Annotated in this window: 46 protein-coding genes and 1 pseudogene; 33 read left to right on the top strand and 14 right to left on the bottom strand. The window is 61.3% G+C overall.

Annotation, left to right across the window (positions count from 1 at the left end; translation table 11 throughout):
• Nucleotides 1-21: 21 nt before the first annotated feature.
• The 18 genes from H7B90_RS05365 (at nucleotide 22) to H7B90_RS05280 (ending at nucleotide 22,353) form a co-directional block, all read left to right on the top strand.
• Complete coding sequence (locus H7B90_RS05365) at nucleotides 22-1,170, top strand: winged helix DNA-binding domain-containing protein (RefSeq protein WP_185134829.1); 1,149 nt, start codon at nucleotides 22-24, stop codon at nucleotides 1,168-1,170.
• 253 nt (nucleotides 1,171-1,423) lie between these two features.
• Nucleotides 1,424-5,740 carry a PolC-type DNA polymerase III gene (locus tag H7B90_RS05360; protein ID WP_185134828.1) on the top strand — a complete coding sequence of 1,439 codons (4,317 nt, stop codon included), beginning with the start codon at nucleotides 1,424-1,426 and terminating at the stop codon, nucleotides 5,738-5,740.
• A gap of 187 nt (nucleotides 5,741-5,927) precedes the next feature.
• A complete protein-coding gene (rimP, locus tag H7B90_RS05355; RefSeq protein WP_185134827.1) occupies nucleotides 5,928-6,389 on the top strand; it encodes a ribosome maturation factor RimP in 462 nt (153 codons plus the stop codon).
• 26 nt (nucleotides 6,390-6,415) lie between these two features.
• A complete protein-coding gene (gene nusA / locus H7B90_RS05350) occupies nucleotides 6,416-7,516 on the top strand; it encodes a transcription termination factor NusA (protein ID WP_185134826.1) in 1,101 nt (366 codons plus the stop codon).
• Nucleotides 7,517-7,575: 59 nt separating this feature from the next.
• The gene (rnpM, locus tag H7B90_RS05345; RefSeq protein WP_185134825.1) at nucleotides 7,576-7,896 is read left to right on the top strand and encodes an RNase P modulator RnpM; all 321 of its coding nucleotides are present in this window, start codon (nucleotides 7,576-7,578) and stop codon (nucleotides 7,894-7,896) included.
• Nucleotides 7,880-8,212 carry a L7Ae/L30e/S12e/Gadd45 family ribosomal protein gene (locus H7B90_RS05340; protein WP_185134824.1) on the top strand — a complete coding sequence of 111 codons (333 nt, stop codon included), beginning with the start codon at nucleotides 7,880-7,882 and terminating at the stop codon, nucleotides 8,210-8,212. The genes rnpM and H7B90_RS05340 overlap by 17 nt, the downstream gene beginning before the upstream one ends.
• Nucleotides 8,205-11,186 carry a translation initiation factor IF-2 gene (infB, locus tag H7B90_RS05335; protein ID WP_185134823.1) on the top strand — a complete coding sequence of 994 codons (2,982 nt, stop codon included), beginning with the start codon at nucleotides 8,205-8,207 and terminating at the stop codon, nucleotides 11,184-11,186. The genes H7B90_RS05340 and infB overlap by 8 nt, the downstream gene beginning before the upstream one ends.
• Before the next feature lie 26 nt (nucleotides 11,187-11,212).
• Nucleotides 11,213-11,569, top strand: coding sequence for a 30S ribosome-binding factor RbfA (gene rbfA / locus H7B90_RS05330; protein ID WP_185134822.1), 357 nt, complete (start codon nucleotides 11,213-11,215; stop codon nucleotides 11,567-11,569).
• Entirely contained in the window at nucleotides 11,566-12,552 is a 987-nt protein-coding gene (locus H7B90_RS05325) for a DHH family phosphoesterase (RefSeq protein ID WP_185134821.1), read from the top strand. The genes rbfA and H7B90_RS05325 overlap by 4 nt, the downstream gene beginning before the upstream one ends.
• Entirely contained in the window at nucleotides 12,549-13,493 is a 945-nt protein-coding gene (gene truB, locus H7B90_RS05320; RefSeq protein ID WP_185134820.1) for a tRNA pseudouridine(55) synthase TruB, read from the top strand. Before H7B90_RS05325 ends, truB begins: the two co-directional genes overlap by 4 nt.
• A gap of 60 nt (nucleotides 13,494-13,553) precedes the next feature.
• Entirely contained in the window at nucleotides 13,554-14,525 is a 972-nt protein-coding gene (locus H7B90_RS05315; protein ID WP_185134819.1) for a bifunctional riboflavin kinase/FAD synthetase, read from the top strand.
• A 168-nt stretch (nucleotides 14,526-14,693) separates the two neighbouring features.
• On the top strand, nucleotides 14,694-14,963 hold the full coding sequence (gene rpsO, locus H7B90_RS05310) for a 30S ribosomal protein S15 (protein WP_185134818.1): 270 nt from the start codon (nucleotides 14,694-14,696) through the stop codon (nucleotides 14,961-14,963).
• 185 nt (nucleotides 14,964-15,148) lie between these two features.
• Nucleotides 15,149-17,248, top strand: a complete 2,100-nt coding sequence (gene pnp, locus H7B90_RS05305) for a polyribonucleotide nucleotidyltransferase (protein WP_185134817.1) — start codon at nucleotides 15,149-15,151, stop codon at nucleotides 17,246-17,248.
• A 362-nt stretch (nucleotides 17,249-17,610) separates the two neighbouring features.
• Complete coding sequence (locus H7B90_RS05300) at nucleotides 17,611-18,618, top strand: polysaccharide deacetylase family protein (RefSeq protein ID WP_185134816.1); 1,008 nt, start codon at nucleotides 17,611-17,613, stop codon at nucleotides 18,616-18,618.
• Nucleotides 18,619-18,727: 109 nt separating this feature from the next.
• Nucleotides 18,728-20,008: a M16 family metallopeptidase gene (locus H7B90_RS05295; RefSeq protein ID WP_185134815.1), complete on the top strand. Its 1,281-nt coding sequence runs from the start codon at nucleotides 18,728-18,730 to the stop codon at nucleotides 20,006-20,008.
• Nucleotides 19,971-20,414, top strand: a complete 444-nt coding sequence (dut, locus tag H7B90_RS05290; protein WP_185134814.1) for a dUTP diphosphatase — start codon at nucleotides 19,971-19,973, stop codon at nucleotides 20,412-20,414. The genes H7B90_RS05295 and dut overlap by 38 nt, the downstream gene beginning before the upstream one ends.
• Before the next feature lie 329 nt (nucleotides 20,415-20,743).
• On the top strand, nucleotides 20,744-20,935 hold the full coding sequence (locus H7B90_RS05285; protein ID WP_185134813.1) for a hypothetical protein: 192 nt from the start codon (nucleotides 20,744-20,746) through the stop codon (nucleotides 20,933-20,935).
• 35 nt (nucleotides 20,936-20,970) lie between these two features.
• Entirely contained in the window at nucleotides 20,971-22,353 is a 1,383-nt protein-coding gene (locus H7B90_RS05280; RefSeq protein ID WP_185134812.1) for an ArsB/NhaD family transporter, read from the top strand.
• 220 nt (nucleotides 22,354-22,573) lie between these two features.
• On the opposite strand, the gene mtnB is transcribed toward H7B90_RS05280, so the two are convergent.
• From mtnB to H7B90_RS05235, 9 genes are all read right to left on the bottom strand, one after another.
• Nucleotides 22,574-23,230, bottom strand: coding sequence for a methylthioribulose 1-phosphate dehydratase (mtnB, locus tag H7B90_RS05275; RefSeq protein WP_185134811.1), 657 nt, complete (start codon nucleotides 23,228-23,230; stop codon nucleotides 22,574-22,576).
• Nucleotides 23,227-23,979, bottom strand: a complete 753-nt coding sequence (locus H7B90_RS05270) for a 2-hydroxy-3-keto-5-methylthiopentenyl-1-phosphate phosphatase (RefSeq protein ID WP_185134810.1) — start codon at nucleotides 23,977-23,979, stop codon at nucleotides 23,227-23,229. The genes mtnB and H7B90_RS05270 overlap by 4 nt, the downstream gene beginning before the upstream one ends.
• Nucleotides 23,976-25,217, bottom strand: a complete 1,242-nt coding sequence (locus tag H7B90_RS05265) for a 2,3-diketo-5-methylthiopentyl-1-phosphate enolase (protein ID WP_185134809.1) — start codon at nucleotides 25,215-25,217, stop codon at nucleotides 23,976-23,978. Before H7B90_RS05265 ends, H7B90_RS05270 begins: the two co-directional genes overlap by 4 nt.
• A 180-nt stretch (nucleotides 25,218-25,397) precedes the next feature.
• The gene (proC, locus tag H7B90_RS05260) at nucleotides 25,398-26,273 is read right to left on the bottom strand and encodes a pyrroline-5-carboxylate reductase (protein ID WP_185134808.1); all 876 of its coding nucleotides are present in this window, start codon (nucleotides 26,271-26,273) and stop codon (nucleotides 25,398-25,400) included.
• A gap of 56 nt (nucleotides 26,274-26,329) precedes the next feature.
• Nucleotides 26,330-27,577 (bottom strand): glutamate-5-semialdehyde dehydrogenase, encoded by a 1,248-nt coding sequence (locus H7B90_RS05255; protein WP_185134807.1) that lies wholly within the window; start codon nucleotides 27,575-27,577, stop codon nucleotides 26,330-26,332.
• Nucleotides 27,570-28,697, bottom strand: coding sequence for a glutamate 5-kinase (proB, locus tag H7B90_RS05250; protein ID WP_185134806.1), 1,128 nt, complete (start codon nucleotides 28,695-28,697; stop codon nucleotides 27,570-27,572). Before proB ends, H7B90_RS05255 begins: the two co-directional genes overlap by 8 nt.
• A gap of 752 nt (nucleotides 28,698-29,449) precedes the next feature.
• A complete protein-coding gene (locus tag H7B90_RS05245) occupies nucleotides 29,450-29,671 on the bottom strand; it encodes a DUF2905 domain-containing protein (RefSeq protein WP_185134805.1) in 222 nt (73 codons plus the stop codon).
• A 17-nt stretch (nucleotides 29,672-29,688) separates the two neighbouring features.
• Nucleotides 29,689-29,886 carry a hypothetical protein gene (locus H7B90_RS05240; protein WP_185134852.1) on the bottom strand — a complete coding sequence of 66 codons (198 nt, stop codon included), beginning with the start codon at nucleotides 29,884-29,886 and terminating at the stop codon, nucleotides 29,689-29,691.
• Between the two features lie 772 nt (nucleotides 29,887-30,658).
• Nucleotides 30,659-31,843: a pyridoxal phosphate-dependent aminotransferase gene (locus H7B90_RS05235; RefSeq protein ID WP_311772687.1), complete on the bottom strand. Its 1,185-nt coding sequence runs from the start codon at nucleotides 31,841-31,843 to the stop codon at nucleotides 30,659-30,661.
• Between the two features lie 213 nt (nucleotides 31,844-32,056).
• Between H7B90_RS05235 and H7B90_RS05230 the strand changes: the two genes are divergently transcribed.
• A complete protein-coding gene (locus tag H7B90_RS05230; RefSeq protein ID WP_185134804.1) occupies nucleotides 32,057-32,872 on the top strand; it encodes a carbon-nitrogen family hydrolase in 816 nt (271 codons plus the stop codon).
• A 3-nt stretch (nucleotides 32,873-32,875) separates the two neighbouring features.
• Here the strand turns inward: H7B90_RS05230 and H7B90_RS05225 are convergent, their stop codons facing one another.
• Nucleotides 32,876-33,805: a LysR family transcriptional regulator gene (locus H7B90_RS05225; protein WP_185134803.1), complete on the bottom strand. Its 930-nt coding sequence runs from the start codon at nucleotides 33,803-33,805 to the stop codon at nucleotides 32,876-32,878.
• Between the two features lie 140 nt (nucleotides 33,806-33,945).
• Here H7B90_RS05225 and leuC point away from each other — a divergent pair, with 140 nt between their 5' ends.
• From leuC to H7B90_RS05185, 8 genes and pseudogenes are all read left to right on the top strand, one after another.
• Complete coding sequence (gene leuC, locus H7B90_RS05220; RefSeq protein ID WP_185134802.1) at nucleotides 33,946-35,367, top strand: 3-isopropylmalate dehydratase large subunit; 1,422 nt, start codon at nucleotides 33,946-33,948, stop codon at nucleotides 35,365-35,367.
• A gap of 18 nt (nucleotides 35,368-35,385) precedes the next feature.
• Complete coding sequence (gene leuD / locus H7B90_RS05215; RefSeq protein ID WP_185134801.1) at nucleotides 35,386-35,994, top strand: 3-isopropylmalate dehydratase small subunit; 609 nt, start codon at nucleotides 35,386-35,388, stop codon at nucleotides 35,992-35,994.
• Between the two features lie 209 nt (nucleotides 35,995-36,203).
• Complete coding sequence (locus H7B90_RS05210; protein WP_185134800.1) at nucleotides 36,204-37,805, top strand: N-acetylmuramoyl-L-alanine amidase; 1,602 nt, start codon at nucleotides 36,204-36,206, stop codon at nucleotides 37,803-37,805.
• 59 nt (nucleotides 37,806-37,864) lie between these two features.
• Nucleotides 37,865-40,579 carry an S-layer homology domain-containing protein gene (locus H7B90_RS05205; RefSeq protein ID WP_185134799.1) on the top strand — a complete coding sequence of 905 codons (2,715 nt, stop codon included), beginning with the start codon at nucleotides 37,865-37,867 and terminating at the stop codon, nucleotides 40,577-40,579.
• A 157-nt stretch (nucleotides 40,580-40,736) separates the two neighbouring features.
• Nucleotides 40,737-41,405 (top strand): annotated as a pseudogene (nth, locus tag H7B90_RS05200) (endonuclease III); the annotation flags it as partial.
• A 146-nt stretch (nucleotides 41,406-41,551) separates the two neighbouring features.
• The gene (locus tag H7B90_RS05195) at nucleotides 41,552-45,409 is read left to right on the top strand and encodes a dynamin family protein (RefSeq protein WP_185134797.1); all 3,858 of its coding nucleotides are present in this window, start codon (nucleotides 41,552-41,554) and stop codon (nucleotides 45,407-45,409) included.
• 283 nt (nucleotides 45,410-45,692) lie between these two features.
• Nucleotides 45,693-47,480, top strand: a complete 1,788-nt coding sequence (locus H7B90_RS05190; protein ID WP_185134796.1) for an ABC transporter ATP-binding protein — start codon at nucleotides 45,693-45,695, stop codon at nucleotides 47,478-47,480.
• Entirely contained in the window at nucleotides 47,477-49,279 is a 1,803-nt protein-coding gene (locus tag H7B90_RS05185) for an ABC transporter ATP-binding protein (RefSeq protein WP_185134795.1), read from the top strand. The genes H7B90_RS05190 and H7B90_RS05185 overlap by 4 nt, the downstream gene beginning before the upstream one ends.
• 480 nt (nucleotides 49,280-49,759) lie before the next feature.
• Here H7B90_RS05185 and H7B90_RS05180 read toward each other — a convergent pair whose 3' ends face one another.
• Entirely contained in the window at nucleotides 49,760-50,689 is a 930-nt protein-coding gene (locus H7B90_RS05180) for a transposase (protein WP_185134794.1), read from the bottom strand.
• 589 nt (nucleotides 50,690-51,278) lie between these two features.
• On the opposite strand from H7B90_RS05180, the gene H7B90_RS05175 reads away from it, so the two are divergent.
• From H7B90_RS05175 to H7B90_RS05165, 3 genes are read left to right on the top strand one after another with little or no spacing between them, the layout of a single operon-like run.
• Complete coding sequence (locus H7B90_RS05175; RefSeq protein ID WP_185134793.1) at nucleotides 51,279-52,106, top strand: GDSL-type esterase/lipase family protein; 828 nt, start codon at nucleotides 51,279-51,281, stop codon at nucleotides 52,104-52,106.
• Nucleotides 52,107-52,121: 15 nt separating this feature from the next.
• Nucleotides 52,122-53,099 (top strand): ABC transporter ATP-binding protein, encoded by a 978-nt coding sequence (locus tag H7B90_RS05170; protein WP_185134792.1) that lies wholly within the window; start codon nucleotides 52,122-52,124, stop codon nucleotides 53,097-53,099.
• Nucleotides 53,092-54,078, top strand: a complete 987-nt coding sequence (locus H7B90_RS05165; protein ID WP_185134791.1) for an ABC transporter permease — start codon at nucleotides 53,092-53,094, stop codon at nucleotides 54,076-54,078. Before H7B90_RS05170 ends, H7B90_RS05165 begins: the two co-directional genes overlap by 8 nt.
• 89 nt (nucleotides 54,079-54,167) lie before the next feature.
• Here the strand turns inward: H7B90_RS05165 and H7B90_RS05160 are convergent, their stop codons facing one another.
• A complete protein-coding gene (locus H7B90_RS05160) occupies nucleotides 54,168-55,313 on the bottom strand; it encodes a site-specific integrase (RefSeq protein WP_185134790.1) in 1,146 nt (381 codons plus the stop codon).
• A 143-nt stretch (nucleotides 55,314-55,456) separates the two neighbouring features.
• On the opposite strand from H7B90_RS05160, the gene H7B90_RS05155 reads away from it, so the two are divergent.
• Entirely contained in the window at nucleotides 55,457-55,807 is a 351-nt protein-coding gene (locus H7B90_RS05155) for a LytTR family transcriptional regulator DNA-binding domain-containing protein (RefSeq protein WP_185134789.1), read from the top strand.
• A gap of 183 nt (nucleotides 55,808-55,990) precedes the next feature.
• Here H7B90_RS05155 and H7B90_RS33655 read toward each other — a convergent pair whose 3' ends face one another.
• Both H7B90_RS33655 and H7B90_RS05145 read right to left on the bottom strand, forming a co-directional pair.
• Nucleotides 55,991-56,206: a helix-turn-helix domain-containing protein gene (locus H7B90_RS33655; RefSeq protein ID WP_185134788.1), complete on the bottom strand. Its 216-nt coding sequence runs from the start codon at nucleotides 56,204-56,206 to the stop codon at nucleotides 55,991-55,993.
• Between the two features lie 18 nt (nucleotides 56,207-56,224).
• On the bottom strand, nucleotides 56,225-56,716 hold the full coding sequence (locus tag H7B90_RS05145) for a helix-turn-helix domain-containing protein (RefSeq protein WP_185134787.1): 492 nt from the start codon (nucleotides 56,714-56,716) through the stop codon (nucleotides 56,225-56,227).
• A 211-nt stretch (nucleotides 56,717-56,927) separates the two neighbouring features.
• Here H7B90_RS05145 and H7B90_RS33650 point away from each other — a divergent pair, with 211 nt between their 5' ends.
• Both H7B90_RS33650 and H7B90_RS05135 read left to right on the top strand, forming a co-directional pair.
• Complete coding sequence (locus H7B90_RS33650) at nucleotides 56,928-57,101, top strand: helix-turn-helix domain-containing protein (protein WP_376701716.1); 174 nt, start codon at nucleotides 56,928-56,930, stop codon at nucleotides 57,099-57,101.
• Between the two features lie 13 nt (nucleotides 57,102-57,114).
• Nucleotides 57,115-57,671 (top strand): ORF6N domain-containing protein (locus tag H7B90_RS05135; RefSeq protein ID WP_185134786.1); only part of this gene is annotated, 557 nt, incomplete at its 3' end.

Raw genomic sequence — 57,671 nt, 5'->3', positions numbered from 1 at the left:
AGCGGGAGGCAAGCGATTCGAATGACGGAATCGGAGGAATCGATCATGACGGACAACGACATCCCTTTCCGCAGGCTGCTTCGGCAGCGGATCGCGGAGGAAGCGAGATTCGACAAGCCGGAGGACGTCGTCCGGCATCTGGGCGCGGTGCAGGCGCAGGATTACCACCAGGCGGTATGGGCGATCGCCTCGCGAACGATCCATGCTAGGCTGGCGGAGGTCGAGCGGGCGATCGAAGAGCGGCGAATCGTCCTCTCTTGGCCGATGAGAGGCACGATCCACGCCGTTCCCGCGGAAGGGCTGAGAAGCATGCTGCGGCTGCTGGCGCCGCGCAGGCTGGCGCAGGACAAGCGCCGGATGGAGCAATTGGAGCTCAGCGAAGCCATCGTGGAGAGGTGCTCCCGGCTCGTCCAAGATGCGCTTGGCGGCGGCAAGCGGATCGCTCGCGACGATCTGATGCGGTCGTTCGAGGAGGCCGGAATCGGAACGGCGGGCCAGCGGGGCTATCACCTGATCTGGCGTCTGGCTCAGGCCGGCATCCTGTGCATCGGGCCGAGGGAAGGGAAGCAGCAGACGTTCGTGCTGGCGGACGAATGGCTGCCTCCGGAAGAGAGCGAACCGGCGAAGGAGGAAGCGCTGGCGCGTCTGGCGATTCGCTACTTCGAAGGGCACGGTCCGGCGACGGACCGGGATTTCGCCTGGTGGACGGGCCTTACGCTGACCGAAGCCCGGCAAGCCGTCGAAGCTGCCCGGGACCGCTTAATCCCGAACAAGCAAGGAAGCCGGGAGTTCTGGGAGACGGCGGAGCCGGCAAGCGCAGGGCGGACAGACGCCAAGGAGAAGCTCGAAGACTCCGTCTATCTGCTGGCCGGCTTCGACGAATATTTGCTAGGCTACGCGGACCGGAGCGACGTGCTACCTGAAGCCGTCTTCCCCTATGTCGTTCCCGGCAACAACGGGGTCTTCATGCCGTTGGTCGTCATCGGCGGCCGGATCGCCGGCCTCTGGAAGCGCAAGCCGAAGGCGAGAAGCATCGACTTCGAGTTCCGGCTGGCCGGCCCGGCGGAGCCGTACAGAGACCGGCTGCTCCGGGAGGCGGAGCGGTACTGCGCGTTCCATGGGTTGGCGCTCGGCCAAGCGGAATTCCGCTCGCTGGAGGGGACGCGTTAGCCGCTCCCGCCGACGTTATTACTCGGAGGCTATCGAATCGGCGCCAAATCGGCCGTCGCCGATCCGGTCAGAGAACCAGGACGCGCCTGTCGATCATTGTCTATTGATGGTTGTTGAGAGAAAAGGTAGAATAGCTAATAGCGATTTGCGCAGCTTCCGGCTTAATGACGATCCGGGCCGCCTACAGGGCGCGGATTCCATTTGCGCGGGGGCTTTTGTTTTGCATGGGGAATGACGCGAGGAGGGACGAACGATGCAACAGACGGCGGATCGAAGGCAACGGTTCGAGCTGCTGCTTCAGCAGGCCGGGGTGTCCGGGGACGGAGCGGACGCTTACTTTCGCGACGGATACATAGAGAAGGTGGAAGTGAGCCGATCGAAGAAGGAATGGCATTTCCACCTGGTCAAAAGCACGCTTCTGCCCGCGCCCGTCTACGCGAGCTTCGTGGAGAGGGTGAAGGCCAAGCTCGGCCATCTGGCCGCTATCGCCGTCACGCTCCGCTATGAGGACGCGGTCGCGACGGAAGCGATTCTGACGGAGTATTGGCCGTTGTTCGTGCAATGGATGCAGGCCGAATTCGCGTCCGTGAACGGGTGGCTGGCCAAGGGCCGAATCGACGTGCAGGGCGACGCCTTGACGCTGACCCTGCTCGACAAGGCCGGCCTCGAGCTGGCGAAGCGCAAGAGCGTCGATACGCACGCGGCTTCGTTCTTCGAGGCGCGGTTCGGCCGTCCGTGCCGGGTGAAGCTGACGGTCGGCGAATCGAGGCAGGACGCGTACGAGGAGTTCGCCCAGAAGATCCAGAAGGAAGAGTCGGAGCACATCCAGCAGCTGATGGCCAACAGCTATCGCGAGGAGCCGCCCGCGTCGGCGGACGGGGAAGCGCCCCAAGTGCTGCAGCACGGTTACGACATCAAGGAAGACGCCGTGCCGATTCAGGAGATCAAGGAAGAAGAGAAGAAGATCACCGTCCAGGGCACGGTGTTCGGGCTCGAAGTGAAGGAGCTGCGCACGGGCAGCACGCTGTTCACGTTCAACGTCACCGACTACACCGATTCGATCTCGGTCAAGATGTTCGCGAAGAACAAGGAAGACGTCAAGACGCTGAGCCTGATCGCGAACGGCAAGTGGCTCAAGCTGCGCGGCCGCGTCGAGTACGACCGGTTCATGAACCCGCCGGAGCTGGTCATGATGCCGAGCGACCTGCGCGAGATCCAGCCGCGGCCTCCGCGCAAGGACGAGGCGGAGGAGAAGCGGGTCGAATTCCACCTGCACACGACGATGAGCACGATGGACGCGGTCACGCCGGTCGACGTCTACGTCAAGACGGCCGCCAAGTGGGGGCACAAGGCGATCGCCGTCACCGACCACGCCAACGTCCAATGCTTCCCGGACGCGGCGAAGGCCGGGAAGAAGAACGGGATCAAGATCATGTACGGCGTCGAGGCGAACGTCGTGAACGATTCCGTGCCGATGGTGCTGAACCCGCGGGAGGAATCGCTCGAAGAAGCGACTTACGTCGTGTTCGACATCGAGACGACGGGCCTCTCCGTCACGGCGAACAAGATCATTGAGCTGGCGGGCGTGAAGATGCAGGGCGGCAAGGAGATCGGACGCTTCGCTACGTTCATCAACCCGCACGAGCCGATTCCGTACAACATTCAACAGCTGACGAACATTAACGACGACATGGTGAAGGACGCGCCGGAGCTCGAGCCGAAGCTGAAGGAATTCATCGAGTTCGCCGGGGACGCCGTGCTCGTCGCGCACAACGCGCGGTTCGATATCGGATTCATGCAGGAGGCGTGCAAGCGGCACGGGTTGCCGCCGTTCGAGAATCCGGTGCTCGATACGCTCGAGCTGGCCCGGTTCCTGCATCCGACGATGAAGAACCACCGGCTCAACACGCTGTCCGACCTGTACAAGGTCAGCCTGGAGAGCCACCACCGCGCCATCGACGATACGGTCGCCCTGGCCGGCGTGCTGAACGGCCTGATCAAGGACGCGGCCGGCCGCAACGTGAACCGGCTGGATCAGCTCAATTCCGTCAACGGCAACAGCTGGAAGACGACGAGGCCGTTCCACTGCGGCATCTACGCGCTTAACGCGGTCGGCAAGAAGAACTTGTACAAGCTGGTCTCGCTGTCCCACACGGACTATTTTCACCGGGTCGCCTGCATTCCGAGAAGCAAGCTGATCGAGATGCGCGAAGGGCTGCTCGTCATCTCCGGCTGCGAGAAGGGCGAGCTGTTCGAGACCGTGCTCAACAAGTCGGAGGAGGAAGCCGAGGAAGTGGCGGAATTCTACGACGTGCTCGAGATTCAGCCTATCGACTTCTACCTGCATCTGCTCGACAAGGGGCTCGTCGGAAGCCGGGCGGAGCTGGAGGAAGCGCTGCGCAAGATCGTGCGGATCGCGGACAAGCAGGGCAAGCCGGTCATCGCTACCGGCAACGTTCATTACCTCGAGCCGAGGGACAAGCTGTTCCGCGACATCACGATCCACGGCATCACCGGCTTCAGCCCGCTGAAGGACCAGCGCAAGCCGGACGCCCACTTCCGTACGACGCCCGAGATGCTCGAGGCGTTCGCCTTCCTCGGCAAGGAGAAGGCGTACGAGGTCGTCGTCAAGAACACGAACGAGCTCGCCGACCGCTTCGAGGAGATCGAGCTGTTCCCGGACAAGCTGTTCACGCCGATCATCGAAGGGGCCGAAGAAGAGATCCGCAACACGTGCTACGAGACGGCCAAGTCGATGTACGGCGATCCGCTGCCGGACGTCGTCGTCCAGCGGCTGGAGAAGGAGCTCGTGCCGATCATCAAATACGGCTTCTCGGCGAACTACCTGATCTCCGAGCGGCTCGTCAAGAAGTCGAACGCGGACGGCTACCTCGTCGGTTCCCGGGGATCGGTCGGCTCGTCCGTCGTCGCGACGTTCCTCGGCATCTCCGAGGTCAACCCGCTGCCCGCCCACTACCTGTGCCGCAACCCCGAGTGCAAGCACAGCGAATGGATTCTCGACGGCAGCGTGCCGAGCGGCTTCGACCTGCCGGACAAGGCGTGCCCGAACTGCGGGACGATCATGAAGGGCGAGGGCCAGGACATCCCGTTCGAGACGTTCCTCGGGTTCAAGGGAGACAAGGTTCCCGATATCGACTTGAACTTCTCGGGCGAATACCAGCCGCACGCGCACAACTTCACGAAGGTCATGTTCGGAGAGAAAAACGTGTTCCGCGCCGGGACGATCGGCACGGTCGCGGAGAAGACGGCGTTCGGCTTCGCGAAGAAATACGAGGAAGAGCACGGCAAGTCGTGGCGGGGCGCGGAGCTGAACCGGCTGGCGGCCGGCTGTACCGGCGTCAAGCGCAGCACCGGCCAGCACCCGGGCGGCATCGTCGTCGTGCCGGACTATATCGAGGTCGAGGACATTACGCCGGTGCAGTACCCGGCGGACGACACGAGCGCCGATTGGAAGACGACCCACTTCGATTACCACGCCTTCGACGCGAACCTGCTCAAGCTCGATATTCTGGGGCACGACGATCCGACGATGATGCGGATGCTGCAGGACTTGACCGGCGTCGACCCGACGACGATTCCGATGAACGACCCGAAGGTGATGAGCCTGTTCAGCTCGGTCGACGCGCTCGGCGTGACGCCGGAGCAGATCCGCTCGAGCGTCGCTACCTACGGCGTCCCCGAGATGGGCACGCGGTTCGTCCGCCAGATGCTCGAAGAGACGAAGCCGTCCTCGTTCGCCGACCTGCTGCAGATCTCGGGCCTGTCCCACGGAACGGGCGTCTGGCTCGGCAACGCGCAGGAGCTGATCAAGAACGGAACGTGCACGATCAAGACCGTGATCGGCTGCCGCGACGACATTATGCTGTACCTGATTTACAAGGCGGGCATGGACGCGTCGCTGGCGTTCAAGATCACCGAGAGCGTGCGGAAGGGCAAGGGGCTCACGCCCGAGTGGATCGAAGAGATGAAGCGGTGCGGCGTTCCGCAATGGTACATCGACTCCTGCCTGCGCATCGAGTACATGTTCCCGAAGGCGCACGCCGCCGCCTACGTCATCTCCGCGGTCCGGACGGCCTTCTTCAAACTCTATTATCCGATCGAATATTACGCGACGTACTTCTCGGTGCGCGCGGCCGACTTCGACGTCGAGCTGTTCTGCCAAGGCTACGACGCGATTCTCAAGATGATCAACGAGATCGAGGCGAAGGGCTTCCAGGCGACGACCAAGGAGAAAAACATGATCTCCATTCTCGAGATGGGGCTCGAGATGACGGCCCGCGGCTTCCGCTTCAAGCCGATCGACCTGTACCGGTCCGACGCGACCCGCTTCATCATCGACGGCGACGCGCTTATTCCTCCGTTCTCGGCCGTCGCCGGCATCGGGGAGAACGCCGCGAAGAACATCGCCGCCTCGCGCGAGGACGGGGAGTATCTCTCGGTGGAAGACTTCCAGCAGCGCTCGAAGGCGAGCAAGACGATCGTCGAGCTTCTCTCCGGCATGGGCTGCTTCCGGGGACTGCCCGAATCGAACCAGCTATCGCTGTTCTGACGGGCTTCGCGCGGAAAAATCCGGTTGCTAACGGAATGAAGGTTATGGTATATTAATTCTGGTAATCATGTGGATATCACTGTCTGCAGAAGAGTGGGGAAACCCACTCTTTCCGTTTTGCCATGGGCCTTTTCGGGTTACGGCGGCGTCTGCGGCGATCCATTTGAAGCAATCGGGAGGTCATGATTTGAGCGCACCGAAAATCAAATCCATCGTGGAATCCTTCATTACGCCCTACCTGGACGAGAACGGATTCCAGCTCGTGGACGTGGAGTACGTGAAGGAAGGGAGCAACTGGTTCCTCCGAATATACGTCGACAGGGAAGGCGGCATCGACATCGACGATTGCGGCCGCATCTCCGAATTCGTCAGCGCCAAGCTGGACGAACTCGACCCCATTCCCGACGCGTACTTCCTGGAAGTCAGCTCCCCCGGAGCGGAGCGCCCGCTGAAGAGAGCGGAGGACGTCGCGAAGGCGGTCGGCAAGCACGTGTTCGTCACGACTTACGAGCCGGTCGACGGCGCGAAGGAATTCGAAGGAAGACTGGACAGTTTCGACGGAAGCGAGATCGTGATGACGGTCGGCCGCCGCAAACATGCCATCCCTTACGATAAAGTGGCCTCTGCCCGTTTGGCCATCGTTTTCTAATATTCGAGAGGAGGAATCATAGTCCCATGAGCATGGAGTTTATCGAAGCGCTGTCCGAAATCGAGCGAGAGAAGGGCATTGCGAAGGATGTCCTGATCGAAGCCATCGAAGCGGCCCTGATCTCCAGCTACAAGCGCAATTTCAATACGGCCCAGAACGTCCGCGTCGACATCAACCGGACGACGGGGCTGATCAAGGTGTACGCCCGCAAGACGGTCGTCGAGGAAGTGCTCGACCCGCGCATGGAGATCTCCCTGGAAGCGGCGCGAGGCATCAATCCGCATTATCAGCTCGAGGACATCGCCGAGATCGAAGTGACTCCGCGCGACTTCGGCCGGATCGCCGCCCAGACGGCCAAGCAGGTCGTCACCCAGCGGATCCGCGAGGCCGAACGAGGACTTATCTACAACGCTTACGTCGACAAGGAACAGGACATCGTAACCGGCATCATCCAGCGGGTGGACCAGCGGAACCTGTACATCGACCTTGGCAAGGTCGAGGCGGCGCTTCCGCTGACGGAGCTCATGCCGACCGACAAGTTCAAGCAAGGCGACCGCGTCAAGTCGTACATCACCAAGGTCGAGAACACGAGCAAAGGGCCGCAGATCATTCTGTCCCGGACGCATCCGGGCCTCTTGAAGCGGCTGTTCGAGCTCGAGGTTCCCGAGATCTTCGACGGCACGGTCGAGATCCGCTCGGTCGCGCGCGAAGCCGGCTTCCGCTCGAAGATCGCCGTCCATTCGCGCAACGACGAAGTCGATCCGATCGGCTCCTGCGTCGGCCCGAAGGGCGTCCGCGTGCAGACGATCGTGACCGAGCTGAAGGGCGAGAAGATCGACATCGTGCGGTGGTCCGACTCCGTGGAGGAATACGTCGCGAACGCGCTTAGCCCGTCCAAGGTGCTCGAGGTCATCGTCTTCGAAGCGGAGAAGATGGCGCGCGTCATCGTGCCGGATTACCAGCTGTCGCTGGCCATCGGCATCAAGGGCCAGAACGCGCGGCTCGCCGCGAAGCTGACCGGCTGGAAGATCGACATCAAGAGCGAGACGCAGGCGGAGCAGGAGTACGGCCGTCCGCGGACGACGTCCGGCGCCGTCATGCATCAGGACAGCGTGACGATCGACTGAGCCGCGCGGCCGCCCGGGCTTGGCGGCGAATCCATTTCAAGGCGAGGGGGAGAGGAACCTTGAAACCGAGAAAAATTCCGCAGCGCAAATGCGTCGCGTGCCAGGAAATGATGCCCAAGAAGGAACTGATCCGCATCGTCCGCTCGCCGCAAGGGGACATCCAAATCGACTTGACGGGCAAGAAGCCGGGGCGCGGAGCCTATCTGTGCGGCAAAACCTCCTGCTTCAAGCTGGCCAAGAAGTCCAAGGCGTTCGAGAGGGCTCTCAAGACCCCGGTGTCCGCGGACATCTACGACCGGCTGGAAGCGGATTTCATAAAAGTGGAAGACGAGTTCATCGCGAACAAGGAGAACGTTCCAGACGATGACGACGACGAATAAGGCTCTGTCCCGGCTGGGGCTCGCGATGCGGGCGGGGAAGCTGGTCTCCGGCGAGGAGCTGGTGCTCAAGGCGATCCGTTCCGGCGAAGCGAAGCTGGTGCTCTTGGCGGAGGACGCCTCGGAGGGCACCCGCAAGAAGGTCGCGGACAAATGCGGGAGCTATGGCGTGGAGCTGTTGATCGGGTTTACCCGATTCGAATTGGGGGGAGCCGCGGGCAAACCCGAGCGGGTGCTGTTTGCCGTGACGGACCGAGGATTCGCGGACATGATTCGAAGCGGTTGGGTTCAACATTCGGAGGTGGAGAATATTGAGTAAACAAGATACGAACGGCAACAAGGATAAGCTGCGCGTGTACGAGTACGCGAAGCAGCTCAACATGAGCAGCAAGGAAGTACAGAAGATTCTGGAGCGGGTCGGTAAGCCCGTCAACAATCATATGAGCGTCATGGAAGACGGCATGGTCAGCGCAGTGGAGAAGTTCTTCCGCGACGTCAAGGCGAACGCGGCGGCCAAGATGGCGCAGAGCGGCGCCAAGCAGGGCGGCGGCGACCGCCGTCCGGCCGGAGAGGCGCAGCAGGGCTCGTCCGGGGGACAGGGCCAGGCTTCGCATAGGCAAGGCCAAGGCTCCGGCGCTCCGTCGGGACGCCGTTCGGACGAAGCGTCCGTCGCTTCGCGTCCGGCGGCACCGGCTCCGAGCGCTCCGCAGCCTGCCGCGGCTCCGGCGTCCGAACAAGCGGCTTCTTCCGGCGAGCGTTCGCAGGGCCAAGGCGGCCAAGGCGACCGTCCGCAGGGCGGCCAAGGCGACCGTCCGCAGGGCGGCCAAGGCGGCGGCCAGGGCGGCAACCGCGGGGATCGCCCGCAAGGCGGCCAGGGCGGCGGCAACCGCGGCGATCGTCCGCAGGGCGGCCAAGGCGGCTATGGCAGCAACCGCGGCGATCGTCCGCAGGGCCAAGGCGGCTACGGCGGCAATCGCGGGGATCGTCCGCAGGGCGGCCAGGGCGGCGGCAACCGCGGGGATCGTCCGCAAGGCCAGGGCGGTCAAGGCGGCTACGGCGGCAACCGTCCGCAGGGTCAAGGCGGTCAGGGCGGCTACGGCGGCAACCGTCCGCAAGGCCAGGGCGGTCAGGGCGGCTACGGCGGCAACCGTCCGCAGGGCCAGGGCGGTCAAGGCGGCTACGGCGGCAACCGTCCGCAGGGGCAAGGCGGCGGCTACGGCGGCAATCGTCCGCAAGGCCAGGGCGGGTTCGGCGGCGGCCGTCCGCAAGGCCAAGGCGGGTTCGGCGGCGCTCCGCGTCCCGCGATCCCGGCGGCTCCGGCGCCTGCAGCGGCCGGACGCGGCGCGGGCCGTCCCGGCGGCAGACCCGAAGGCAAGGGCCGCGACGACTTCAACCGGAACGGCGGTCCGGGCGGCAAGGGCCGCAAGGACGACTTCGGCAAGCGGTTCGAGGAAGGCCGCGGCGGCTCGCGTCCGAAGGGCAAGGGCGGCAAGAACGCGAAGGGCCGGAACAACCAGCCTCCGCGCGAGAAGATCGACAACACGCCGAAGAAGGTTATCGTCCGCGGCGAGATGACGGTCGGCGAACTCGCGAAGCTGCTCCACAAGGACGCTTCCGAGGTCATCAAGAAGCTGCTCATGATGGGCGTCATGGCGACGATCAACCAGGATCTCGACCTCGACACCGTCCTGCTCGTCGCCGGCGAATTCGGCGTCGAGACCGAAGTGAAGATCGTGGTCGAAGACACCAACTTCGAGACGATCGAAGAGAACGACGATCCGGACGCTCTCATCACGCGCCCGGCCGTCGTAACGATCATGGGCCACGTCGACCACGGGAAGACGACGCTGCTCGACGCCATCCGCGAGACGCAGGTGGCGAGCGGGGAAGCGGGCGGCATCACCCAGCACATCGGCGCTTACCAGGTCGAAGTGCACGGACAGAAGATCACGTTCCTGGACACCCCGGGCCACGAAGCGTTCACGACGATGCGCGCCCGCGGCGCCCAGGTGACCGATATTACGATTCTCGTCGTCGCGGCCGACGACGGCGTCATGCCGCAGACGGTCGAGGCGATCAACCACGCCAAGGCGGCGAACGTGCCGATCATCGTCGCCGTCAACAAGATCGACAAGCCGGGAGCGAACCCGGACAAGGTCAAGCAAGAGCTGACCGAGTACGGCCTCGTTCAGGAATCCTGGGGCGGCGACACGATCTTCGTCGAGCTGTCCGCGAAGCAGCGCATCAACCTCGACGGCCTGCTCGAGATGATTCTGCTCGTCGCCGAAGTGAACGACTACAAGGCGAATCCGGACAAACGCGCGCGCGGCACGGTTATCGAAGCCGAGCTGGATAAGGGCAAAGGCCCGATCGCCCGCGTTCTCGTCCAGAACGGTACGCTCAAGGTCGGCGACGCCTTCGTCGCGGGCGACTGCTTCGGCCGCGTCCGCGCGATGACGAACGACCGCGGACGCCGCGTCAAGGAAGCCGGCCCGTCCACGCCGGTCGAGATTACCGGCCTGACGGAAGTGCCGCAAGCCGGCGATCCGTTCATGGTGTTCGAGGACGAGCGCAAGGCTCGCGAGATCGCCGACAAGCGGTCGATCAAGACCCGCCAGGAAGCGATGAAGTCGAACCAGAAGGTCACGCTCGACGACCTGTTCAGCAAGATCAAGGAAGGCGAGATCAAGGACCTCAACGTCATCCTGAAGGCCGACGTGCAAGGCTCGCTCGAAGCGCTCAAGGGCTCCCTCGAGAAGATCGAAGTCGAAGGCGTGCGCGTCAAGACGATCCACAGCGGCGTCGGCGCGATTACCGAGTCCGATATCTCGCTCGCCCTGGCGTCCTCCGCGATCGTCATCGGCTTCAACGTCCGCCCGGAACCGCGCGCGGCCGCGACGGCCGAGCAGGAGAAGGTCGACGTCCGCCTGCACCGCATCATCTACAAGGTGATCGAAGAGATCGAGCAAGCGATGAAGGGAATGCTCGACCCGGTCTTCAAGGAGAAGGTGATCGGCCACGCCGAGATCCGCGAGACGTTCAAGGTCAGCAAGGTCGGCACGATCGCCGGCTGCATGGTCACGGACGGCAAGGTGTCCCGCAATGCCGAAGCCCGCGTCGTACGCGCCGGCGTCGTCGTCTACGAGGGCAAGATCGACTCCCTCAAGCGCTTCAAGGATGACGCGAAGGAAGTTTCGGAAGGCTACGAATGCGGCATTACCTTGGAGAAGTACAACGATCTTCAAATCGGCGACGTGATCGAAGCCTTCGTCATGGAGTCCGTTGAGCGGTAAGCCGCAATACAGAATGAGGTGAGACCATGGCGAAATTTCGCGTCGGACGGGTCGGCGAGCAGATCAAGAAGGAGATCAGCGCCCTGATCCAGACGGAGCTCAAGGATCCGCGAATCGGCTTTATTACGGTGACCGGAGTGGACGTGACCGGCGACCTGTCGCTGGCCCGCATCTACCTGAGCATTCTCGGCAGCGAAGAGCAGAAGGAAGCGACCCTTCACGCGCTCGGAAGAGCGAAGGGCTTCCTTCGCACCGAGCTCGGCCGCCGGATGCGGCTTCGGCATACGCCCGAGATCGAATTCCGCTTCGACAGCTCCATCGAATACGGCAGCCGCATCGAGTCGCTGCTGCAGGAGATCAACCGGGGGAGCCGAAGCGAATGACGTGGGAGAAGCAGCTGGCGGAAGCGGCGGCGTTCATACGCGAGCGGGACGACTTCCTCGTCGTCTCCCACGTGCAGCCCGACGGGGACGCCATCAGCTCGACGGTGGCGACCGCGTGGCTGCTCGATAAGCTCGGCAAGAAGTACAAGATGTACAACGACGGTCCGGTTCCTTCGCGGCTCGGTTACCTCTGGAACAGCGGCGCGATCGCGACCGCGGCTTCCGGGAAGCCGCAGGCCGGCTACCGGAACGTGATCCTGGTCGACTGCGCGGACTTCGCCCGTTCGGGAGCCGCCAAGGAATGGTTCGCCGAAGGAGCGGAGCTGCTCAATATCGACCACCATCCGACGAACGACGGCTTCGGGAGCGTCAATCTTCTTCGTTCGGAAGCCGCGGCCACCGCGGAGATTTTATACGACCTGATCGGGACGTTCGGCCTTGCGCCGGACAAGGACGCGGCCACCGCGATTTATACGGGGCTTATGACCGACACGGGCGGATTCCGTTATTCGAATACGTCCCCTCACGTCATGGACGTCGCTTCCCGGCTGCTCGCGGCCGGAGCGGACGGTCCGTCTCTGGCCGAGCTTCTGCTCGAGCGCATGACGATGGGGCAGATGAGAATGCTTCAGCGGGCGCTCGCCCGCCTGGCGTTCAGCGACGACCAGCGCATCGGCTGGCTGTGGGTGACGGGAGACGACTTGAGCGAGACTGGCGCTTCGAATGAAGATCTGGAAGGACTCGTCAACTACCCGCGCAACATCGAAGGGGTGGAGGTCGGCCTTCTGTTCAAGCAGACGGCTCCCGATTCGGTCAAGGTGAGCCTCAGGTCCGCCGGACTCGTCAACGTGGCGGAAGTCGCCCAGCGCTTCGGCGGAGGCGGGCACGTCCGGGCGGCCGGCTGCCGCTTGTCCTCTCCGCTCGAGGAAGCGATCGGCCAGGTGGTCGGCGCGATCCGAGAGGCGATGGAGGAGAAGCGATGAACGGAACGGCGTTGGAAGGCGTTCTCGGCATCTGGAAGCCCGCCGGCTGGACGTCCCACGACGTCGTCGCCAAGGCGAGGCGAATCCTGAAGGTCAAGCGGATCGGCCATACGGGCACGCTCGATCCGGCCGTTACCGGCGTGCTGCCGATCTGCATCGGACGGGCTACCCGGATGGTCGAATATTTGCAGGAGATGCCCAAGACGTACGAAGCGCTGCTGCGGTTCGGCATCGCGACGGATACCGAGGACATCGGAGGCGAGGTCGTCGAGCGGCAAGACGCGTCCCACCTGACGGAAGCCGACATGCGCGCGGCGGCGCTGTCGTTCGTCGGGGACATCGAGCAGATTCCGCCGATGGTGTCCGCCGTCAAGGTGGACGGGAAGCGGCTTTACGATCTGGCCCGGCAAGGCGTGACGGTCGAGCGCAAGCCCCGGCCGGTCACCATTCACGGCATCGAGATTCTGGCGTGCGAGGCGGAGGGACCACATCCGGAGCTTCGCTTCTCGGTCACGTGCTCCAAGGGCACGTATATCCGGACGCTGTGCGTCGACATCGGGCGCAAGCTGGGCGTGCCCGCCGTCATGGCGGAGCTTGTGCGCACCGTCAGCGCCGGCCTGACGAAGGCGGACTGCCTGACGCTGGAGGAGCTGGCCGAGCTTCAGGAGCGCGGGGCGCTCGGGGAGAAGCTGCTCGAGGCCGACAAGCTGCTCGGCTTCATGCCGGCGGCGAAGGCTTCGGCCAAGGCGTCGCGGCACGCGCTGCAGGGCAAGCCTGTTCCCGCCGCCTGGCTCTCGCCGGCGCCTGACGGGACCGGACTGTGGAGGCTGTACCGCGAGGAGGACGAGGCGTTCCTCGGGCTGTTCGAGCCGGTTCCCGGCGCGGGCAGCCTGCGTCCCGTCAAGGTATTCCATCCTTCCGAAGACGCTGGCGAAGCCTGATCGCCGATCGACGATGAGAGAAGCTTGATTGCCGAAGTGATATGTGCAGGAGGACAGCAGGTGGAACGTTTCGAGATTTCGTATTCGCAGGACGAACAATCGTTCCGGATTCCCCCCGAAGCGGTTAAGCCGGGCGGCATCGCCCTGGCCATCGGGTTCTTCGACGGGGTTCATCTCGGCCATGCCGAAGTCGTTCGCAAGGCCGTGTCGCTGGCGCGAGAGCGCGGCTACACGCCGGCGGTGATGACGTTCGATCCCCATCCGCGGGTCGTGCTCGGGCACGATCAGTACCATACGGTTCTGACCCCGCTTCCGGATAAGCTGGACCGGTTCGCGGAGCTCGGCATCGAGGCCGCGTTCGTCGTCTCCTTCGACGCGGAATTCTCGCAGGTCACGGCGGAGAGATTCGTCCAGGAGCTGCTCGGGCCGCTCGGCGCGAAGGCGGCCGTCGTCGGCTTCGACTTCAAGTTCGGGCATCGCGGCCGGGGCAACCCCGAGCTTCTGCGGAGCGCGAGCGGCGGAGCGATCGACGTGCAGGTCGTCGAGCCGGTATTCCTCGGCGGCGCCAAGGTAAGCAGCACGCGAATCCGCGAGCTGCTGGCCGAGGGCCGCTGCGATCTGGCGGCGGAGCTTCTGGACCGGCCGTACGAGATCAAGGGAACGGTCATTCACGGGAAGGCGCTCGGCAGGCAGCTCGGATTCCCGACGGCCAATCTGGAGCCGGAAGCTCCTTATTGCATCCCCCGTCACGGGGTTTACGCAGTGAGGGTGAACGGAGCCGGAGCCGGCGGGGAAGAAGCCGACGGCGTCATCAACGTCGGCGTTCGTCCGACGGTCGACGCTGCCGGCGGGGAGCCGAAGCTGGAAGCCCATCTGCTGGACTTCTCGGGCGATCTGTACGGCAAGGCGCTGTCGGTTCGGTTCCTTCATTTCCTGCGTCCGGAGATGAAGTTCGGCTCGTTGGACGAGCTGATCGCCCAGATCGGAAGGGACGCCGCGCGCGCCCGCGAGCTGCTGGCGGGAGAATCTTAATTTTTGCGGACGGCGTCATTGTATCGGCACTTCATCTTATGCTATACTAATACTCGTTGCGAAGACGGCCCAGGCCGCTCTTGGCTTCATAACCTTGGCTTGGCTGTCCGCTCTCACCGGCGGCGGCGAGGCTAACGGCGATTTCCAAGTTTAAGGAGGTGAGCACGGATGGCATTGACTCAAGAACGCAAACAAGAATTGATCGAACTTCACAAGACGCATGCGACGGACACCGGATCCCCGGAAGTCCAAATTGCTATCCTGACGGAGAACGTCAACAACCTGACGGCCCACTTGCGGGAACACAAGAAGGATCATCATTCCCGCCGCGGTCTGCTCAAGATGGTCGGCCAACGCCGCAAGTTGTTGGCATACCTGAAGAACAAAGACGTTCAACGTTACAGCGCTCTGATCGAGAAGCTCGGCCTGCGCCGTTAATTCGTTGCTCATGGATAAGCAACCTGGTCGTGTCGCACGGGAACGATCCCGTAAGGCGCCGGGTTGCTTTTTCCTTAATTACGGAACCCGGCGCGTCTCCATTTGGCTTGCCTAAGAACCCGCAGGCAGGAAATAATGGGAAGAGTGTCGAAAATACATACGTCCAATCAGAGGAGGGATTATCCTTGGAACAAAGCGTTGAAATGCTGCTCGGCGGCCGCAAGTTCGTACTCGAGACCGGCCGGCTGGCCAAGCAGGCGAACGGCGCCGTCGTCGTGCGATACGGCGACACCGTCGTGCTGTCCACGGTGACGGCTTCGCCCGGCCCGAAGGACCTCGATTTTTTCCCGCTTACGGTGAACTACGAAGAACGTCTCTACGCCGTCGGCAAAATCCCCGGAGGATTCATCAAACGGGAAGGACGCCCGAGCGAGAAGGCGATTCTCGCCAGCCGTCTGACCGACCGCCCGATTCGTCCGCTGTTCCCGGAAGGATTCCGCAACGACATCCAGATCGTCAACCTCGTCATGAGCGTCGACCAGGACTGCTCGCCGGAGATCGCCGCGATGATCGGCACCTCCGCCGCCCTGTCGATCTCGAACGTTCCGTTTAACGGACCGATCGGCGGCGTCATCGTCGGCCGGGTCGACGGGCAATTTATCATCAACCCGACCGTCGAGCAGGAAGAGAAGAGCGACCTGTACGTCGTCGTCGCCGGAACCCGCGACGCGATCATGATGGTCGAAGCGGAAGCGGACGAAGTGCCGGAAGCCGACATGCTCGAAGCGATCATGTTCGGACACGAGGAGATCAAGAGGATCGTCGGCACGATCGACAAGCTCGTGGAGGCGGCCGGGCAGCCGAAGATGGAAGTCGTTCTGCACGCGGTCGATTCCGGAGTGGAAGCCGACGTCAACGCCTACGCCAAGGCGCGCCTCGTCGAAGCCGTCCGCATCCCCGAGAAGCATGCCCGCCAGGAAGCGATCGACGCCATCAACGACGAGACGGTGGAGCACTTCGCGAACGTATACGCCGAGACGCCGGAGAAGCTCGCCGACGTCAAGGAAGTGCTGTACGACATCGTCAAGAACGAAGTCCGCCGACTGATCACGCACGACAAGGTCCGTCCGGACGGCCGGAAGCTGGACGAGATTCGTCCGATCTCCGCCGACGTCTCGCTTCTCCCGCGCACCCACGGCTCCGGCTTGTTCACGCGCGGCCAGACCCAGGCGCTCAGCGTCTGTACGCTCGGCGCGCTCGGCGACGTGCAGATTCTCGACGGCATCGGCCTCGAGGAATCGAAGCGCTTCATGCATCACTACAACTTCCCGCCGTTCTCCGTCGGGGAAGCCCGTCCGCTTCGCGCGCCGGGACGCCGCGAGATCGGCCACGGCGCTCTGGGCGAACGCGCCCTGCTGAAGGTCATTCCTTCCGAGGAAGAATTCCCGTACACGATCCGCCTCGTCTCCGAGGTGCTGGAATCGAACGGTTCGACGTCCCAGGCGAGCATCTGCGCGAGCACGCTGGCGATGATGGACGCGGGCGTGCCGATCAAGGCGCCGGTAGCCGGGGTCGCCATGGGCCTCATCAAGGACGGGGACCACTTCTCCATCCTGACCGACATTCAAGGCATGGAAGACCATCTCGGCGACATGGACTTCAAGGTGGCCGGAACGTCGAAGGGCGTTACGGCGATCCAGATGGACATCAAGATCGACGGCATCGACCGCTCGATTCTGACGCAATCCCTCGAGCAGGCCCGCGAAGGCCGCATGTTCATTCTCGACAAGATGCTCGAAGTGATGAAGGAGCCCCGCAAGGAGCTTAGCCCGTACGCGCCGAAGATCGTCACGATGCGCATCCATCCGGACAAGATCCGCGACGTTATCGGCTCCGGCGGCAAGGTCATCAACAAGATCATCGAAGAGACCGGCGTCAAGATCGACATCGAGCAGGACGGCATGGTGTACATCGCTTCCTCCGACGCTGCGGCGAACGAGAAGGCCCGCTCCATCATCGAAGGCATCGTGCGCGAAGTCGTCGTCGGCGAGATCTACCTCGGCACCGTCAAGCGCATCGAGAAGTTCGGCGCGTTCGTCGAGATCTTGCCGGGCAAGGACGGGCTCGTCCATATCTCGCAGCTCGCGAACGAGCGCGTGGCGAAGGTGGAGGACGTCGTGAACATCGGCGACAAGATCCAGGTGAAGGTCACCGAGATCGACGCGATGGGCCGCGTCAACCTGTCCCGCAAGGTGCTTCTCGGAACGGAAGAAGCCGTGAAGTAAGCCTGACTGCCAACAGAAGTACCCGCGAAAAGAGACCGATTCCGTCAGTCTCTTTTTTTATTTGTCCGGATAGTCCCAATCTGCCCTTAAGTCCGGATTTGCCCATCCTTCCAATCGTCGCCCATTCGTCCGGATCGTTACCCATCCGGCCAATGCTGCCCATTCGTCCGAACCGCCGCCCGGCCGCCCGCGCGTATCGCCATGCCACCTTGCCCGCGACCCCGAACTTGTACATATTCCCCGGGCTTTTGGCATAGGATGGAGGCGAGGCCGAAATTCGGGCATGTCCGATTCGTCCGGCGAAGTCGGCCAAGCCGAAGAAGAACCGGGAATCCGATCGGACGGCGGGGGTGGGTATTCCGATGAGAACGACGTCGACCGCGCGACTGGCGGCGATGCTGGTGTGCGTGGCCGTCCTGCTGGCGGCCGGCCGCTACGGTCCGCTGCGCGATTATGTACAAGCCGTCAAAAACCGGGAGCCGGCGGCGATCGCCTTCCTGGCCGACGCGGACCGCCCGGATCTGAAGGAGCGAATCCGCGCCGAAGCGTCCAAACGCCGGATCGAGCCGACCGACGCGGTCATCGATCGGGTGTGGAAGGCGATTCCGGGCTATAACGGGCGCGAAGTGGACGTCGAAGCGACCTACGCGCAGGCGAGGGCGCTGGGTCTTAAGCCTTCGGCCGATAACGAGGCGATCCCGTGGGTGTACCGGGAGCTGTCGCCGAAGATCGGGCTGGACGATCTGCCTCCGTCTCCGATCTACCGGGGCAACCCGAACAAGCCGATGGTCGGCTTGATGATTAACGTGGCCTGGGGCAACGAGTATTTGCCTTCCATTCTGGATACGCTCGAGAAGGAGAAGGTGCGCGCTACCTTCTTCTTCGACGGCAGCTGGCTCTCCAAGAACGCCGACGTCGCCCAGAAGATCGTATCGGCGGGGCACGAGGCATCCAATCACGCCTACACCCACCCGAACATGAGCCAGCTCGGAGCCGCGCGCCAGCGGGAGGAGATCGGACGCACGGAACGGCTGCTGAAGACGAAGCTCGGCGTTCGCAACGTCTGGTTCGCTCCGCCTTCGGGCGACTTCAACCAGACGACCGTCCAGGCCGCCTCGGAATACGGGCTGAAGACGGTCCTCTGGACGCTGGATACGGTCGATTGGAAGAACCCCCCGGCCTCGTCCGTCGTCGCGAAGGTGAAGGCCGGAGTCCAAGCCGGGACGCTGATCCTGATGCACCCGACCGAGACGACCCGCGACTCCCTGCAAGCGATCATCCGCTCGATTCGGGCCAAAGGTCTCGTGCCCGGAACGGTATCCGACACGCTGTCCGAGAAGCGGCTCGAGTCGGAGCCGGGCGCCTCCTAACCTTATGAAGCGGGCAAGCCGCGGAATTGGACGAGCGTTCCAGATCTTCGGTTGAGCCGGGTGTCGATATTTGTTATAGTGTTACTATTGATCTTTAGGGGGAAATCGGGTGAACAAATATACATTGAAGAACGGTCTGCGCGTCATGATCGAATCGATTCCGACCAGCCGTTCGGTATCGTTCGGCATCTGGGTGAAGACCGGTTCCCGTTACGAGACTCCCGAGAACAACGGGATCTCCCATTTCATCGAGCACATGCTGTTCAAGGGAACGAAGCGCCATACCGCGAAGGAGATCGCGGACCGGTTCGACGGGATCGGCGGCAACGTGAACGCGTTCACCTCGAAGGAATATACGTGCTACTACGCGAAGGTGCTGGACCAGCACCTGCCGATCGCCGTCGACGTTCTCTCCGATATGTTCTTCGAGTCGCTGCTGTCGGAGGAAGAGCTCGCCAAGGAGAAGAACGTTATTCTCGAAGAGATCTCCATGTACGAAGACACGCCGGACGACACCGTCCACGATCTCGCTTCCCGCGCGGCCCTCGGCGACCATCCGCTCGCCTATTCCATTCTCGGCACGGCGGAACGGCTGAACGCGATGGGGCCCGCAGACCTCAGGAAGTACATGTCCGAGCGCTATTCGATCCCGAACACCGTCATCAGCCTCGCGGGCAACGTCGGAGAGGAAGTGCTGGAGCTGCTGGAGAAGCACTTCGGCCGGTTCGACGTCGCCGGCACGAACGTGTCGCTGACGACGCCGACGTTCCGGTCGGACGCGAGGTTCCACAAGAAGAAGACGGAGCAGAACCATCTGTGCCTCACGTTCCCGGGCTGTTCGATCGAGGATCCGAAGATGTACGCGATGATCCTGCTCAACAACACGATCGGCGGAGGCATGAGCTCCCGCTTGTTCCAGGAGATCCGGGAGAAGCGCGGCCTCGCCTATTCGGTCTATTCCTACCATACCTCCTACGCGGACAGCGGCTTGTTCACGGTATACGCCGGAACGGCGCCGAAGCAGACTCAGGACGTGTACGATCTGACGCTGGAGATGCTGGAGGAGATCAAGGCCAAGGGGCTGACCGAAGCGGAGATTCATCGCGGCAAGGAGCAGCTGAAGGGGAACCTGATCCTGAGCCTCGAGAGCACGAGCAGCCGGATGAACCGGCTCGGGAAGAACGAGCTGATGCTCGGCCGCCATTATACGCTCGACGAGATGCTGGAACGCATCGACGCGGTCACGATGGAAGACGTGAACGAGATGATCGCGAGAATCATGAACGAGACTTGTTCGATCGCGCTGGTGGGAGCGCAGGAGAAAGTGTTGTCGGGACTAGGGAGGGAATTTCTTGTATCCAGTGCAACTGAAGCGGCTTCCGGGGAATGAGGACGTCGCGCTGCCGCGCAAGATGTCCGAGTGGGCCGCGGGATTCGATCTGCATGCGGCCGTCGGCGAACCGCTGACGCTGGCGCCCGGGGAACGGGCGCTCGTGCCGACGGGCTTCGCGATGGCGATGCCGAAGGAGCTGGAAGCGCAAATCCGGCCGCGCAGCGGCCTCGCCTATAAGCACGGGATCACGTGCCTCAATTCGCCGGGCACGATCGATGCCGATTACCGCGGAGAGGTGAAGGTGCTGCTCATCAACCTGGGCCAGGAGCCGTTCACGATCGAGCGGGGGGAACGCATCGCGCAGATGGTGTTCCAGACGGTGCCGCAGGTAAAGATTGAGGAAGTGAGCGAGCTGTCCGAGACCGTGCGCGGCGAAGGCGGCTTCGGCCACACCGGCCGGTAAGCATCGACCGCATCGACTATAGCGACGCCAGAGCTTCGCCGGCGCAGAGGGAACGATTGTCCCTCTCGCCGGCGAAGCTTTTTTTAGCCGAGGAGAGTGTCACGGCCTTACGAACGTGCCGGCGGGCAAGCGGCATTCGACTCCCGTACAAGCGAACAATTCAGCGGGAATCGGGCCGCATCACCAGCACCCCGTCCCGAAGGTGCACATAAACATACGATATAGACAACCTTCGAGGACGAATGCTCCGTGACGGCGACCGCTCGCCTTCCCGTTGTTCTGCTCCCGTTCGTCCTTCACCCGTCCAGAAGCGAAGGGAGGGACCCCGAATGCTCGCCTTATTGGTCATCGTACCGTCCGCCGTGCTGCTGTATTACCTGCTCAAGCCTCCCGTCGAGCCTCTGTCCGACAACGCGTACGCCGAACCGGACGCGGCCCCTGGCGCGATAGAGCCCCCCGTTCAGCCCGGCCCCGCCGTCGGATCGGCCATGATCCCGGCGACCCGATCCGCGGGCAAGTAAAGCAAGGACAACCGTCTGCTCAGAGGTGACGACAAGTGTTCGATTCGGTCTCGGATACGCTGACCCTGATCTCCTTCCTCATGACGGTCCTGCTCATTATGTGGCGCCCCAAAGGCTTGAACGAAGCGATCCCGGCCACGATAGGCGCGCTGGTCGTCTGGCTGGCCGGAGGCGTGTCGGGAGGCGACCTGGTCGACATCGCGGAGACGGTCAGCGGCGCGGCGATCACCATCATCGCGACGATCGTCATCGCCATGGTGCTCGAGAGCGCGGGGTTCTTCCACTGGGCGGCGGCCGGATTGGCGGCAAGGGCCAAGGGCTCCGGGTACAGATTATTCCTGTACGTGAATCTGGTCTGTTTTCTCATGACGCTGTTCTTCAACAACGACGGAAGCATCCTGATTACGACGCCGATTCTCATCATCCTGCTCAATCGGCTGAAGCTGCGCAATCATCAGAAGATTCCCTATCTGTTGTCCGGTGCCTTGATCGCCACCGCGTCGAGCGCCCCGATCGGAGTCAGCAACATCGTAAACCTGATCGCTCTGAAGATCGTCGGCATGACCCTGTACATGCATACGATGATGATGTTCGTACCGGCGACGCTCGGCCTGCTGTTCATGCTCGGCCTGCTGTTCCTGTGCATGAAGCGCGACTTGCCGCGGGAATTGCCCAAGGTGTCCGTCGGCTACCGCTTGGCGGGCGGGCCGCCGGGGATCGGGATCAACCATCCGTTGGGGCCGGTTCCTCCCCTTGACAACCTGAAGCGGCAGACAAGGCTCATGAGGAACCTGTTCCTGTTCGTCTTCGCGGTCCGTCTTGGCCTGTTCGGGGCTTCGTACGCCGGCATTCCGATCGAATGGGTCGCCGTCGCCGGGTCGGTCGTACTGCTGTCGTGGAGATGGGCCTATCTGAAGATCGCCCCGAGCGATATCATTCGCAAAACTCCGTGGCACATCCTGATCTTCGCGTTCGGCATGTACGTCCTTGTGTACGGCTTGCACAACATGGGAATGACCGATCGGCTCGTGGAGCTGTTCCGACCGCTCGTCACCGGCAACCTTCTGAACGCGAGCCTGCTCATGGGAGGCCTGCTGACGGCGCTGTCCACGCTGTTCAACAACCATCCCGCCCTCATGATCGGGACGCTCACGCTGAACCAGATGGGCCTCGACCCCTTGTCCCTGAAGATCGCCTATCTGGCCAACGTCATCGGAAGCGACATCGGATCCCTGCTGCTGCCGATCGGCACGCTCGCTTCGCTGCTCTGGTTCCACCTGCTTCACAAGCACAAGATCAAGGTAGAGTGGAAGGAGTATCTGAAGATAACGGCGATGGTCATTCCGCCGACTCTCGTGTTTACGTTGATCAGCTTGTATTATTGGGTTAAATGGATCGTCCCTTATACGGGATTGTAGCCTTCGATCGTCCGATCCGGCCAGAAGCCGCTCTGTCTCGGCCAAGCGCGCGAAGCGGGAAGAGCGGCGGGTCGGCGAAGGAGGAATCGTCGGGGAATCGGGCGGGAAAATGAACCGGTACATAAAGACGGCCCCTGCCGATTGTCAGGCAGGGGCCATTGTCGCGCGATCGAGCCTCAAGGCCGGCCGGGACGCGCCTTCGAACGGGACGGAGCCGGACTTACCGGCCCCGTACGAGCTGCAGCTTGTAGACGTATTCGAACAGGAACTCGAACGCTTCCAGATGCTTCTTCGCTTCGAACGCGTCGCGTCCCCAAGCGTAGATGCCGTGCTTGCGCAGCAGGATGCCCGGGATGCGGGGATCGAGCCGATCCGTCACTTCCGGCACGATGCGGGGGATGTCGGCGAAGTTGGAGACGATCGGCACGTCGATGACGGCTTCCTCGTCCCAGATGTTGAACGCCTTGATCAGCTCCACGCCTTCGACGGGGACGGCGCGGCGATCCCAGAACAACTCGGAGACGAGGCTGTTGTAGACCGAATGAATGTGGAAGATGGCGCCGCAGCCGGTCTTGCGGTAGATCTCGCAGTGAATGAGGGTCTCGGCGGACGGCTTCAGCGCCGTCGGCTCGCAAGGCTTGCCGGTCTCGTCGATGAGCAGGAAGTCCTCGGGCGTCGACGCCGCCTTGTCCTTGCCGCTCGCGGTGACGGCGAAGACGAAGCGGTCCGGCGCGTAATCGCCGACCCTCATCGACAGGTTGCCGCTCGTGCCGGGGAACCAGCCGCGCGCGGCGAAGTCGGCCTTCACGATGCCGAGCTCGCGATAGACGCGCTGCTTCTCCTCCAGCAGAATCGTCGGGCGTTGTTGTTCGCTCATGCTCTCCAGTCTCCTTGCTCCAGATGGTGAACGACGTCGTGGAACGTCTCGAACGGAATATGCGGCAGGCCGAGCTCCCGGCATCTCTCGGTCAGGTGGGACCGGGAGAAGACGAGATCGACGAGCTTCGCTCCGGCGAAGTCGGTAATGCTGTCGCCGATCAGGATGCGAGCGTACTCGTCCTTCGGGAAGCGGCGGATGACGGCGGTCTTGCACATGCCGCAGTCGTTGTCGCACTCCTCGTCGCACGAATGCGGCCAGGTGATCTCGATCCGCTCTCCGCTGAAGTCGCTGCCGTTGCAGAAGATGTGATCCTCCGGAATGCCGAAGGGAGCGAGCAGGGGATAGACGAAGAAGTCGATGCCGCCGCTCGTGACGAAGAACTCGACGCCGTTCCTCTTGCACCAGTCGAGAAGCTCCCGGAACCCGGGGCGAATGCCGGCGGTGCTCAGAATATAGTCGGTAATCTCCTGCTTCATGGAAGAAGGAAGGAGGGCGAACATCTCGCCGACGCCTTGGCGGACCGACTTCTTCAGGGCGACGATGTCCTGGACGATCGGCTCCCAGCCTTCCGGGTTGAAGTGCTTCATGACGGCGACGATATTGTCGCTAAGCGTGATCGTTCCGTCGAAGTCGCAGAACAGGACCGGCGGCTTGGAGCCGCTAAGCGGGCGCTTGGTCTCCGCGCCTTCGGCCGCCTTGTTCGCGCTATTCGTGCTGTCGTTCGTGCTGCTTATCGTTGCGCTCATGCGTGGCGGACCCCCCAGCGTTCGATGGCGATTCTCAGTTCTTCATGCCGCTTCGCATATTCGGCGAGGTCCTGACCCGCGGCGACGGCGTCCATCGCTTGGCGGAACGCCTTGCCTCCGGCGGCGGCTCCGAGCGGATGGCCGTGCACGCCGCCTCCCGCGTTCACGACGACGTCGCCGCCGAAGTCGCGCAGAATGAGCGGGACGAGGCCGGGGTGGATGCCGGCGGACGGAACGGGGAACGCCTTGGGCAGCGGCAGCGCCTCGTCCACGAGAGCGGCTTGGACCGCGAGGTTCTCTTCCTTCGGCATGACGACGGAGCCGTACGGGGAAGGGAAGAGCGACAGGTCCGCCCCGGCGATCCGGGTCAGCTTGCCGAGCAGCAGCGGAGCCGCGATGCCGTGATGCGGGGACGGATAGAACGCTCCCGCGAGCGCCGGGTGCGCCGCGATCGGCACGTCGATCGACGGGTCGTTCGCGAGCTCCGCCAGCGCGTCGAACCCGTAGGCGAGCACGTTGAACAGGAGGCCGTTCGCTCCGGCGTCGATCGCCCGCCGCGCGTTCTCGCGAAGCTTCGAGGTCGGGCCGGTCAGATTGGTGAAGTAGATCAGCTTCTGGCCGGTCTCGCGCTCGGCCTGGCGCGCCGCGCCGATGCACGTCTCCACGCGCTTCTCGAGCGGAGTGAGCGGGTTCTCGAACAGAATCTCGTCGTCCTTGATCAGGTCGACGCCGCCTAGCGCCTGCTGGAGGAATTGCTCTCGCAGGCCGTCCAGGTCGTAGCCGATGACGGATTTGAAGATGCTCATCAGCAGCGGGCGATCCTGGATCCCGAGCCGGTCGCGGACGCCCGCGATGCCGAACTTCGGGCCGGAGAACGCCGACAGGAAGTCGGAGGAGGGCTTCAGGTCGAGCAGCTTGATGCGGCCGTCCATCGACAGCTTGCCGAAGACGGTGACGAGCAGGGCGGGCAGGTCGCGGCTGAAGTTGGCGTCGGGATAAGCGATCGTGATGTCGGCGTATCTCTCGCCCGGCGCGGCGCCTTCCGGCTCGTGGGCATCGACGGAGACGACGAGGCCGAGGTGCTTCTCCATCTTCCGCTTGGTCACCTCGGGCAAGTCCGTCCAGCTGCCGACGGTGAGGCCGACGGCGATGCCCTCGGCTTTCTTGCCGAAGTCGGCTTTGTCGTCGAATAGGCGATAGGTGGCGGTGGTGTATGCTTGTCCGTTGCGTACGTCCATTCGGATCCCTTCTTTCTCGTCGATCTAACGATGGCGTCCGACGATCTCGTCGGACTATCGCTTCAGACTATGTTCAGTCTATGACGTTCAGACTATCAGAATTGGCGATGGGGCGGGACCGCCTCGTCGGAAGACGATAGGAGACGGCGGAAGACGGCGGGAGGCGCTTCGCTGCGGCGTTCAGCGGGCGAGCGCTTCGTCGGCGATCGCTTGGCCGAGCTCGCCTGCCCTCTCGGCGCAGCGCCGCATGCCTTGCTGGACGGCGTCGGCGAAGCCGAGCCGTTCCATCGTCTCTAGCGCCGCCTGCGTCGTGCCGTTCGGCGACGTCACCTTGCGGCGCAGCTCGGCGGGCGCTTCGCCCGTGAGCCGGACCATCTCCGCCGCCCCGCGCACCGTCTGCACGGCGAGCTCGCGGGCGGCTTCCGGCGCGAGACCGAGGTCCACGCCGGCCTGGATCATCGCTTCCATCATATAATAGATGTAAGCGGGGCCGCTGCCGGAGACCGCCGTGACGGTCTCGAGCAGCCGCTCTTCGACGACCGTCGTCAGTCCGACGGCGTCGAACATGGCGAGCCCGAGCTCGCGTCCTTCCGGCGAGACCGCTTCGGAGAAGCTGATGCCCGTCGCCCCGAGCCCGATCGTGCTCGAGGTGTTGGGCATCGTGCGGACGATCGGCTGCTTGCGGCCGATCAGTCTCTCCATCGTGTCGATGGAGAGGCCCGCGATCAGCGAGACGACGATCTGCTCGGGACGCAGCAGGGATTTAAGGGACAGCAGGGCTTCGGCCGCGTCCTTCGGCTTCATGCCGAGGACGATGACGTCGGCGCCGGACAGGGCATCTTCCTTCGCGGCCGGCTCGATCGCCGGGACGACGCCGTAACGGCTTTGCAGCTCGAGCAAGCGTTCCTTGTTCTGGCGGTTCATCACATGAATCAAGGAAGGCGCGGCGACCCGCTTCTCCGTCAATCCGCGCAAGATCGCCTCGACCATCGAACCGGCGCCGTAAAAACAAATTTTCGCGTTCCCCAGAGGGGATCTCGATTCCGGGTTGCTCATGGCTATCTTATCTCTCCCAATCCTGTCTTATGGATGGCTTGGCCCGTTCGGCACTATTATCCCCGTACTTGGCCGTTGCCGGTAACGATGAACTTGGTCGACGTCAGCGCGGGCAATCCCATCGGTCCGCGAGCGTGCAGCTTCTGCGTGCTGATGCCGATCTCCGCGCCGAAGCCGAATTCGAACCCGTCCGTGAAGCGGGTGGAGACGTTATGGTACACCGCGGCCGCGTCCACTTCCTGCAGGAACCGCTCGGCGTTCTCCTTCGTCTCGGTGACGATGCACTCCGAATGCATCGTGCCGAAGCGGCGGATATGGTCCAGCGCCTCGTCGAGACCGGATACGACCTTGACGTTCAGAATGTAGTCGTTGTATTCCGTCGCGAAATCTTCGTCGGTCGCGGAATTCGACCAAGGCACGAGATTCCGCGTCGCGGAATCGCCGCGCAGCTCCACGCTCTTGGCGCGGAAGCTGTCCGCGAGAGCGGAGAGATGGCGCTTCGCGAACGCCTCGTGCACGAGCAGCGTCTCCATCGAGTTGCAGACGGACGGCCGCTGCACCTTGGCGTTCAGGGCGATCGCTTCCGCCATCGCATAATCGGCGGTATCGTCGATGTACGTGTGGCAGATGCCGGCGCCCGTCTCGATGACGGGAACCGTCGCGTTCTGCACGACGTTCTGGATAAGCGCCGCTCCGCCCCGCGGAATGACGACGTCGAGCAGTCCGTTCAGCTTCAGCATCTCGTCGACCGAAGAGCGGTTCGGGTCTTCGATGATTTGGAGCGAATCGGGCGGAAGGGCGGTGGAGGCGAGCGCCTTCCGCAGCGTCTCCACGATCGCCCTGTTCGAGTCGATCGCAGCAGATCCTCCGCGAAGGACGACCGCGTTGCCCGTCTTCAGGCACAGACCCGCGGCGTCGACCGTCACGTTCGGCCGCGCTTCGTAGATCATGCCGACGACGCCGATCGGAACCCGGCGCTTCTCGATGTGCATCCCGTTCGGCCGGTCGAACGATTCGAGCAGGTCGCCGACCGGGTCGGGCAGCGCGACGACTTCCCTAAGACCGTCGGCGATGCCGGCGATCCGGTCCGGGGTCAGCTTCAGCCGGTCCAGCAGGGAAGGGGAGGTGCCATTCTCCTCGCCTCTCGCCAAATCCCGCTCGTTGGCGGCCAGAATCTCGTTCTGGTCCGCGATCAGGGCATCCGCCATGCGAAGCAGAGCATCGTTTTTCTGCTCCGTCGTCATGCGGTTCAGCGTCGCGGCCGCTTGCTTGGCCAATGCGGCCTTCGTTCTTACTTCACTCATGGATTTCCGCCTCCTTCTGTACGTGGGTCGTCACCCATTCGTCGCGATGGATCACTTCCACTCTTGGCGCTTCGACGCGCCTTTGCGCTTCCTCGCTCGGCAGTCCGGCGGCCGCGGTCACTTGCCAGACCGCGTAGTTCGTGACGCCTCTTCCGAGCGTTTTGCCTTCTTCGTTGATCACCTCGACGACGTCGCCGAGATGGAAGTCGCCTTCGGCCCCTCTGATCCCGGCCGGGAGCAGGCTCTTGCCGCCATGCAGCAGCGCCGCTTCCGCTCCGCGGTCGACAACGATCCTTCCTTGGGGGACGGACAGGAAGCCGATCCATTTCTTCTTGGCCGGGAGGGAGTGGAGGGAGGTCGTAAAATAAGTCCCTCTGCCCGAGCCCTCCACCGCCTGGACCAGCTCCCCGGGCTCGGTGACGCGCCCGATGAAGGTCGCGACGCCGCCGCCCATCGCGATTCGGGCGGCTTCGATCTTGGAGCGCATGCCCCCGGTTCCGACCGAAGAACCGGCGCCTCCCGCGATCCGGTACAGCTCCTCCGAGATCACGTCGATCCGGCCGATCCGCTTCGCGTTCGGATCCTTGCGCGGATCCGCCGTATAGAGCCCTTCGATGTCGGTGAGAATGTACAGCCCGTCCGCCTTCGTCAGGTTCGCGACGAGAGCCGACAGCGTGTCGTTCTCGCTGAACTTGAGCTCGTCGGTCGCCACCGTGTCGTTCTCGTTGATGATCGGAACGGCCCTCAGCTTCAGCAGCTCCTCGATCGTGCGTTCCGCGTTCTGCGCTCTCCCGCGGTTGCCGAAGTCCGGCCGCGTCAAGAGGATTTGCGCGGCGGGAATGTCGTGCGCGGCGAACGCCTCTTGATACGCCTGCATGAGCAGCGCCTGCCCGACGGCCGCCGCCGCCTGCTTCTCGTGCACGAGCTTCGGCCGCGTCTCGTAGCCGAGCCGGCGGAAGCCCGCCGCGACCGCGCCCGAGGTGACGAGCAGCGTCTGCACCCCTTGGCGGTGGAGCTTCGCGAGCTCGTCCGCGTAAAACCGAACCCGCTCCCGGCTTAAGCCTCCTTCCTCGGAGGTGAGGGAGCTGCTTCCTATTTTCACGACGATACGTCGGTTCATTCCGGTCACCCGATCCTCTCCTAGCAACTTGGACAAACAAAAAAACTTCCGCCCTCATCAAAGGACGAAAGTTGCCTTCCGCGGTACCACCTTCATTGACGCCGTTATCTTCGGGATGGACGGCGCCCTCTTGGATTCCTGGTAACAGCAGGAACTGTCCGGCTCCTCGCCGGCCGCTCGGGGTTGGGGGAAAAGGAGGGCGAAGGCGAATTCTCCCAGCCGCGGAATTCGCTCTCTGAACATGCCGGTTCCTCTTCGTTACCCGTCATCGCGTTTAAGCTGTGATCCGCCCGTCGCAGGCGGCATCGATTAATCCTTAGAATACCACGCGCGTCAAGCCTTGTAAAGGAATTGAAGCCCTCCTTAGAGCCGGACTGCTCCGCCAACTTCCGCTAGTCCCCTTATCCCCGCGGCTCAGTCGGGAAATGGTGCGCATAGGCTCCTATCCCCATGACTCAGTCAGACTAAGGTGCGCAAAGGCTGCTATCCCAGGGACTCAGTCGGGTTATGGTGCGCATAGGCTCCTATCCCCATGGCTCAGTCGGGGTTGCGCGGCATTTCGTCTCCTATCCCCATGAGTCCGTGCACACGTTGCAAGGGACATGTCACAAACGGAAAAAGGACGGTCCGAATGGGCAGCATTATCGCCTCGGTTCCGTCCGCAAACCTGCTCCAATTGTCAAATCAGCGATGGGGAGATGTAAGCCATGTCCGTCCGCGATCACGCCGCGATATTTGCTGTTTTTATGCGGTCACCTCGAGAACAGCCGTACCAAGTAGAAGATGAACGACAATACGACGCTAACGACGATACATGTGACGATTGGGAAGTAAAACCGTACGTTTCCCTTTTCATACGAAATATCTCCTGGAAGCCGTCCGAAATTCAAGAAACGTCCTCCGACCATCCAGATGAGGCCGACTACGACCAGAAGGATGCCCAATCCGATAAGAACCTTCGGGAATGTCGCCATTCGTCCCTCCGAGCCGGTTAGTCGTTAGGCGTGCGATCCAAGTAGAGGCGGGTGACTTCCGTATATTCTCCTCGTTGGCGTTCTTCCTCCGTCGGCTCCGCCTCGAGCGAATTGTGGGTGTCGATGCTGGGAGCGAACGTGGGCTCATGCTCCGGCTCGTCCGTTCGGGGATGGGCCTTGATCGGGGGATCGGTAAATTGGTTGTGTTCCGTCAACGATATGCACCGCCTATGGTTTGGTTTTCCATATGGTGCGTCGCGAATGCGATTTTATGCATCGCATCGGCTCTCCCGTGCGACCTCCGCGCACATGCGATATTGCCTCCTGACACCCCCCGTCTCCTATCCCTGCGGCTCAGGGGGCGTCATCGTTGTTGAAATAGCCACAACTAGCCGGCGACGATCCGGTCTCCCCGGTTTTTGCGCTCTTCCCCTGAACGAAAGGGATAACGAAAAGAAGATCCCGATGAGTCCCGGTCAGTTCTGAGCGAGGGGGATAGGAGACAAGGGCGCAATAAAGGCGCGTTGTGTCCGGAATGGAGGGGATAGACGACGATGTGCAAGAAGAACGAGGCCACTGAGCGGAAGGGATAGGGGACTAAGTCGTAATAGAGAGGAAGGGACTGAGCGGGAGGGATAAGACACTCGGCGCTGTAGAGCGAGAGGAACTGAGCGAAGGGGATAGGCGTCTATGGGGTAAAAATGGGAATCGTTCGAAGCAGAGGGGATAAGCCGCTTGCGAATCGATAGGAGGACGGAGGAACGACGGAGCGTCTGACGAGCCGGGATCGAAGAGCGACAAGGGGAAGACGCGAAAAAAAAGGGCGAAGCGATGGCAGGCTCACCGGGAGGGGGGAGCGACCTGCCAAGTCTTCGCCGCTTCTAGCCGCTCCTGGACCCACGCGCCTGATCCAAGGGGATAAGAGACGATATCGGCTGAATTCCGAATGTGCCGCATTCGGCGGCAATTAACAACGAGGCAACGATGTCACCGGAAAAGCTGCAGCTTGCCGACCCGGCGGATCGCCTCGACCAGGCGCTCCTCCGGAGCGAGAAGTCCGAGCCGGACGTAGCCTTCTCCGTGCTCGCCGAAGCCGTTGCCCGGAGCGACGACCACGTCGGCCCGTTCGAGCAGCAGGTCGGCGAATTCCATCGACGTGTAGCCTTGCGGGACGGGCAGCCAGCAGAAGAAGGAGCCCGCCGGCTTGGAGGCCTTCCAGCCGATCTCGTCCAGGGCGCCGAAGAGGGCGTCGCGGCGGCGTTCGTACGAGCGGACGAGCTCCTTCACGGAATCCTGCGGGCCCGTCAACGCTTCGGCGGCGGCTTCCTGGATGCCTCCGAACAGGCTGCAGTAGTAGTGATCCTGGATCAGGTTCAGCATCTCGACGATCTGCGCGTTGCCGAGGGCGAAGCCGACCCGCCATCCGGCCATGTTGTACGATTTGGACAGCGTGTAGAACTCGACCCCGACCTCCTTGGCGCCCGGCGTCTCCAGGAAGCTGACCGGCCGGCGGCCGTCGAAGCCGATGGCGCCGTACGCGAAGTCGCTGGCGACGACGATGCCGTTGTCGCGGGCGAACTTCACCGTCTCCTCGTAAAACTCGCGGGTAGCCGTCGCCGCCGTCGGATTGTTCGGGTAATTGAGGAACATCAGCTTGGCGCGGGAGACGCTGTCCGGGTTCAACGCGGCGTAATCCGGCAGGAAGCCGTTGCTCTCGAGCAGCGGCATGAACGCCATCTCCGCGTTCGCGAGCGCCACGCCGGACCAGTAATCGGGGTAGCCGGGATCGGGCACGAGGCAGACGTCCCCGGGATTGAGCAGGCATTGGCTGATCTCGACGAGCCCGGTCTTGCCGCCGAACAGGATGGCGACCTCCGTCGCGGGATCGAGGTCGACGCCATAGTCTTCCTTATAACGGCGGGCGACCGCTTCCTTGAGGAACGGGAAGCCGCGGAACGGCGGGTATTTGTGGTAGAGCGGGTTCTCGGCCGCCGACTGGAGCTTCTCGACGATCGGACGCGGCGTCGGCAGATCGGGATTGCCCTGGCCGAGGTTGATGACGTCCGCGCCCGTCGCCGTCCGGGCGTTCGCCTTGGCGACCAGCTTGGCGAAAAATTGCTCCGGCAGCGTCTTCAGCCGCTCCGCCGGTTGAATGTTCATCGTTGCAGTCATAATGGACGTTCACACTCCAGCTTCCAGTCAAAGTTAGGTTGAATGTAGCACATGTTAACGGCATAGGCAATCGGAAAAGGCGGAATATCGCCCTCCAAGCCTTGTCGCCGCGCCGGGAATGGGGTACGATGTTGATCAACGAACGAAGTCAACGAGATTGCGACGGCGAGACGACGGCCGAGGCGGCCGCGCCGTTCAGAAGGAGAGAGGCCGATGACCGGCAAGCTGCGACTGGCGCTGATCCAGATGGATATTCGCGCAGGATTCCCCGAACATAATTTTGCCCAATTGAAGAAGCTGCTCGAGGAGGCGGCCGGCGCGACTCCGAAGCCGGACGTCATTCTCGTCCCCGAGATGTGGAATACCGGCTATGCGCTCGACCGCATCCACGAGCTGGCCGACCCGGCGGGAGCCCGGACGAAGGAATTCGTCTCCGAATTCAGCCGCCGCCGCGGCGTGAACGTCATCGCGGGTTCGATCGCCGAGCTCCGGGAAGGCCGGGAGGGCCGGCCGGACGGCGTGACGAACACGGTGTACGGGTTCGACCGAGAGGGCAACGAGATCGCCGAATATTCGAAAATCCACCTTTTCAAGCTCATGGACGAGCACTTGCACCTGGAAGCGGGCGAACGGCCGGGCCGGTTCGAGCTCGAGAGCGTTCCGGCGGGCGTCATGATCTGCTACGACATCCGCTTCCCGGAGCTGGCCCGCCGCCTGGCGCTGGACGGCGCCAAGGTGCTGTTCGTGCCGGCCGAATGGCCGCATCCGCGGCTGCATCACTGGCGAACGCTGCTGCAGGCGCGCGCGATCGAGAACCAGATGTATGTCGTCGCCTGCAACCGGTGCGGCGTCAGCGGCGAGACGCATTTCTTCGGTCATTCGATGATCGTCGACCCGTGGGGGGAGATCGTGGCCGAGGCGGGCGAGGAAGAGACGATTCTGACCGCCGAGATCGATCTGGCCCTCACGGACGAAGTGCGGGGGCGCATCCCGGTGTTCGCCGACCGCCGTCCCGCTCTCTACGAGTAAGGATCAGCCGCCGTTCGGAAAAGCCGAATCCAGCTTGTTCATCGTCTCGCGGAACGTGGCGATGAACGCTTCGGCCGCGTTGGACAAGTATCTTCCTTTGCGGTAGGCGATAACGAGCGTCCGGGTCGGCCGGCCCTTCAGGCGGACGTAAACCGGGACGTGCCCGTTCACCGGGCTCCGGGCGACCATGTGCGGCACGAAGGCGATGCCCATGCCCGCCGCGACGAGCGATTGCACCGTCTCGATGTTGCTGCTCTCGAACTCGGCGCGGGGACTGAAGCCGGCGGCCGCGCACAGTTCGTGCGCGATCGCGCGGAAGCCCTGGCCTTTCTTCAGCAGCACGAACGGCTCGTCCTTCAGCTCGGCGATGGCGACCGAGCGCGAGCTCGGGCCGGCGGCGGCGGCCGCGAGACGGTGCTCGGGCGGAACGGCGAGGAAGATCTCCTCCTCGATGATCGGCTCGTAGGCAAGCGAGGGTTCGACGAGCGGCAGCGACAGCAGGCTGACGTCCGTGCCGCCGCTCGCCGTCAGCTGCTCGAGCTGCGTCGTCGTCTCCTCGACGAGAGCCAGCTCGATGTCGGGGTAGGCGGAGCGGAACGCCGTCAGCACGTGCGGCAGGACGTGGGCGCCGGTCATCGGCAGGCTGCCGATGACGATGCGGCCGCGGCGCAGGTCGGCGATGTCTTCCATCTCGCGCCGCAGCTGCTCGGTCATGTCGACGATGCGCTGGGCTTTCTCGACGAAGACGGAGCCCGCGTGCGTCAGCTCCACGGAGTTGGTGCTGCGCTTGAACAGGAGCACGCCGAGCTCCTTCTCGAGCTTGGACAGCTGCTGGCTGAGCGACGGCTGGGCGATGTGGAGCTTCTCGGCCGCGCGGGAGAAGTTGCGCTCCGCCGCGATCTGGATCACGTATTGAAGCAGTCGGAATTCCATGGCGTTGTATCCTTTCCGCTCGTTTTATTATAATCTGGAACTATTAGCCTTATAGATATTATATCTTGGAACAATGAGTGCGTCGATGATATGATTGGTTCAAGAATTCATAGAGAAGTCCTTATACGGGGTGAACATTCATGAGTAAATTGACGATGTTTGAGAAGATCTGGAACAACCACGTCATCCATTCGGAAGAGGGCAAGCCGAGCATTCTGTACATCGACCTGCATCTCGTCCACGAGGTGACTTCCCCGCAGGCGTTCGAAGGCTTGCGCATGAACGGCCGCAAGGTTCGCCGCCCGGACCTGACGTTCGCGACGATGGACCACAACGTTCCGACGAAGGACCGCTTCAATATCTCCGACCCGATCTCCAAGCAGCAGGTCGACACGCTGACGAACAACTGTAAGGAGTTCGGAGTCAAGCTGTACGACCTGAACACGCTGGACCAAGGCGTCGTTCACGTCATGGGACCGGAGCTGGGCCTGACCCATCCGGGCAAGACGATCGTCTGCGGCGACAGCCACACGTCCACGCACGGCGCGTTCGGCGCTCTGGCGTTCGGCATCGGGACGAGCGAAGTCGAGCACGTGCTGGCGACCCAATGCTTGCAGCAAGCGAAGCCGAAGACGATGGAAGTCCGCTTCGTCGGCAAGCGCCCGGCCGGCATCACGGCGAAGGACCTGATCCTCGGCCTGATCGCCAAGTACGGCACCGACTTCGCCACCGGCTACGTCATCGAGTACACGGGCGAAGCGATCCGCGGTCTGACGATGGAAGAGCGCATGACCGTGTGCAACATGTCCATCGAAGGCGGCGCGCGCGCCGGCCTGATCGCTCCGGACGAGACGACCTTCAACTACCTGCGCGGCCGCGAATACGCTCCGCAAGGCGCCGACTTCGACCGCGCGGTCGAGCAATGGAAGGCGCTGGCGACCGACGAAGGCGCCGTCTACGACCGCGTCGTCGAGCTGGACGTGACTTCTCTCATCCCGCAAGTGACCTGGGGCACGAGCCCGGGCATGGGCACGGACATTACGTCCACCGTTCCGTATCCGGACCAGCTGCCGACCGAGAACGAGCGCAAAGCGGCCGAGAAGGCCCTGGAATACATGGATCTGAAGCCGGGCACCCCGATGTCCGAGATCCCGATCGACTACGTCTTCATCGGCTCCTGCACGAACGGACGGATCGAAGACCTGCGCGCCGCCGCCAAGGTAGCCGCCGGCCACAAGGTCAGCCCGAACGTGACGGCGATCGTCGTGCCGGGTTCCGGCCGCGTCAAGCTGCAAGCCGAGAAGGAAGGCCTCGACAAGATCTTCACCGCCGCCGGATTCGAATGGCGCGAAGCGGGCTGCTCGATGTGCCTCGCGATGAACCCGGACGTTCTTCAGCCCGGCCAGCGCTGCGCCTCGACGTCGAACCGGAACTTCGAAGGCCGTCAAGGCCGCGGCGGCCGGACGCACCTCGTATCGCCGGAGATGGCTGCGGCCGCGGCGATCAAGGGCAAGTTCACGGACGTTCGCAACTGGGAATTCAAATCCGAAGTAACGGTTTAAGAAGGGAGCTCCGATACTATGCAACCATTTATCAAAGAGACGGGTCTCGTCGCTCCGGTCGACCGCGTGAACGTAGACACCGACGCCATCATCCCTAAGCAATTCCTGAAGCGCATCGAGCGCAGCGGCTTCGGCCAATTCCTGTTCTTCGAATGGCGCTGGGACGAGAAGGGCAACGAGATTCCCGAGTTCAGTCTGAACCAGCCGCGCTACAAGGGGTCTTCGATCCTGATCTCGCGCGCCAACTTCGGCTGCGGCTCCTCCCGCGAGCACGCGCCTTGGGCGATTCTCGACTACGGCTTCAAGGTCGTCATCGCGCCTTCGTTCGCCGACATTTTCTACAACAACTGCTTCAAGAACGGCATCCTGCCGATCAAGCTCAGCGAAGAGCAAGTCGAAGAGCTGTTCCAGCGCACGAACGCGAACGAAGGCTACAAGCTGACGGTCGACCTCGAGAACAAGGCGATCACCGACGAGTTGGGCCTGCGCATCGAGTTCGACCTCGACGAGCATCGCCGCCAGTTCCTGCTCCAGGGACTGGACGACATCGGCCTGACGCTGAAGCACGCGGACGCTATCTCCGCGTACGAAGCGAAGCATCAAGCCAGGCTCGCGAACTCCTTCTAAAACAGGCTGAGACCTTGCGGCAACACGAATCGGCAAAAGCGAAAGGTCCTTTGTACCCGAATCGGCAAAATTCGGGTCAAAGGGCCTTTTTTTCCTCGAAAACTCGCAACTTTTGCCTATCGCGGGCGTCTAATGTTTCATGGACAAGCCGAGTGGGTATAACCGCCTTCTCGGTACGTTTGTAACAACATTAGACACCGAGGTGAAGCATGAAGAAGTGGACGTCCCTGTTGTTCGTCGTCGCCGTCATGCTGTTCCTGACAGCGAATCTCGCGTCCGCGCAGACATTGACGCCTAAGCTGTTCCTGGACGGCAAGGAGCTCAGCCCGGCGGAACCCCCCGCGGTCGTCGGGGGCTACACGATGGTTCCGGTGAGGATCGTCGGGGAGAACCTCGGATACGAGGTCGGCTACGACAGCGGCAGCAAGAAGGTAACGGTGAAGAACGGCAGCTCGGTCATCGTGATGACGGTCGGCAAGAAGTCGGCCACGCTCGACGGGAAGGCGGTCACGCTGCAGGCGCCGCCGACGGCCAAGTCGGGCACCACGCTTATCCCTTTGAGATTCGTGGGGGAAGCGTTCGGCCTGCAGGTGTATTGGGACAATTCGAACAAGTCGGTCTTTCTATACAGCGGCAAGTCCTCGAACGGAGGGAATGACAGCGGTTCCGGCGGCGGAGGCTCCGGCACGGGCGACGGGTCGGGCGATGGTTCGGGCTCCGGGTCGGGCGACGGTTCGGGATCGCCGAACGGCTCCGGCGGTTCCGGCAACGGCAGTTCCGGCGACGGCGGCCTGATCGGCGTCGTCACTCCCGGCGAGGAAGCCGAAGGCGGCGGGAACGGCGACGGCTCGGCCGTCCCCGATCCGGGCGCTGCGCCCGTCCAGATCCGTTCAGTTCTGTTCGACGGGGAAGATTCGGTCCTCATCCGCTACGACGGCGGCGTCCTGCTGCCGGCCACGTCCGTTCTGACGGGACCGGACCGCATCGTCGTCGATCTGCCGAACGCGGACTTCGCTGCCGACTTCGCGCCGGGGCTTACGACCGACGGGAACTCGAACGTGAAGCCGATCGGGGAGCTCGCCGTGACGGGACACGAAGCGCTGCAGAAGGTGCGCTACTCGCTGTACCTCGACAATCCGCGCACGCTTCGGTTCGTGCTCGACCTGAGCCAGAAGCAGGAGTACACGGTGACGAACGACGCGGCGGGCGGCATGCTCAAGATCGAGCTGAAGGCTCCTTCGGCGACGACGCCGGATAAGCCGGCGAAGGGCGTCTACACGGTCGTGCTGGACGCGGGCCACGGCGGCAGCGACCCGGGAGCGCAAAGCGTCATCGGCAAGTGGGAGAAGGATTTCAATCTCGCGGTCATTCTGAAGCTTCAAGCCATTCTCGCGTCGGACAAGCGTCTCAATCTCGTCCTTACAAGATCCTCCGATACATACCCGACCTTGGCCGACCGGTATAACCTGGCGAATTCGATCGGAGCCGACTTGTTCCTGTCGGTTCACGGCAACAGCTTCCCGAGCAAGCCGACCGTGAACGGCAGCGAAGTGTACTATACGCGGGCGGAGAGCCTGGACTTCGCGAATGTCGTTCACCAGTACGCCGTTCCTTCGACCGGGCTGGCCGATCGCGGCGTTCTTCAGAAGAGCCTCGCGGTCACCCGGGAGACGAAGATGCCGGCCGTCCTGTACGAAGCCGGGTACCTGTCGAACGCGACGGAAGCGACGAAGATGTATACGGAAGATTTCCAGAACAAGCTCGCACAGGGACTCGCCACGGCGATTCTGAAGTACCTGAAGCTAAGCTAATTCGCACGCATGGCCGATAACAAGGGTAGACAGTCCGATTACAAAAGGGAGAATGACAAATGGCGCTCGTAACGCGTGGGAAATCATGGGTAAGCCTGATCGTGCTGTTCACCTTGGTATGGACGGGCGCGATCGCCGCGGCTCCGTCCGCGTCGGCGGCCTCCTCGACGCCGTTCAGCGACGTGGCGGCGGGCCACTGGGCCGAGAAGCATATCGCCAAGCTGGCGCTGCAAGGAATGATCAAAGGCAACAACGGCTTATTCAAGCCGAACGACTCGCTCAGCCGCCAAGAGGCGGTCCTCATGGCGCTGCGGTTCATGGGGCTGGAGAGCAAGGTCGATACGAAGGACGTCGTCGCATTCCCGAGCACGTTCACGGTCGACAACTACTTCAAGCCGTACGTGAACTACGCGTTCAAGCAGAAGCTGATCGACATGACCGAAGAGTTCGCGCTCGCCGACGCCGAGCCGAAGAAGGCATGGGGCAGCAGCCCCGCCACCCGCGAATGGGTGGCCCGCCTGCTCGTCCGCGCCATCGGCAAGGAATCGGAAGTCGCCGCGCTGAGCGGCAAGGCGACCTCCTTCGCCGACAACGCGTCCATCGACCCGGCGCTGCTCGGGTACGTCAACGTGGCCGTCGGCAAGGGGCTCGTTAACGGAGCCGACGGCAACAAGTTCCTGCCGAAGGGCAACCTGACCCGCGCGGCCGCCGCTACGCTGTTCAGCCGGGCGGAATCGCAAGCGCAGACGGCCTTCCCCGGCCAAGTCAGCGGAATTTGGCTCGCGGTCTCGCCGGAGAAGCTGACGCTGCTGCAAGCCGACGGAACGACGACGACGTTCGCCGTGACCGACGGAACGCTGTTCTCGCGAGCCGATTCCGAGAAGCTGTCCGCGATCGACTCGCTGAAGGTATACGGCAAGGCGCTGGTCATCGCCGATGCCGACGGCAACGCCGCCTACGCCGAACAGCTGGACGATACCGCCCAGGTGAAGACGGTGGAAGGCAAGCTGGTCGTGGCGAGCTCCGCCAAGCAAGAGATCACGCTGCTGATCGGCGAAGACGTGGCGCAGTACAGCTATAACGCAAGCAACCCGCCGGCCGTGACCGACGCGGAGAACCAGACGATTACGCTCGCGGATCTTCCCGCGAACGCGGACGTCAAGCTGATCGTCGACGCGTTCAGCTCCTCGCCGAAGGTGCTGGCCGTCTCGCTGAAGTCGTCCGCGGTGTCCAAGTCGGGCGCCGGCACGATCGCCGCCGTCGACGCGACGGCGCGCACGCTGCAGATCAAGGACGCGACGACCTCGGCCAGCGAGACGCGTACCGTGTCCGCCACGGCGACGATTCAGAAGGACGGCACCTACGTCAAGCTGACCGAGCTGAAGGTCGGCGACGTCATCAGCTACGACGTGAAGAACGGCGAAGTGACCGGCATCGTCGTCACGAAGTCGGCGACTTCGTCCACGCTGTCGGGCTTCCTGTTCAAGATCGACAAGACCGAGCAGACGGTTCAATACACGACCGCCAAAGGCTCCGGAGACATTCGGCTGAAGCTGTACGCGGACGACGTGACCGTCAAGATTCCGAACTTCTCGAAGCCGAACCTGGACAACCTGTACAAGGACGACGCGATCACGATGACGCTGGACGCGAACGGCAAGGTGACGGCGATCGAAGTGACGAACCGTTCGATGTCGACCATGAACGGCGCCGTAATCTCTTCCTACGATGCCGATTCGAGCATTCTGGTCGTCAAGGACGCGGACGGCAACGCCGCGGCCTTCACGCTGAACAGCGCCACCAAGTACGACCTGAACGGCACGACGATCACCAAGTCGAGCGCCGTGTCGTACATGGCGAAGGGCAAGAAGGTCAACCTGGGCTATTCCGGAACGAAGCTGGTCTACGTCTCGTTCGTCAGCAAGTACACGGGCACGGTCGTGAAGAACGACACGTCGGCGCACGAGCTTCAGTTGAAGCTGGACGACGGCAGCAGCGTAACGGTCGACTACGGCACGCCGAACGTCGAGATCTACGGCAAAGCTTCGGCCAGCTACACCAACGTAGCCAAAGGCGACACCGTCACCGTGTTCCTGAATTCCGCTCAGGACATGGCGACTTCCATCATCGTCAACAAGACGGCGCAATTCGATATCGTGACGCTGAACGCGGCTTCGCGGAAGATCGGCGTGACGGACGGCGCCGGAACGACGACGGAATGGACGCTGGACTCTTCCGTGAAGATTATCGGCGACAACGGCAAGATGGCTGATCTGGATGTCTTCGCGCCGGGCCACTCGCTGAACGCGACGTTCGAAGGCAAGACGCTCCAGTCGATCCAGCTCGTGCCGGTCGTGTTCGGCAAGGCGACCGCGGTCGACGCGGCGTCCGGCACGATTACGATTCAGACCGGCACGAACGCGCCGGTCGCGATCTCGGTCGGAACGTCTCCGATCATCATGAAGAACGGATCGACGCTGAGCTCTCTGTCCTCCGTGGCCGCGGAAGACCGGGTCGAAGTCCGCAAGAACGAGTCCGGCGACACGGTCGTTACGGTCGTCGCCGGCGTAAGCAAGGTCGTCTGGTTCGCGGACGCGACGAACTCGATCCTGAACTTCAAGAAGACGACGCTGACCGACGACAACGTCAAAGTGAGCGCTTCGGCTTACATTCACCAAGGGACGTCGACGATCTCGCTCGGCAGCTTGCTGAGCGGCGACAACGTCACGGTTTACATCCTGCGGAACAAAGCGGTCGAGATCGTCAAAGCCTGATCCGGCTGAAGACAAGGGCCGGTTCGGAAGGTTCGCCTTCCGGGCCGGCTTCTTTTTTTATCGTGAAGATGTCCTGTTGCCGGGGGGAGCAAGATTCGGTACACTTGATAGTTAGGGCATTATCGACGTTGCGCGACGAGGAGAAGGAGCGAACCGGATGAACGCCGTAAAAATGAGACATATACTGGATACGATAGCCGAGATGTATCCGGACGCGCATTGCGAGCTGAACCACGAGAACCCGTTCGAGCTGACGATCGCCGTCCTGCTGTCCGCGCAGTGCACGGACGAGACGGTCAATAAGGTGACGGCGACTCTTTTCAAGAAATACAAGAGACCGGAAGATTACTTGAGCGTGCCGCTCGAGGAGCTTGAGAACGACATCCGCCGCATCGGGCTGTTCCGGAACAAGGCCGCGAACATCCAGAAGCTGTGCCGGATACTGCTCGACCGGCACGGCGGCGAAGTGCCGAGGGAGCATGCGGAGCTGACGGAGCTGCCGGGCGTCGGCAGGAAGACGGCCAATGTCGTCGTCTCGAACGCCTTCGGCGTGCCCGCCATCGCCGTGGACACGCACGTGGAGCGGGTATCGAAGCGGCTGGGGATCGCCAAGGCGGACGACAGCGTGCTGGAGGTCGAGAAGAAGCTGATGAAGCTCGTTCCGCGCGAGGAATGGACGCTGACTCATCATCGGCTTATTTTTTTCGGACGGTACCATTGCAAGGCGCAGAACCCGCAATGCGCGGTGTGCCCGCTTATGGACGTATGTCCGGAGGGCAAGAAGCGGATGAAGGCGGCGTTGAAGCCCGTTAAGGCAAGCGCCGGGAGCAAGGGGAAGGCGGCTTCTTCGGGAACGAAGCAAGCTGTAACGAAGCAGGGAGCCGGAACGACGGCAGCCGGAACCGCGGCTTCCGAGGCGGGGACGCCGGAGAAGGCGCCGGCGATTCGGAAGGCCCGGGGAGGCCTATCTTCATGAGCGAGCGGGAGTTGGGAGAGTTGCGGGTGCAAGAGCTGGAGAGAGAAGTCGCTTTCTATAGAGAAGCTTTGCTGCGAATGGCCGATCGGGTCGGCGCGGCGGGGGACGAGGTGCAGCGGGCCAAATTCGCGGAGCTCGCGGAGAAGCTGGAGCGGGGCGTGGCGACGATCGCCTTCTGCGGACATTTCTCCGCGGGCAAGTCGACGCTCGTGAACGCGCTGATCGGCGCGGAGCTGCTCCCGTCGTCGCCGATTCCGACGACGGCGAACGTCGTCACCGTGCGCGACGGGGAGCCGGCCGCGCACGTCGTCTTCCGCGCGAAGGACGGAACGACGACGGAGACGCCGAACTTGCCGGTCGAGCGGCTGAGCGACCTGGCGATCGACGGGGAGGGCGTGGCGGCGATCGACGTCACCTACCCCGTGCCGCTGCTCGGGGACCGCATGGCGCTCGTCGATACGCCGGGGGTGGATTCGACGGACGGCGCCCACCGGGCGGCGACGGAATCGGCTCTTCATTTGGCGGACGTCGTTTTCTACGTGACGGATTACAACCACGTGCTGTCGGAGGTGAACTTCCGGTTCCTCCGCACGCTGCATCGGTGGGGCAAGCCGACGTACATTATCGTCAACATGATCGACAAGCACCGGGAGCAAGAAGTGTCGTTCGCGAAGTTCCAGGAGGGGCTGCGCCAGGCGCTGGCCAATTGGCGAATCGAGCCGGCGGGCATCTTATCCCTCTCGCTCAGGGAGCCGGGGCACCCTCTGTCGCAGTGGGAAGAGCTGCTCGGGGTCATCGAGCGGCTGAAGCCGCTGCGCGAGGAGCTGCTGCTCCGAAGCGCGGACCGGTCCGCCCGGTACTTGGCGGAGCAGTACCGGGAATTTCTGCGGCAGCGGCACGCCGCGGAGCGGGAGGAGCTGGCCGAGAAGGCGGGCGGAGCCGACGAGGCGGCCCGGCTGGCGGAAGAGCGGGCCAGGCTCGAAGCCGAACGCGTGGCGATCCTGACCGAAGGGGATAGGCGCCTGGACGCGTTCCGCGGGCGATTGGACTCGCTGCTGGCGAACGCAGGAATTACCCCTGCCGAGACGCGCGAGAAGGTTCGGGCGGTGCTCGAGAGCCTCCAGCCGAACTTCAAGGCGGGGGGCTGGTTCGGAGGCGCCGCCAAGACCGAGGCCGAGCGCGAGCGGCGGATGGCCGAACTGATGCGGGACTTGAACGCGCAGCTGGAGGCTCACGTCACGGGGCATGCGCTCAGCATGCTCCGGGCGGAGGCGAAGGAGGCGGGCTACGAAGGGGAGGCGCTGGAAGCGGAGCTGGAGGCGGCATTCCCCGCGGCGACCGCCGAATGGCTTCGCCAGCGGGTGAAGCCGGGAACCGGCGCGGACGGCCAGGCGACGCTGCACTTCTCGGCGGAGCTCGGCTCCGAGCTGAAGGCCGTCGTGCGTCGGGAGGCGCTGCGCCTTGCCGCCGCCTTCGAAGAGCGGCGGCGCCCGGAACGTCTCGCCGCGGCTTCCGGCATCGAGGCGGAGCTGCGGGCGCTGGAGCCGCGCGAAGCGGCGGCGAGCGGGATCGCGGCGCTGGAGGCGGCCGAGCGCGACGAGGAGAGCCGGCTGCTCGAGCTGCTGCCGCCGGCGCCGGAATCGGCCGCGGAGCGGCTGCCGAAGCCGGGCGCGCTGGCCGCGTCGGCGCTCGAGGGGCTCGCCGGCGCCGCTTCCGCGGTTCGGTCGACGCCGAGCCTGCCTCAGTCCGCTGGAGGCGCCTCTGTCGCCGCGGGCGGCGGGACCGGGGCGGCGGCGGGATCGGCGATAGGGCCGACAGAAGCCGTCGCAGGCGCGGGGACCGGCGCGGACGCCGTTGACCGGAACTTCGCCGGACGGTCCGCGACAGCCGTCGAAACGGCCGATACCGGCGCGGACGCCGCTTCTCCTGCCTCGCTAGATGCGAGCCCCGTCGGCCCGCAAGAGGCCGCCGCCGAGCTGCTCGAGCGCGCGGCCAAGCTGCTCGCGCCGGTCGCGCCTCTGCGCAAGCAGGCCGAAGGCTTGCTCGCCAAGGCGGAGCGGTTCCGCCAGAACCGCTTCACGATCGCGCTGTTCGGCGCCTTCAGCGCCGGCAAGTCGTCGTTCGCCAACGCGCTCGTCGGCCAGCCCGCGCTGCCCGTCTCTCCCAATCCGACGACGGCGACCATCAACCGGATCGTCGCTCCGATCGGCGATTACGGCCACGGCACGGCGCTGATCCGGATGAAGACGGCCGAGGCGATGCGCGAGGACGTGCTGTTCTCGCTGGAGCGTCTCGGCATCGGGGCGGAAGCGGCCGCGCAGGCGGGAGAAGGCATCCCCGCGCTGCTGAAGCTGGCCGCGTCCTTGTCGCCCGACGAACTGCACCCGCGTGGACGTCCGCACCTCGCCTTTCTGCAAGCGGCGGCGTCCGGCTGGGCTCGTTACGGCGAGCTGCTGGACCGGGAGCTGCACGTGCAGGAAGAGGAGTACCGCCGCTTCGTCGCCGAGGAAGAAGCCTCGTGCTTCGTCGCGTCGGCCGATCTGTACCTGGACTCTCCCCTCACCCGGAGCGGGGCGGTGCTGGTCGATACGCCCGGGGCCGACTCGATCAACGCCAGACATACCGGCGTCGCTTTCCAATACATCAAGGATGCGGACGCCGTCCTGTTCGTGACGTATTACAACCACGCCTTCACCGAGGCGGACCGCCGGTTTCTGAACCAGCTCGGCAGCGTGAAGGACGTCTTCGAACTCGATAAAATGTTTTTCGTCATCAACGCGGCCGACCTTGCTTCCTCCGAAGAGGAGCTGGCGTCCGTCGTGAACCACGTGGAATCGCAGCTGCTTAAGCATGGAATTCGCAATCCCCGTCTGTTCCCCGTCTCGAGCCTCAGAGGCCTCGAAGCGAAGCTGGCCGGATCGAGGGAAGGCGTTGCGGCATCCGGGCTCGCCTCCTTCGAGACGGCGTTCCGGACGTTCTCCCGGGAGGAGTTGGGCGGACTTGCGGCCGAAGGAGCCCGCAAGGAGCTGGACCGGATCGACGGCATGCTCCGAAGCCTGCTCGAGGCGGCGAACGAAGATGCATCGGTTCGCCTGGAGCGGAGGAAGCGGCTGCTGGAGAGCGCGTCGCTTCTTCAAGAGCGCGTGCGCTCCTCCATGAACGACGCGGCCGTGCAGCCGATGCTTCAGGAGCTTGGCGAGCAGCTCTATCATCTGCGGCAGAGAGTGAAGTACCGGTTCAACGAGCACTTCATGACCGCGTTCCACCCGTCGGTTCTGCAGGATGACGGCCGCGATCTCAAAAAGCTCCTTCAAGCCTGCTGGCTCGATCTGAGAAGGACCGTCGGCGAAGATTTGCTTCAGGAGCTGCGGGCCGCGGGCCTGCGAATGGAGAACGCGCTGCATCGCGCCGTCGCGCAGCGGATGGCGGAGGAGGCGGCGGGCGCTTCGCTGGAAGGCTTCGCACCCGAGCAGCTTCTGAAGCCGGACTTGGAGCTGCCGCTGGCCGAGCCGTTCGCGGACGGCCCTAACGTGGACGGCCGCAAGCTGTGGGGCGCCTTCCGCAGCCCGAAGCATTTCTTCGAACGGGATGGCAAGTCAGCGCTCCGGGACGAGCTCGAAGCCGAGCTGTTCCGCGTCGCGGACGAGTGGCTTGCCTTGACGAAGGAACGATGGAGCGATTCGACGGCGGCCGCGTTCCGCTCGGAGCTGGGCAAGGCCGCGGACGCGATGTCGAGCGAGTTGGCCGAATATGCGGCCGGCTTGGAGGAGACGATCCGGGAGCCTGGAGAAGAGAAGCTGCTGGAGGAGATTCGAAGCGAATGGATGATTTTGCGAAAAGGCGGAACGCCTTGATGGAATCATCCCCCTTATAAGGTCGTATTCGGCTTTCTTGCCTCGTTTTTGCGGGGCGAGAAAGCCTTTTCACGTTTTTCCGGCCCTATCCGGCCGAATGGACCCGGATGAGGGGAAGAGGGGGAGAATAAGCGATGATTATGGAGAATGGTCCCCGATAACCGCCGCTGATTTCCGGTCGTCCCGGCTGAGACCCCGATATCCCTTCTAACGGCGTTTGAAGGGGGGGTTCGTTCCTGTTATGCTTCCGTCGTATCCGATCGACTGGGAGGGCTGACATCATTTGGACGTATTCCGAGGGTTAAAAGCTTTTTTCTGGCAGGACAAAGGATTCCTATTGGGGTCGGTGCTCGGCCTCGCCGCCGCGACGGCGCTCGGGCTCGTCTATCCACTGCTGCTGAGGGTGCTGATCGACGACATGATCGTCCCCGGCGAATTCGACGGACTCGTCGCACTGGCGCTGCTGGCGGTGGGCATCGTCGTCCTGAAGGCCGGCTGCCAGTACGTGCACGGCTTCAGCGGCGGCCGGCTCGGCAACCGCCTGGCTTACCGGCTGCGCAACGCCAGCTATGAGAAGCTGCAGGTGCTGCCTTTCTCGTTCTACGATTCCGCCCGGACGGGAGACCTTATGTCCCGGCTTACCGCGGACATCGAAGGCATCCGCAACTTCATCGGCTTCGGGTTCGCGCAGCTTATGAACACGGCGTTCCTCGTCCTGTTCGGCTTCACCATGATGGCAATTATCGATTGGCCGCTCATGCTGATGACCCTCGCCATCATCCCGGTGCTGTCGTATGTAGCCATCCGGTTCGAGCTTCACATCCATCCGGTGTTCCGTTCCATTCGCGCGGCGGTCGGACGGCTTACGGTGAGCGTGCAGGAGAACATCATGGGCGTTCGCACGGTCAAGTCGTTCGCGAGCGAGAAGCACGAGATGAACAAATTCAAGGGCGGCAACGAAAATTACCGCGACAACCACTTGGCCCTCGCCGCTGTATGGGCGAAGTATTTCCCCGTCATCGAATTCATCGCCAACCTCAGCGTCGTTCTGCTGCTGCTAGCCGGCGGAATCCGGGTCATTCACGGCTCGTTGACGCTGGGATCCCTTGTCTCGCTTAACGGCATGCTTGGGATGATCGTGGCGCCGCTCTGGACGCTCGGGTTCCAGATCAACAACTACACGCAATCGAAGGCGGCGGGGGAGCGGCTGCTCGAGCTGCTTCATCAGCCGGTCACGATCCGAAGCGCCGATCGCGCGCTCGAATTGAAGGATGACAACGTTCAAGGACACGTCCAATTCGAAGACGTCAGCTTCCGGTATCCGAATCACGAGCATCAGCCTTCCGCGTTGCTCGGCTTTAATCTGGACGTCCCTCCGGGCTCCGTCATCGGCCTTCTCGGCGGAACCGGTTCGGGCAAATCGACGGTCGTCCAGCTTCTCCTGCGAGCTTACGATGTCGGAGAAGGAGCGATCACGCTCGACGGCGTCGACATCCGCCACATCGAGCTGGAGAGCCTGCGAAGACAGACCGCCATCGTCTTCCAGGAGTCGTTCCTGTTCTCGACGACGATCCGCGAGAACATCGCTTACGGGCAGGCGGACGCGAGCGAAGAAGCGATTATCGAAGCGGCGAAGCTCTCCCAAGCGCACGAGTTCATCATGGAGCTGCCGCTGGGCTACGATACGATCGTGGGGGAGAGAGGGATGGGCTTGTCCGGCGGCCAGAAGCAGCGGATCGCCATCGCCCGCGCGTTGCTCCTGAAGCCCAAGATCCTTATTCTCGACGATTCGACCAGTGCGCTCGACATGGAGACCGAACACGTCATCCAGCAGTCGCTTCGCAAAGTGATGGCGGGTCGAACGACGTTTATAATCGCCCATCGCATTTCTTCCCTCCGGCATGCCGACGAGATCGTCGTTCTCGACCGCGGGCGCGTCGTCCAGCGAGGGAAGCACGAGCAGCTTCTTCGTCAACCGGGCTTGTACCGTGAGACGTACCGCGCGCAATACGCCGACCGTCCGGATGAACTGGATGCGGCCGCGGCTGGAGAGAGGCGGGTAAGCGGATGAGCCGGAAGTTCCAATACCAAGACGACGATCTGATCGAGAAGAGCTTCAACTGGAAGCAGATGGCCCGGCTGTTCACATACATCAAGCCTTATCGAACGGAGGTCAACCGCGTCGTCTTCGTCATGACCGCGTTCGGCATGTTGACCAAGCTGGCTATCCCGTTCCTGATCAGCATGGCGATCGACCGCGCGATCCAGCCGCGGGAAGGCGATCCGAACCAAGGCCTTCTGTACGGCATTATGGCCGGCATGCTTGTCCTATACGCGCTCCGATGGTGGGCGCAGCGATACACGATTCTGAAAACGAACGAGATCGGGCAGAAGGTCATCTACGATCTTCGCACCGCGTTGTTCAAACATATTCAAGGGCTGTCGTTCCGCTTCTTCGACAAGAGGCCGGCCGGATCGGTGCTCGTGCGGGTGACGAACGACGTCAACTCCCTGCAGGATCTATTCACGAACGGCGTCGTCAACTCGGTCATCGATATCGCGCAATTGCTCGGCATCATCGTGATCCTTCTTTGCCTCCAGTTCAAGCTTGGGCTGGCCGTCATGATTACCGTGCCGCTTATGTTCGTCGTCTCCGCTTCTTTGCGCAAGCGGATCCGCTTCGCCTGGCAGACGGTGCGCATCAAGCAATCGCGAATCAATTCCCATTTGAACGAGAGCATCCAAGGAATACGGGTGACCCAGGCGTTCGCTCAGGAAAAGGAGAACATCGGCTTCTTCGACGGGATGAATCGCAGCAACATTCGCTCGTGGAACTTCGCTTCCGCGCTCAACCAACTGTTCGGCCCCGTTATCGAGATTACCTCCGCGGCCGGAACGTTGATTTTGCTGCTGTACGGCACCCATCTCATTCAATCCGGCGCGATGACCGTCGGCGTCCTCGTCGCCTTCATTACTTACGTCAGCTACTTCTGGGAACCGATCACGCGTCTGGGGCAGATGTATTCCCAGCTGCTCATCTCCATGTCCTCGGCCGAGAGAATTTTCGAATACATGGACGAGAAGCCGGCCGTCGGCGAGAAGCCGGGCGCCGTCGATCTCCCGGACGTCCGGGGCCACGTCCGGTTCGAGAACGTCGAGTTCGGCTACGAGGCGGACCGTCCTGCCCTTCGCGGCATCGACCTCGACATCGAGCCGGGCATGACCGTCGCCCTCGTCGGCCATACCGGGTCGGGCAAAAGCACGATCGTCAACCTTCTGTGCCGATTCTACGACACGGTGAAGGGGCGCGTGCTTATCGACGGAATCGACGTCCGAGACGCGAAGCTGGACAGTCTGCGCTCGCAGATCGGCATCGTCCTGCAGGACACCTTTATTTTCTCGGGAACGATCCGCGACAATATCCGTTACGGGCGTCCGGACGCGACCGACGCCGAAGTCGAGGCCGCCGCGCGCTCCGTTCGCGCCCACGACTTCATCTCGCAGCTGCCGGACGGCTACGACACCGAAGTCCAGGAGCGCGGCAGCGCGCTCTCCATGGGGCAGAGGCAGCTGCTGTCCTTCGCCCGCGCGCTGCTGGCCGACCCTCGCATCCTCATCCTCGACGAAGCGACGGCCAGCATCGACACGGAGACGGAGCTTCGCATCCAGGAGGCGCTCGGCACGCTGCTTGCGGACCGCACCTCTTTCATCGTGGCGCACAGGCTGTCGACTATCCGCCATGCCGATCTGATCGTCGTCCTCGACCACGGCGTCATCGTCGAGCAAGGCAATCACGATCAGCTCATGAAGCTGCCTGGCGGCCATTATAGAGGCCTTATCGAAGCCCAATACCGCTTCTTATCGGCTTAGCGCCTCACGGCCTTCCCCATCGATCGGGGGAGGCTTTTTCTTTTGCTCTCGCACTTACGTTCGGCGCTAATTTTAACCTTGTCGAGAGTCATATTTCGTCTTTTCGATCAGTGTCCCATTATCCCGTTGCCTCAGGTTCTTCGGAGGTCGCTTAGGCGGGCTCAACCGACTCCATCCGCAAACCCCGCACATAGGCCGCTATCCCATCCGCTCAGTTTTTTGATTGAAAAAAGACAATATCGTCCAGGCATAAACAGGGGGGCAAATCCGATCCGTGTTACGGAAACGAAGGTAGGAGAAGGACAAAGAAAAGAAACGGCTAAACGAAAGCACTAAAGCGCTTCAGTTATGGAATCCATCCTTGGCTCTTCTTAAAATACGAACTTCTAGGAGTTAAGAGTCTGGATATAAGTCAGAGGTGGAAAGCCATCAATAGATAATGGATGGATCGATAAAAAAGCCTACAGTAGATAAAAGATCCTAGGCCGTCCAGAGTCGGAGATGCCGGCCTCTCCACTTCGAACGGCTGCCCCACATCCGCCATGGAACGGGGAGAACCGGCCGGTCCTTGGTCAGTTCCTTATAAATAATCGTCGGCGTCGAGGCGCACCAACCGAGCAAGGCGCCGAACGCCGGAACGCTGCGAAGCTTCAGATTGACCCGGAAGGCGAACTCGTCCAAATACGCCTGCAGGTGCTTGGCGCCGATGCCGTTGAACGTGTCGTTCAGCCAAGTCCCGACGAACCATTGAAGCCGCTTGAACACGGGGAGGGATTTGTCCGCGCGCGTGTGGTGCGTCACCTGTTGCCCGTCGGTATGATCCTTCTCGAACGCGTCCAGTCCGAACCTAAGAACCGATCTTTGCTCGTTGTCGACGTGGTTCGGGTGGGGTTGCTTGATTTTCACATGGGTGGGTTCGTTCTGCTCGTTAACCGAAGCTCCCAGGATCAGAGGCTGGCGGCTGTCGAGGAAGAAGAGCGATCCGTAATGAAAGGGTTGAACGCGTACGGTTCCCGCGAGCGTCTCGCTTGCATCGGCCCGCTGCATGGCGTGGCGGAGCTTGTGGGAGATGAGCCAGGCGGTCTTGTACGTGACGCCGATGAGCTTGGACAGGCGAAGAGAGCTGATTCCGGAGGGCTGAGAGAGCAAGAAAAGAGCCTGAAACCAGCGGGTAAGGGAGGTCGAGCTTCCTTCCATGGCGGTGCCGGCGATGATCGACGTCTGGAGGCCGCAATGGGCGCATTCATATAGAGGCAATCGGCGGGTCGAGATCCGATAGTAACGGGAGTCGGCGCAGGAGGGGCAGCGGAAGCCGTCGGGCCACCGGGCCTGGAACAGCGCGTCGGCGCAGGCTTGCTCGGTATCGAACCGCCGGCAAAAATCTGCGAAAGAGCAATCTTCCGAATTCATAGGCTCCGCCTCCCGATAGGAACATTTGTTCGTGTTTTTATTATAGCAAACAAATGTTCTCATTGCAAGGATTTGTGGATTTGTCTGGAAGAAATATGGGGGGCAATTTACCTCATTCGGAGGTGGCGGGCGGAGGGGGAATTCGATACAATCCCTGCAACTTGCTCCACTGAACCAAAGGGATAATGGCATGGTGCTTAGCAGGAGGGGCATCCCGTTATCCTGACTCGAGGGGATAGTGGCACAGGAGACGGCAGGTGAGCGGAATGGACCTCCTGACGGGACGGGATAGTGGAGCGTGGGACAGCATTTTGATGGGGGCGCGTACAACCTGATTCGAAGGGATAGTGGCATAGCGGCTGCAAAAGCAATCGGTCACTGGAGCGGGCACCGGCAAATCCCCCCCTGAGCGGAAGGGATAATGGCCCCTTTCGAGACCGAGAGATATATAACGGCGCCGTGAAGGCGGGACCGGGCGGAGATGGTAGGGCAGCGGAGAACCGATCATTTGAAATGCCGGCAAAGAAACGTTATCTTGAAAAGAAGACAGGCCGCGCGGCCATGACGGGGAAAAGGAGAGGAACGCTCGATGTCCAAGGGGAAATCCGGCAATTCCAGGCTGTGGCCGATACTGGGCCTTACGATGCTGCTATGTACGGCGCTGATGCTGGTCGGGTTCGCGGCCGCCCTTCGGGACGCTTGGTTCCCTTCCCGCGGAATCGCGGTCCCCGAGGCGTCCGAGCCGCCCAAAGCGGCGGAGGGCGGCTTGGCGGACAAGCCGCAATGGCTTGTCGCCGCCCTCGGCGATTCGCTCACGCGGGGAACGGGCGACGAGACCGGCGAAGGCTACGTGAAACGGACGGTCGCCCTGCTGAAGGAAGCGAGCGGCAAACCCGTCAAGCTGGTCAATAACCTGGCGGTGAACGGGCTGACGGCGATCCGGCTTTCCGACCAATTGGAGCAGAGAGGCGTCCAACAAGCGGTCGCCCAAGCCGACATTGTTCTCCTAACGATCGGGGGCAACGACCTGTTCCAGATCGCGCAGAGCGGAGGCTCCATCGCCGAGGGAAGGGACGTGTCCCCCGAGCTGCTCGAGCGGCTGATTCCGCAGACGGAGCCGCTGTTGGACGAGATTTTCGAGAAGCTGCGCCGGATCAATCCGAACGCCCGGATCGTTTATGTCGGGCTTTACAACCCGTTCTACGATATGGAGCAAGCGAGGTCGATGAGCGCGCACATCCTGGATTGGAACGATTACGCGCATCGGCTCGCGGCGGCAGACGGGAACGCGACAGTGGTGCCTACGTACGACTTGTTCGAATCGAACGTGAAGGCGTACCTGTCGTCGGATCATTTCCATCCGAACGCGAAGGGCTACGAACGGATCGCGGCAAGAATCGTACAGTCGCTGGAGTAAGGGGGAGGCGAGACGATGGATAAAACGCGGATAGAAAGCGATCGGGACGTTATTCTATCGGTGCAAGGTCTTAAGAAGAACATCGGGCGCAAAACGATTATCCGAAACGTCAGCTTCGACGTCCGCGCCGGCGAAATATTCGGTTTTCTCGGCCCGAACGGTTCCGGCAAAACGACGACGATCCGCATGCTCGTCGATCTGATCAAGCCCACCTCCGGCCGAGTGCTCGTCTGCGGGGAGGACGTGAACCGCCATCCCGAGCTCGCGCTCCGCTACGTCGGCTGTATCGTGGAGAACCCGGAGATGTACCCTTACCTGACCGGGTGGGAGAACCTCGAGCACTTCGCACGCATGCAGGAAGGCATCACCCGCGAGCGGATCCGGGAAGTCGTCGACATCGTGCAGATGGACAAGCGCATTCACGACAAGGTGAAGACGTATTCGCTCGGAATGAGGCAGAGGCTCGGCATCGCGCAGGCGCTGCTCGGCTCCCCCGGGCTGCTTATCCTCGACGAGCCGACGAACGGCCTCGATCCGAAGGGGATCAAGGAGCTACGCGAGTTTATCCGCAAGCTGGCCGACTCCGGCATGAGCTTGTTTATCTCCAGCCACCTGCTGAGCGAGATTCAGTTGATGTGCGATAGGGTCGCCATCATCGCGGGCGGCGAAGTGATCGCCGTCGGCTCGGTCGACGAGCTGGTGAAGCAGGCCGGCTCGTATACGCTGTGGCAATTCGACAAGCCGGAAGCGGGGCTCCGCTTGCTCGAAGGAAGCGGGGACGTCGCGATCGTAGGAGACGGCGAGCATCGGATCGACGAAGCGCTGCTAGCCTCTCTCCCGGGGGCGATCGTCACAGTCATGGACGAGGAGTCGATTCCGGAATGGATCGAGAGGTTCGTCGCCGCGGGCGTTCGGATTCTGGCCGTCCATAAAACGGCTCCTTCGCTCGAAGAACTATTCCTTAAGTTGACGGAGGGTGAATCGGTTGGCTAATCTCCTCGCTCTCATCCATAACGAGACGATCAAGGTGTGGCGCAAAAAAAGGTTCGCCGTCGTCGCGCTCGTGCTGATCGTGCTCATCCCCGTCTTCGTCTACGCGCAGATGAAGATCGCCCAGAATAACGCTTCGAAGTTCGCGGATTGGCGTTCGGAGCTGCAGCAGCGGATCACCGACAACACGAACGCGCTGTCCAGCGAACGCATCCCGGAAGAATGGAAGCGGTGGCGCCGGGCTCTCGTTCAGCAATTGCAATACTACCTGGATCATGACGTGAACCCGAACACGCCGAACGCCGTTACGTTCACCAGCTCCTTCCTGGAAAATTCGGTCTCCCTGTTCATCCCGCTCATGGTGCTGGCCGTCGCCTCCGACCTCGTCTCCGCGGAGCGTTCGACGGGGACGATCAAGATGCTGCTCACGCGGCCGGTACGACGATGGCGCATCCTTTTGTCCAAATGGGTCACGCTTATCCTATACGTCTCGCTGATCGTCGTCGCGACGGTCGCGCTCGCCTACTTGATCTCCGGTCTGGCGTTCGGATACGAGGGCTGGGGTGAGCCGGTGTTCGTCGGCTTCGAACCGCAAGGCTCCGACATCGAGCTTGGCGCCGTGCACGCGGTGACCCGGGGAGCGTACCTACTCATGGAGATGGGGCTCGTCTGGTTCTCGGCGCTAGTCGTCGCAACGATCGCCCTCATGGTGTCGGTTCTGCTCCGCAGCACGGCGGCCAGCCTCGTGACGATGATGGCGGCCGTCATCTCGGGGATGATCCTCGCGAACATGGCCTCCTCATGGCACAGCGCCAAATATCTGTTCAACGTCAACCTCGATTTGACCGTTTATTTGCAGGGAACGCCGCCTCCGATCGAGGGAATGACGCTCGGATTTTCCCTCGCCGTTCTCGGCGTCTGGGGAGCCGCGGCGCTGGCGACGGCGTTTGCGGTCTTTACGAAGCAAGACATCTTAGCTTAAAATATCTGAAAACGCCGAGACCTTATGTGGTGCTTGGTCTCGGCGTTCTGAAATCACGCTATTTCACGTAGGATATCACATCCACAGATTTATTCACAGATTTCGGGGGATTTTTGATCGATTGGGGATTGTTTATCCACACATTTGCGGCGGTCGAGAGCGGCGGCGATTTCGTTCTGTGTGTTCGGCAACACGTGAGCGTACGTCTTCATGACCGTTTCTTTGGTGTCTCCTAACCTCGCTGCGACATCTGCCACGCTGTACCCAATAGAGAGCAGGTAAGATGCGTGTGCATGTCTCAGGCCGTGCAGGGTTGATGATGGAAGGTTGCTTCGCTTGCAGTCCCTTAAGAAATTATCGGATACAAGCCCAGGGGAATAATATTCTCCAAAGTTGTCGAATACGATTCGTACCCCTTCAAGCTGATTTTTCTTATGCTCCCTTAGAACCTCGATTGTATACTGGGGGATCGTGATCGTTCTTCGGCTGTTTTCGGTTTTCGGCCCGGATATATGGAGACCTTTCTTCTTAGTGTACTTCAAGGACTTATTGATCGTCACTCTTGCGTTCTCAAAATCAATATCATCCCATTCAAGCGCTAACATCTCGCCTCGCCGCATTCCCGTACTCTCGGCAAGTATATACAGTGCATAGAACTTACTTTCTTTCGTGACCTCAAGGAAGTGGTCGATTTGTTCCGGTGTCCATACCGTTTTGGATTCTGGTTTGTAGGCTGGAGTGGTGACCAGGTACATCGGATTTTCCATTATAAGTCGCTTCTTCAACGCATGTTTGAATGCCTTGCTAAGTACGATCCGAATTAAAGCAATATAGGCCCGTGATACACCATTTGCTAATAGCTTCGCGTAATATTTCTCGATGATCTCATCGTTGATTTTGTCGATCTTGTGATGACCGAGATAAGGGATGATGTATAGCCGTGTCGTCATCCATTGTTGGTTGTAGGTGACTTCGGATATCTTCTCTACAGCCACCTTCTCGAAATAGTCCTTCAGATAGTCCGAAAACTTAACGGAATCAAATTTCCGACCTCGTTCGATTTCTTCCTCGACCTTAACTGCGTATCTCCGGGCAGCTCGTTCCGATTCAAAGTTGCGTCCCTTGTCATCCTTGCTTATGGTCTTCTGCTTACGCTTGCCGGTAATCATGTCTTTCCCTACATCAATTACGAAGTACCAGTATCCGGTGTTTGGATTCTGCTTGAAGGATGCCACGATATCACCTCAGATGTATTGTATCGGTGATTTGTGATTTTTGGGAAGCCGCAATCCCTGTAACAACCATATTTTTCATAAGGAAATTTTTCTGAGATAGAATTATGATTGTTCTGACATCATGGGTAAGTCAGGAGAAAATAATGCCATTCAAATTAATTGGAGTCCGCTTGGATCAGCGAGTCGGAGAGGCATCCGACTTTGTAGAATTTCGAATTGGAGAAGTCAACTACATAAATGTCATACGCCCTAAGGGAAAATCGCATCACATACCGATTTACCATACGTCGCACGGATCGTATGCGCCTTTGCTTACCTTGCGTGATCTTTCTACTGCGCTGCTTCCTCGTGGATTCGAGCAGATGGATGGTTCGATCTTGGTTAACTCGGCTCGTGTTAAGGATAAGACGATGACCGATCAAGGGATGATAATTATCTTTGATGATGATACGACGATCAATGTAGCGCTGAGATCAAGAAAACGGAAAAAGTAAAGAAAAACTTAGCATGCTTAATTTGCTTACCCTAAAGTCCTAGATTCAGTCAAAATCCTACACAATTTCTGATTATTCCCCATTATAATTGGTTTTAGGAACAAATGATGCGCTTAACAACTTCAAGATTTCTTGAAGATTGCGCCGGATCGGGAGAGAATAAAACCTCTCCGAGCCTGTTCGTCAGTCGATGACCTTCCAGGTGTAAAGTTCCTCTGGATGAATCCCTAAGTGCTTGGCTATCGTTACAGCCGTCGCGTACCCCATCGTGGTTCTATTGTTAACGTAGTCCGATATCTGTGATTCTGGATATCCGGTTACTTCACATAACCAACGTTGGGGTATTTTTCTACTCTTAAGGATCTGACGAAGCAGGCAACGATCCGGCGCATACCGCATCGTTGTGCTCCTTTAACTTTATTCAACAATCATATAGGCATTGATCCCATTTTTATGTTGAGGAATTTTTTCAATCATTGGATCTAACAACCTAGCTATTTCGTATTGCAAATAAATTCTTGGTATTGACTTCAATTTTTCATTTAGTTTTTTTGAATATCTCATGTCTATTGAAAGTTTGTCTTCACCATTAACAACATAGAATGTTGTTAAGAATTCGCCTGTAAAACTTTCTTCGCCGACATGGAATTCTATATATAATTTAAAATTCAATTCTTCGGGTTCTTCCACCTTGAGAAGATCCACCTTAAATTCGACTCTTGTAAACAGTTCTCCTGGTGAAACATCTAAAAACTCGCACAATGTATCCATTGTTTCAAACTGGATTCCTTTTCCTTGGTTATGATATAGCGCTCTGATTGTAGCTTTTGCAATACCGGTCTTTTCTGTAATATCGATCATTTTTAATTCTCTCTCGGCCATTAATATGGCTAAGTTGCATCGGATCATAGTATCACCTCATATCGTATGATACCATATGTATTTCCTTAGGGGTAGAAGTCTATCCCAAAATGTTATTGACATGACCGGAGAATAGGGGTATTATGGAAATATCTTTATGGGGTAGATGTCTATCCCTAAGAGATATAAGTAATTCATTTTAGGAAGGTGGTGAAACAATGATTGTATCTAATCTGCCCATTGTAATGGCGAAAAAAAAATCCGTACAGTAAATGAGCTTGTTAGAAAAACCGGGGTTTCAAAAGCTACTCTCAGGGCTTTGTACTACGGAAAAGGCAAAGGCGTTCAATTTGAGACGCTAGAACGTGTATGTGAAGCCTTGGATGTAGAAGTTGGTGACATTATCGAAATCAAAAAAAACGAAGCGTCCTAAAGGGGGAAAGAAAATGGATAATAAAATTGAGTACAAAGGTCATCGAGTACTTATGACAACACAATTAGCAGTTAATTTTGGTACTGACTCAGATCGGCTCAATAATAATTTCGCTCGAAATAGAAGCAGATACATTGAGGGAAAGCACTATTTCGCATTGCAGGGTGATGAATTAAAGGAGTTTAAAGGGTCCATTCAAATTGATGACACCCTTAAATTCGCTTCAATCCTGTACCTTTGGACAAAGAAGGGTGCATGGATGCATGCAAAATCATTAAATACAGACGAAGCGTGGGAAGCATACGAAGCGCTTGTAGATGACTACTACGAGAAGCTAGAACGTAACAATAACTTGATCGATATCACTCAATTAACACCAGAGCTTCAAATGTTTAAGCAGTTGTGGGATGGATTAGCACGGAGCCAGATAGAACAAGCTGAAACAAAAAGAATAGCAGAAGCAGCAAATGAAAAGGCAGAAAAGATCGAAGGTACAATTAGTGAAATACAAGTTACACTTCTTCAAAGAAATCAGGATTGGAGAAATTCTATTAACCTGAATTACGAAAG

Origin of the sequence: Cohnella xylanilytica (genome assembly GCF_014212175.1) — a bacterium.
Taxonomy (GTDB): domain Bacteria; phylum Bacillota; class Bacilli; order Paenibacillales; family Paenibacillaceae; genus Cohnella; species Cohnella xylanilytica.
This window is presented reverse-complemented; position numbering and strand designations above follow the sequence as displayed.

Coding starts and splice junctions, on each gene's coding strand:
- H7B90_RS05360 (WP_185134828.1), top strand. CDS start 1,424: ATGCAACAGACGGCGGATCGAAGGCAACGGTTCGAGCTGCTGCTTCAG.
- H7B90_RS05245 (WP_185134805.1), bottom strand. CDS start 29,671: ATGGCGACATTCCCGAAGGTTCTTATCGGATTGGGCATCCTTCTGGTC.
- leuC (WP_185134802.1), top strand. CDS start 33,946: ATGAGTAAATTGACGATGTTTGAGAAGATCTGGAACAACCACGTCATC.
- rbfA (WP_185134822.1), top strand. CDS start 11,213: ATGGCGAAATTTCGCGTCGGACGGGTCGGCGAGCAGATCAAGAAGGAG.
- H7B90_RS05265 (WP_185134809.1), bottom strand. CDS start 25,217: ATGGACGTACGCAACGGACAAGCATACACCACCGCCACCTATCGCCTA.
- H7B90_RS33655 (WP_185134788.1), bottom strand. CDS start 56,206: ATGCGGTATGCGCCGGATCGTTGCCTGCTTCGTCAGATCCTTAAGAGT.
- nusA (WP_185134826.1), top strand. CDS start 6,416: ATGAGCATGGAGTTTATCGAAGCGCTGTCCGAAATCGAGCGAGAGAAG.
- H7B90_RS05195 (WP_185134797.1), top strand. CDS start 41,552: ATGAGCGAGCGGGAGTTGGGAGAGTTGCGGGTGCAAGAGCTGGAGAGA.
- H7B90_RS05230 (WP_185134804.1), top strand. CDS start 32,057: ATGACCGGCAAGCTGCGACTGGCGCTGATCCAGATGGATATTCGCGCA.
- H7B90_RS05205 (WP_185134799.1), top strand. CDS start 37,865: ATGGCGCTCGTAACGCGTGGGAAATCATGGGTAAGCCTGATCGTGCTG.
- H7B90_RS05210 (WP_185134800.1), top strand. CDS start 36,204: ATGAAGAAGTGGACGTCCCTGTTGTTCGTCGTCGCCGTCATGCTGTTC.
- H7B90_RS05285 (WP_185134813.1), top strand. CDS start 20,744: ATGCTCGCCTTATTGGTCATCGTACCGTCCGCCGTGCTGCTGTATTAC.
- proC (WP_185134808.1), bottom strand. CDS start 26,273: ATGAGCAACCCGGAATCGAGATCCCCTCTGGGGAACGCGAAAATTTGT.
- rpsO (WP_185134818.1), top strand. CDS start 14,694: ATGGCATTGACTCAAGAACGCAAACAAGAATTGATCGAACTTCACAAG.
- leuD (WP_185134801.1), top strand. CDS start 35,386: ATGCAACCATTTATCAAAGAGACGGGTCTCGTCGCTCCGGTCGACCGC.
- H7B90_RS05155 (WP_185134789.1), top strand. CDS start 55,457: ATGCCATTCAAATTAATTGGAGTCCGCTTGGATCAGCGAGTCGGAGAG.
- H7B90_RS05170 (WP_185134792.1), top strand. CDS start 52,122: ATGGATAAAACGCGGATAGAAAGCGATCGGGACGTTATTCTATCGGTG.
- proB (WP_185134806.1), bottom strand. CDS start 28,697: ATGAACCGACGTATCGTCGTGAAAATAGGAAGCAGCTCCCTCACCTCC.
- H7B90_RS05365 (WP_185134829.1), top strand. CDS start 22: ATGACGGAATCGGAGGAATCGATCATGACGGACAACGACATCCCTTTC.
- truB (WP_185134820.1), top strand. CDS start 12,549: ATGAACGGAACGGCGTTGGAAGGCGTTCTCGGCATCTGGAAGCCCGCC.
- H7B90_RS05175 (WP_185134793.1), top strand. CDS start 51,279: ATGTCCAAGGGGAAATCCGGCAATTCCAGGCTGTGGCCGATACTGGGC.
- H7B90_RS05325 (WP_185134821.1), top strand. CDS start 11,566: ATGACGTGGGAGAAGCAGCTGGCGGAAGCGGCGGCGTTCATACGCGAG.
- H7B90_RS05180 (WP_185134794.1), bottom strand. CDS start 50,689: ATGAATTCGGAAGATTGCTCTTTCGCAGATTTTTGCCGGCGGTTCGAT.
- mtnB (WP_185134811.1), bottom strand. CDS start 23,230: ATGAGCGAACAACAACGCCCGACGATTCTGCTGGAGGAGAAGCAGCGC.
- H7B90_RS05270 (WP_185134810.1), bottom strand. CDS start 23,979: ATGAGCGCAACGATAAGCAGCACGAACGACAGCACGAATAGCGCGAAC.
- H7B90_RS05340 (WP_185134824.1), top strand. CDS start 7,880: ATGACGACGACGAATAAGGCTCTGTCCCGGCTGGGGCTCGCGATGCGG.
- H7B90_RS05255 (WP_185134807.1), bottom strand. CDS start 27,577: ATGAGTGAAGTAAGAACGAAGGCCGCATTGGCCAAGCAAGCGGCCGCG.
- H7B90_RS05300 (WP_185134816.1), top strand. CDS start 17,611: ATGAGAACGACGTCGACCGCGCGACTGGCGGCGATGCTGGTGTGCGTG.
- H7B90_RS05185 (WP_185134795.1), top strand. CDS start 47,477: ATGAGCCGGAAGTTCCAATACCAAGACGACGATCTGATCGAGAAGAGC.
- H7B90_RS05145 (WP_185134787.1), bottom strand. CDS start 56,716: ATGATCCGATGCAACTTAGCCATATTAATGGCCGAGAGAGAATTAAAA.
- H7B90_RS05235 (WP_311772687.1), bottom strand. CDS start 31,843: ATGACTGCAACGATGAACATTCAACCGGCGGAGCGGCTGAAGACGCTG.
- H7B90_RS05225 (WP_185134803.1), bottom strand. CDS start 33,805: ATGGAATTCCGACTGCTTCAATACGTGATCCAGATCGCGGCGGAGCGC.